The 57,671-nt window shown below is 72.7% G+C and carries 45 protein-coding genes and 2 pseudogenes (1 of these 47 running past the window's edge); 17 read left to right on the top strand and 30 right to left on the bottom strand.

All coding sequences use genetic code 11. The annotated features are described in order from the left end of the window. Positions 1-491, top strand: a pseudogene (locus IEZ27_RS41905) (MSCRAMM family adhesin SdrC); the annotation flags it as partial. A gap of 65 nt (positions 492-556) precedes the next feature. Here IEZ27_RS41905 and IEZ27_RS41910 read toward each other — a convergent pair. The 3 genes and pseudogenes from IEZ27_RS41910 to IEZ27_RS41920 all read right to left on the bottom strand — a co-directional run bounded on the left by IEZ27_RS41910 (position 557) and on the right by IEZ27_RS41920 (position 4,060). After that, positions 557-2,050 (bottom strand): serine/threonine-protein kinase, encoded by a 1,494-nt coding sequence (locus IEZ27_RS41910; protein ID WP_229824817.1) that lies wholly within the window; start codon positions 2,048-2,050, stop codon positions 557-559. A gap of 127 nt (positions 2,051-2,177) precedes the next feature. Then, positions 2,178-3,323, bottom strand: coding sequence for a galactonate dehydratase (gene dgoD / locus IEZ27_RS41915; protein ID WP_189652357.1), 1,146 nt, complete (start codon positions 3,321-3,323; stop codon positions 2,178-2,180). Positions 3,324-3,338: 15 nt separating this feature from the next. Beyond that, positions 3,339-4,060, bottom strand: a pseudogene (locus IEZ27_RS41920) (SDR family NAD(P)-dependent oxidoreductase). 171 nt (positions 4,061-4,231) lie between these two features. Here IEZ27_RS41920 and IEZ27_RS41930 point away from each other — a divergent pair. From IEZ27_RS41930 to rraA, 3 genes are all read left to right on the top strand, one after another. Continuing rightward, positions 4,232-5,200 carry an NAD-dependent epimerase/dehydratase family protein gene (locus IEZ27_RS41930; protein WP_189652359.1) on the top strand — a complete coding sequence of 323 codons (969 nt, stop codon included), beginning with the start codon at positions 4,232-4,234 and terminating at the stop codon, positions 5,198-5,200. A 161-nt stretch (positions 5,201-5,361) separates the two neighbouring features. Continuing rightward, positions 5,362-6,207: an LLM class flavin-dependent oxidoreductase gene (locus IEZ27_RS41935; RefSeq protein ID WP_189652360.1), complete on the top strand. Its 846-nt coding sequence runs from the start codon at positions 5,362-5,364 to the stop codon at positions 6,205-6,207. 52 nt (positions 6,208-6,259) lie between these two features. Continuing rightward, positions 6,260-6,730: a ribonuclease E activity regulator RraA gene (gene rraA, locus IEZ27_RS41940; protein ID WP_125642413.1), complete on the top strand. Its 471-nt coding sequence runs from the start codon at positions 6,260-6,262 to the stop codon at positions 6,728-6,730. 107 nt (positions 6,731-6,837) lie between these two features. On the opposite strand, the gene IEZ27_RS41945 is transcribed toward rraA, so the two are convergent. The 4 genes from IEZ27_RS41945 to IEZ27_RS41960 form a co-directional block, all read right to left on the bottom strand. Continuing rightward, positions 6,838-7,410, bottom strand: a complete 573-nt coding sequence (locus IEZ27_RS41945) for a hypothetical protein (protein ID WP_189652361.1) — start codon at positions 7,408-7,410, stop codon at positions 6,838-6,840. A gap of 360 nt (positions 7,411-7,770) precedes the next feature. Next, a complete protein-coding gene (locus tag IEZ27_RS41950; protein WP_229824819.1) occupies positions 7,771-9,810 on the bottom strand; it encodes a M14 family zinc carboxypeptidase in 2,040 nt (679 codons plus the stop codon). A 71-nt stretch (positions 9,811-9,881) separates the two neighbouring features. Then, entirely contained in the window at positions 9,882-10,814 is a 933-nt protein-coding gene (locus IEZ27_RS41955) for an alpha/beta fold hydrolase (RefSeq protein ID WP_189652362.1), read from the bottom strand. 86 nt (positions 10,815-10,900) lie between these two features. After that, entirely contained in the window at positions 10,901-12,307 is a 1,407-nt protein-coding gene (locus IEZ27_RS41960; protein ID WP_189652363.1) for a PucR family transcriptional regulator, read from the bottom strand. 89 nt (positions 12,308-12,396) lie between these two features. Here IEZ27_RS41960 and IEZ27_RS41965 point away from each other — a divergent pair, with 89 nt between their 5' ends. The 5 genes from IEZ27_RS41965 (at position 12,397) to IEZ27_RS41985 (ending at position 18,816) form a co-directional block, all read left to right on the top strand. After that, positions 12,397-13,470, top strand: a complete 1,074-nt coding sequence (locus IEZ27_RS41965) for a DUF917 domain-containing protein (RefSeq protein ID WP_125642353.1) — start codon at positions 12,397-12,399, stop codon at positions 13,468-13,470. After that, the gene (locus IEZ27_RS41970) at positions 13,467-14,783 is read left to right on the top strand and encodes a hydantoinase/oxoprolinase N-terminal domain-containing protein (RefSeq protein WP_189652364.1); all 1,317 of its coding nucleotides are present in this window, start codon (positions 13,467-13,469) and stop codon (positions 14,781-14,783) included. Before IEZ27_RS41965 ends, IEZ27_RS41970 begins: the two co-directional genes overlap by 4 nt. A gap of 121 nt (positions 14,784-14,904) precedes the next feature. Continuing rightward, a complete protein-coding gene (locus IEZ27_RS41975) occupies positions 14,905-16,224 on the top strand; it encodes a purine-cytosine permease family protein (protein WP_125642347.1) in 1,320 nt (439 codons plus the stop codon). 17 nt (positions 16,225-16,241) lie between these two features. Then, the gene (locus IEZ27_RS41980; RefSeq protein WP_189652365.1) at positions 16,242-17,759 is read left to right on the top strand and encodes a hydantoinase/oxoprolinase N-terminal domain-containing protein; all 1,518 of its coding nucleotides are present in this window, start codon (positions 16,242-16,244) and stop codon (positions 17,757-17,759) included. Continuing rightward, positions 17,752-18,816 (top strand): DUF917 domain-containing protein, encoded by a 1,065-nt coding sequence (locus IEZ27_RS41985; protein ID WP_189652366.1) that lies wholly within the window; start codon positions 17,752-17,754, stop codon positions 18,814-18,816. Before IEZ27_RS41980 ends, IEZ27_RS41985 begins: the two co-directional genes overlap by 8 nt. Here IEZ27_RS41985 and IEZ27_RS41990 read toward each other — a convergent pair. The 5 genes from IEZ27_RS41990 to IEZ27_RS42010 all read right to left on the bottom strand — a co-directional run bounded on the left by IEZ27_RS41990 (position 18,786) and on the right by IEZ27_RS42010 (position 24,102). Further along, positions 18,786-19,073, bottom strand: a complete 288-nt coding sequence (locus tag IEZ27_RS41990) for a YchJ family protein (protein ID WP_308427342.1) — start codon at positions 19,071-19,073, stop codon at positions 18,786-18,788. The two genes, IEZ27_RS41985 and IEZ27_RS41990, sit on opposite strands and share 31 nt — an antisense overlap. Before the next feature lie 148 nt (positions 19,074-19,221). Then, positions 19,222-20,025: an NAD-dependent protein deacetylase gene (locus IEZ27_RS41995; protein ID WP_189652442.1), complete on the bottom strand. Its 804-nt coding sequence runs from the start codon at positions 20,023-20,025 to the stop codon at positions 19,222-19,224. Positions 20,026-20,105: 80 nt separating this feature from the next. Continuing rightward, positions 20,106-20,486 carry a VOC family protein gene (locus IEZ27_RS42000; protein ID WP_189652367.1) on the bottom strand — a complete coding sequence of 127 codons (381 nt, stop codon included), beginning with the start codon at positions 20,484-20,486 and terminating at the stop codon, positions 20,106-20,108. Continuing rightward, positions 20,483-22,312, bottom strand: a complete 1,830-nt coding sequence (locus tag IEZ27_RS42005) for an ABC transporter ATP-binding protein (protein WP_189652368.1) — start codon at positions 22,310-22,312, stop codon at positions 20,483-20,485. Before IEZ27_RS42005 ends, IEZ27_RS42000 begins: the two co-directional genes overlap by 4 nt. Further along, the gene (locus IEZ27_RS42010) at positions 22,309-24,102 is read right to left on the bottom strand and encodes an ABC transporter ATP-binding protein (protein ID WP_189652369.1); all 1,794 of its coding nucleotides are present in this window, start codon (positions 24,100-24,102) and stop codon (positions 22,309-22,311) included. The genes IEZ27_RS42005 and IEZ27_RS42010 overlap by 4 nt, the downstream gene beginning before the upstream one ends. A 230-nt stretch (positions 24,103-24,332) precedes the next feature. On the opposite strand from IEZ27_RS42010, the gene IEZ27_RS42015 reads away from it, so the two are divergent. The 4 genes from IEZ27_RS42015 to IEZ27_RS42030 all read left to right on the top strand — a co-directional run bounded on the left by IEZ27_RS42015 (position 24,333) and on the right by IEZ27_RS42030 (position 36,416). After that, positions 24,333-30,398 carry a phospholipase A2 gene (locus IEZ27_RS42015; protein WP_189652370.1) on the top strand — a complete coding sequence of 2,022 codons (6,066 nt, stop codon included), beginning with the start codon at positions 24,333-24,335 and terminating at the stop codon, positions 30,396-30,398. A 154-nt stretch (positions 30,399-30,552) separates the two neighbouring features. Continuing rightward, on the top strand, positions 30,553-33,537 hold the full coding sequence (locus IEZ27_RS42020; RefSeq protein ID WP_189652371.1) for an AfsR/SARP family transcriptional regulator: 2,985 nt from the start codon (positions 30,553-30,555) through the stop codon (positions 33,535-33,537). A 117-nt stretch (positions 33,538-33,654) separates the two neighbouring features. After that, on the top strand, positions 33,655-34,026 hold the full coding sequence (locus tag IEZ27_RS42025) for a hypothetical protein (RefSeq protein ID WP_189652372.1): 372 nt from the start codon (positions 33,655-33,657) through the stop codon (positions 34,024-34,026). Positions 34,027-34,100: 74 nt separating this feature from the next. Beyond that, a complete protein-coding gene (locus tag IEZ27_RS42030; RefSeq protein ID WP_189652373.1) occupies positions 34,101-36,416 on the top strand; it encodes an ATP-binding cassette domain-containing protein in 2,316 nt (771 codons plus the stop codon). Between the two features lie 66 nt (positions 36,417-36,482). On the opposite strand, the gene IEZ27_RS42035 is transcribed toward IEZ27_RS42030, so the two are convergent. Both IEZ27_RS42035 and IEZ27_RS42040 read right to left on the bottom strand, forming a co-directional pair. Further along, positions 36,483-37,358, bottom strand: coding sequence for a hypothetical protein (locus IEZ27_RS42035; RefSeq protein ID WP_189652374.1), 876 nt, complete (start codon positions 37,356-37,358; stop codon positions 36,483-36,485). Between the two features lie 44 nt (positions 37,359-37,402). Next, complete coding sequence (locus tag IEZ27_RS42040; protein ID WP_189652375.1) at positions 37,403-38,296, bottom strand: S66 peptidase family protein; 894 nt, start codon at positions 38,294-38,296, stop codon at positions 37,403-37,405. A gap of 100 nt (positions 38,297-38,396) precedes the next feature. Here IEZ27_RS42040 and IEZ27_RS42045 point away from each other — a divergent pair, with 100 nt between their 5' ends. Continuing rightward, the gene (locus tag IEZ27_RS42045) at positions 38,397-39,281 is read left to right on the top strand and encodes a sulfotransferase family protein (RefSeq protein ID WP_189652376.1); all 885 of its coding nucleotides are present in this window, start codon (positions 38,397-38,399) and stop codon (positions 39,279-39,281) included. Here the strand turns inward: IEZ27_RS42045 and IEZ27_RS42050 are convergent. The 5 genes from IEZ27_RS42050 to IEZ27_RS42070 form a co-directional block, all read right to left on the bottom strand. After that, on the bottom strand, positions 39,253-41,142 hold the full coding sequence (locus IEZ27_RS42050) for an ABC transporter ATP-binding protein (RefSeq protein ID WP_189652377.1): 1,890 nt from the start codon (positions 41,140-41,142) through the stop codon (positions 39,253-39,255). The genes IEZ27_RS42045 and IEZ27_RS42050 overlap by 29 nt on opposite strands. A gap of 130 nt (positions 41,143-41,272) precedes the next feature. Beyond that, positions 41,273-42,100 (bottom strand): enoyl-CoA hydratase/isomerase family protein, encoded by an 828-nt coding sequence (locus IEZ27_RS42055; RefSeq protein ID WP_125642301.1) that lies wholly within the window; start codon positions 42,098-42,100, stop codon positions 41,273-41,275. A gap of 145 nt (positions 42,101-42,245) precedes the next feature. After that, positions 42,246-42,461: a helix-turn-helix domain-containing protein gene (locus IEZ27_RS42060; RefSeq protein ID WP_125642298.1), complete on the bottom strand. Its 216-nt coding sequence runs from the start codon at positions 42,459-42,461 to the stop codon at positions 42,246-42,248. A 113-nt stretch (positions 42,462-42,574) separates the two neighbouring features. Further along, positions 42,575-44,173 (bottom strand): ABC-F family ATP-binding cassette domain-containing protein, encoded by a 1,599-nt coding sequence (locus IEZ27_RS42065; protein ID WP_189652378.1) that lies wholly within the window; start codon positions 44,171-44,173, stop codon positions 42,575-42,577. Positions 44,174-44,340: 167 nt separating this feature from the next. Beyond that, positions 44,341-44,928 carry a TetR/AcrR family transcriptional regulator gene (locus tag IEZ27_RS42070; RefSeq protein WP_189652379.1) on the bottom strand — a complete coding sequence of 196 codons (588 nt, stop codon included), beginning with the start codon at positions 44,926-44,928 and terminating at the stop codon, positions 44,341-44,343. Positions 44,929-45,014: 86 nt separating this feature from the next. Here IEZ27_RS42070 and IEZ27_RS42075 point away from each other — a divergent pair, with 86 nt between their 5' ends. Next, complete coding sequence (locus IEZ27_RS42075) at positions 45,015-45,842, top strand: NAD(P)H-binding protein (RefSeq protein WP_189652380.1); 828 nt, start codon at positions 45,015-45,017, stop codon at positions 45,840-45,842. A gap of 25 nt (positions 45,843-45,867) precedes the next feature. Here the strand turns inward: IEZ27_RS42075 and IEZ27_RS42080 are convergent, their stop codons facing one another. Further along, positions 45,868-46,521, bottom strand: a complete 654-nt coding sequence (locus IEZ27_RS42080; protein ID WP_189652381.1) for an acVLRF1 family peptidyl-tRNA hydrolase — start codon at positions 46,519-46,521, stop codon at positions 45,868-45,870. A 119-nt stretch (positions 46,522-46,640) separates the two neighbouring features. On the opposite strand from IEZ27_RS42080, the gene IEZ27_RS42085 reads away from it, so the two are divergent. After that, positions 46,641-47,666: an EAL domain-containing protein gene (locus IEZ27_RS42085; protein ID WP_229824820.1), complete on the top strand. Its 1,026-nt coding sequence runs from the start codon at positions 46,641-46,643 to the stop codon at positions 47,664-47,666. A gap of 19 nt (positions 47,667-47,685) precedes the next feature. Here IEZ27_RS42085 and IEZ27_RS42090 read toward each other — a convergent pair whose 3' ends face one another. The 6 genes from IEZ27_RS42090 to IEZ27_RS42115 form a co-directional block, all read right to left on the bottom strand. After that, the gene (locus IEZ27_RS42090) at positions 47,686-48,291 is read right to left on the bottom strand and encodes a response regulator transcription factor (RefSeq protein ID WP_189652382.1); all 606 of its coding nucleotides are present in this window, start codon (positions 48,289-48,291) and stop codon (positions 47,686-47,688) included. Next, positions 48,288-49,421 (bottom strand): sensor histidine kinase, encoded by a 1,134-nt coding sequence (locus IEZ27_RS42095; RefSeq protein ID WP_189652383.1) that lies wholly within the window; start codon positions 49,419-49,421, stop codon positions 48,288-48,290. The genes IEZ27_RS42090 and IEZ27_RS42095 overlap by 4 nt, the downstream gene beginning before the upstream one ends. Further along, a complete protein-coding gene (locus IEZ27_RS42100; RefSeq protein ID WP_189652384.1) occupies positions 49,418-50,152 on the bottom strand; it encodes an ABC transporter permease in 735 nt (244 codons plus the stop codon). Before IEZ27_RS42100 ends, IEZ27_RS42095 begins: the two co-directional genes overlap by 4 nt. Continuing rightward, positions 50,152-51,036 carry an ABC transporter ATP-binding protein gene (locus IEZ27_RS42105; protein ID WP_189652385.1) on the bottom strand — a complete coding sequence of 295 codons (885 nt, stop codon included), beginning with the start codon at positions 51,034-51,036 and terminating at the stop codon, positions 50,152-50,154. Before IEZ27_RS42105 ends, IEZ27_RS42100 begins: the two co-directional genes overlap by 1 nt. Before the next feature lie 70 nt (positions 51,037-51,106). Continuing rightward, positions 51,107-51,952 carry an ATP phosphoribosyltransferase gene (hisG, locus tag IEZ27_RS42110; RefSeq protein WP_185845034.1) on the bottom strand — a complete coding sequence of 282 codons (846 nt, stop codon included), beginning with the start codon at positions 51,950-51,952 and terminating at the stop codon, positions 51,107-51,109. Positions 51,953-52,011: 59 nt separating this feature from the next. Next, the gene (locus IEZ27_RS42115) at positions 52,012-52,275 is read right to left on the bottom strand and encodes a phosphoribosyl-ATP diphosphatase (protein WP_189652386.1); all 264 of its coding nucleotides are present in this window, start codon (positions 52,273-52,275) and stop codon (positions 52,012-52,014) included. 150 nt (positions 52,276-52,425) lie between these two features. Between IEZ27_RS42115 and IEZ27_RS42120 the strand changes: the two genes are divergently transcribed. Next, a complete protein-coding gene (locus tag IEZ27_RS42120; protein ID WP_189652387.1) occupies positions 52,426-53,448 on the top strand; it encodes an aminotransferase class V-fold PLP-dependent enzyme in 1,023 nt (340 codons plus the stop codon). Between the two features lie 75 nt (positions 53,449-53,523). Here IEZ27_RS42120 and IEZ27_RS42125 read toward each other — a convergent pair whose 3' ends face one another. The 4 genes from IEZ27_RS42125 to IEZ27_RS42140 all read right to left on the bottom strand — a co-directional run. Then, on the bottom strand, positions 53,524-55,467 hold the full coding sequence (locus IEZ27_RS42125; RefSeq protein WP_189652388.1) for a DEAD/DEAH box helicase: 1,944 nt from the start codon (positions 55,465-55,467) through the stop codon (positions 53,524-53,526). A 308-nt stretch (positions 55,468-55,775) separates the two neighbouring features. Next, positions 55,776-56,075, bottom strand: a complete 300-nt coding sequence (locus tag IEZ27_RS42130) for a metal-sulfur cluster assembly factor (protein WP_229824829.1) — start codon at positions 56,073-56,075, stop codon at positions 55,776-55,778. 56 nt (positions 56,076-56,131) lie between these two features. Further along, positions 56,132-56,569, bottom strand: a complete 438-nt coding sequence (sufU, locus tag IEZ27_RS42135) for a Fe-S cluster assembly sulfur transfer protein SufU (protein WP_125642259.1) — start codon at positions 56,567-56,569, stop codon at positions 56,132-56,134. A 2-nt stretch (positions 56,570-56,571) separates the two neighbouring features. Then, on the bottom strand, positions 56,572-57,671 hold the 3' portion of the coding sequence (locus tag IEZ27_RS42140; protein ID WP_189652389.1) for a cysteine desulfurase. It continues 157 nt past the right edge of the window; 1,100 of the gene's 1,257 nt are visible here — the last part of the coding sequence; the start codon falls outside the window, past its right edge; the stop codon is at positions 56,572-56,574.

Genomic DNA, 57,671 nt, shown 5'->3' on the forward strand with positions numbered 1-57,671 from the left:
ACGGCGACCGCGACTGGGACGGCGACCGCGAGTGGAACGGCGACCGCGACTGGGACGGCGACCGCGAGTGGAACGGCGACCGCGACTGGGACGGCGACCGCGACTGGGACGGCGACCGCGAGTGGAACGGCGACCGCGACCGGGACAACGACCACAACCGGCACGAAGACCACAAGGGCGACGACCACAAGGGCGACGACCACAAGGGGGACGACCACAAGGGGGACGACCACAAGGGGGACGACCGCAGGTGGGACGGCGACCGTAACTGGGATGGCGACCGTAACTGGGACGAGGACCGTGAGTGGGACGGCGACCGTAACTGGGACGAGGACCGCGAGTGGGACGGGCGTCCGCACAGCTTCTACGTCTCTTCGCTGCGGTGCCGCGTCGGCGGCGGCTTCGTCTTCCGCAACTTCCAGAGCCCGACCGACCTCAGCTGCTACGGCGGCCGGTACAACGGCGACTGGGTGACGCGCTACGGCATGTGACGAAAAACAACCTGTTTCACAAGGGCGGGCCCGCTTCACGCGGGACCGCCCTTTTCGTGTTCCCCCTACGGCGTGCACATGGTGAACGCGACGGACCTGGCCCTGGGCGACGGGCCGAGGATCCGGTAGGTGACGGTGTGCCGGCCGCCCGCCGGGGTGACCAGCCTCCTGGAGTGCACGTAGTCGCTGCGGCTGCCGGCCGGGAGGCGGGACGAGCCGCGCTCGACGACCCGGCCGTCGTAGATCCACTGGTAGGAGAAGGGCGCGCCGGGGCGGCTGGCGTCCACGCCCGCGGCGAAGTTCAGCGAGCCGGTGTAGCAGGTGACACCCGCGCTGTTGATTTTCGATGAGCCCTGGACGCGCACGTACGCCAGGGTGAACGAGGCCGCCCGTGTCGCGCTCGGGGTCGGCGTGGGGCCGCCCGTCGTGGAGGTGGCGGAGGGTGTGGACCGTTCCCCTGGGAGGGTGGCGGAGGGGGTGGGGCGCGGGCGGGCCACGCGCTGCCGGGGTGTCCTCGCGGTCCGCGGCTCGGCCGTACCACGCCTGGACGGTCCGGCCGCGGACGTCCGTACGCTCCCGTGGGCGGCGCGCACCTCGGCGTCCGCCTGCCGCTTGCCGGAGTTCCACACCACGACCCCGGCCGCCACGGACACCGTCACCACCCCCGCCACCAGCGCCATCACCGGCAACCGGTGCCCGCTCGCCCACACGGACCGCCCGGTACCGCCGGCGGCGCCCGCCACGCCACCCGCCTTGACGGGGGGAGCCGGATGCGGGGGTACGGCGGCGGGCGGGCCGGGCTGAGGTTCGCCCAGGAGGAGAGGCAGGACGGCGGACATGGGCGGCCGGGCCTGGGGGTCCTTGGCCAGGCAGGCGCGGACGATCGGGCGCAGCGGGTCCGGCAGGTCGCCGAGTTCCGGCTCGCCGCGCAGGACGCGCCCCGCGACCGCGAGCGGGGCGTCGTCGCCGAACGGCGGCCGTCCCGTCGCCGCGAACACCATCACCGACGCCCACGCGAAGACGTCCGCCGCCGCCCCGGCCGGGCCGCCGTCCAGTTGCTCGGGCGCCTTGTACGCCACCGCGCCGCCGTCGGAGGCGTCCGCGGGCCCGGTCCCCGCCCCCGCGCGGCCGAAGCCCGGACCGGTGCCGGCGGCGCCGAACCCGACCAGGCGCGGGCCGTCCCGGCCGAGCAGCACGCTGGAGGGTTTGAGGTCGCCGTGCGTGAGCCCCGCCCGGTGCACCGCGGCCAGTCCCGTCGCGGTGCCGACGGCCAGGTGCCGCAGGTGCCCGCCGCCGATCCGGCCCGCCTCCGCCAGCGACGGCCCTTCCACGTACTCGCTCACGATGTACGACAACCGTCCCCACGCCGCGTCGAGCACCCGCGCGACGCCCTGCGGCTCCACCCGGCGGGCCGCCTCCGTCAGGGCGGCGAACCGGTCGCCGGGCACGATCCCGTGCAGGACCTTGACCGCCACCGGCCGCCCGTCGGGCGCCTGGCCCAGGTAGACGACGCCCTGGCCGCCGGAGGCCAGCCATCCGGTGATCCGGTGGGCTCCCAAGGACGTGGGATCTCCAGGGCGTAAGGGCTCTGCGTTCGGCATGAGGGCGTGGCTCCCTGGAGACAGCGGCGGACCGGATCAAGAACTTTAGCGGGATGATTCCGGATCCGCCGCCCCTGGGTTCACCTCACCATTCGGCGAAGGAACCGTCCTCGTGCCGCCAGATCGGCCCGCGCCACCGGTGCCCGCGCCGGGCCGCGTGTTCCACGGCGGCCTCGTCCACGTCGATGCCGAGGCCGGGCCGGTCGGTGCGGACGGCCCGGCCGCCCTCGAACGTGAGCGGCCCCGGGTCCACGAGGTAGTCGAGCACGTCGTTGCCCCGGTTGTAGTGGATGCCGACGCTCTGCTCCTGGATGAGGAAGTTGGGCACGGCGAAGGCGAGTTGCAGGCTCGCGGCCAGCGCGATCGGGCCGAGCGGGCAGTGCGGGGCCATGGAGACGTCGTAGGTCTCGGCCATGGCGGCGATCCTGCGTACCTCCGAGATGCCGCCCGCGTGGCTGACGTCGGGCTGGGCGACCGCGATGCCGTGCCCGATGACGTCGCGGAAGTCCCAGCGCGAGTACAGGCGCTCGCCGGTGGCCAGCGGGATGGACGTGGCGGCGGCCAGCGCGGCGAGGTTGCGCGAGTGCTCGGGCAGCACCGCCTCCTCCACGAACAGCGGCAGGTACGGCTCCAGCAGCGGCAGCAGCCGCCGCGCCATGGCGGTGGACATGCGCCCGTGGAAGTCCACGACCAGGTCGTTGTCCTCGCCGATCGCCGCGCGTACGGCGGCCACCCGGTCGACCACCTCGCGGGTGCGCGCCGGGGTGTCGATCGCGGTCAGCTCGGCCGAGCCGTTCATCTTGACGGCGGTGAACCCGGCCTCCACCTGCGCCGCGGCCAGCTCGGCGACCTCGGCCGGACGGTCGCCGCCGATCCAGGCGTACATGCGGACCTGCTCGCGCACCGGGCCGCCGAGCAGCGCGTGCACGGGCAGCCCGGCGGCCTTGCCGGCGATGTCCCACAACGCCTGGTCGATGCCCGCGACCGCGCTGGACAACACGGGACCGCCCCGGTAGAAGCCGCCCTTGGTGAGCACCTGCCAGTGGTCCTCGATGCGCAGCGGGTCCTCGCCGACGAGGTGGTCGCTCAGCTCGGCGACCGCCGCCCGGACGGTCTCGGCCCGTCCCTCGACCACCGGCTCGCCCCAGCCGGTGATGCCCTCGTCGGTGCGCACCCGCAGGAACAGCCAGCGCGGGGGGACGAGAAGGGTGTCCATGGACACGATCTTCATGGGCTTCGCTTTCGCTCAGGAGGACGTGGTGGAAACGCTCCACCCGCCGTCGACGTTGAGGCAGGCCCCGGTGATGAACGACGCCTCGGGCGCGGCCAGGAAGGCGACGGCCGCGGCCACCTCCTCGGGGGTGCCGAAGCGGCCCGCGGGCGTCTCGGCGACGGTCGCCGCCCGCTCGGCCGGGCCGATGTCGTCCCAGGCGGGGCTCATGATCGGCCCAGGTACGACGGCGTTGACCCGTACGGCGGGGGCGTACTCGACGGCGAGCTGCCTGGTCAGCGACTGCAGGCCGCCCTTGGCGGCGGCGTAGGGGGCGCAGCCGGGGATGCCGGTCGCCGCGTGCACCGAGGAGGTGATGACGAGCGCTCCCCCGCCCTCGGCCAGCAACGGGCAGAACGTACGGGCGGCCAGGTAGGCCGCCTTCAGCGTGACGTCGATCTGCAGGTCCCCGTCGGACTCGGGCAGTTCGTGGACCGGCCGCGCGGGCACGACCCGGCCGGGGCCGTTGGCGTGCAGCACGTCGAGGCGGCCGAAGCGGGACAACACCTCTTCCTTCAGCCGTGCCCAGCCGGCCGGGGAGGCGACGTCGCAGTGGACGTACGCGCCGCCGATTCCGCCACCCGCGCGCCGCGCTCGTCGGCCACGTCGGCGAGCAGGACGCGGGCGCCCTCGCCGGCCAGCCGGGCGGCGGTGGCCGCGCCGATGCCCGAGGCGGCGCCGGTGACCAGCGCGGCCATGCTTCGAAACGGCCCTTCATGCGACTCCTCTGAGATCGGCTTCCCAATAAATACTATTTTATACTTAATTGTCGAGATTCCTCCCCCATTGGACAGGCGACGCCCCCTCGTATTACGTTAATCATCAGTGTCACTGACGATCAGCGATACTGATGAAAAGGAGTTGAGGGAATGATCCTCATCACGGGCGGGCTCGGCTTCATCGGCACCCACACCGCGCGGGCGCTGCTCGACCTGGGCGAATCCGTCGTGCTCGTCCAGCGCCGGGCCCCCGAGGTGACCGCGCCGCTGGCCGGCCAGGCGGACGGGCGGCTCGTCGTCGAGCAGGCCGACCTCACTGACCGGGCCGCCCTGCTCGGCCTGGGCGACCGGCACAAGATCACCGGAATCGTGCACCTGGCGGGCTCGGTGCCGTGGCCTCCCGGCGCGGACGAACCGGTCGAGGGCGTGCGGAAGTCGGTCGCCGGCCTGCTCAACGTCTTCCACGCCGCCGCCGAGTGGCAGGTGTCGCGGCTCGGCCTGGCCAGCACCATCGGCGTGTACGGCGGCGTCGAGGCCCCGAGCCCGCTGGCCGAGGACCTGCCGCTGCCGATGACGGCCCACCACCCGATCCCCACGTTCAAGAAGATCGGCGAGCTGGTGGCCGGCCATCTGGCCGGGGCCACCGGCCTGGACGTGGTCAACCTCCGCATCGGCGCGATCTGGGGGCCGCTCGGCCACCCGCGCTCGCCGTTCTTCGTCCTGCCGCAGCTCGTGCACGCCGCCGTACGGGGCGAGGTGCCCGACCTGACGTCCCCCGCGTGGGGCGCAAACGCGGAGGACGGCGGCGACCTGTGCTACGTCAAGGACTGCGGGCGGGCGATCGCGTTGCTCCAGGTGGCCGACCGGCTGCGGCACCGTACGTACAACGTCGCCGGGGGGCGGATGACCACCAACGGCGAGGTCGCCGAGGCGATCGGGCGGGCCGTGCCCGGCGCGCGGGTCGAGCTGCGCGAGGGCCGTGACCCCGCCGGCCCTGGCCGCGACCTGCACCTCGACATCACCCGGCTGCGCGAGGACACCGGCTTCGAGCCCGCCTACGACACCGCGTCCGGAATCGCGGACTACGTCTCCTGGCTGCGCGCGGGAAACGCCCGCTGACGACCCCGGCGCGCATGTGCCGCCAGGGGCATGCCCTACGATGAGATCACTCTGAACCTGCGTTTCCCCGGAAGCACGCCGCAGAGCGGGAACGCGACACCCATCGAGGTGCATGGAGGGGCGGCACGTTCCTTTGCCGTTCTCTTCTTTCGGAGGCATCCATGAACGTCGGCCTCGGCCTGCCCATCGCCGACCCCGCCCTTCTGCTCGACTGGGCCGCTCGCGCCGACGCGGGCCCGTTCAGCACGCTGGGCCTGCTCGACCGGCTCGTCTACGACAACCCCGAACCGCTCGTCACCCTCGCCGTACTGGCGGGCGCCACCAGCCGGGTCCGGCTGCAGACCGAGGTGCTGCTGCCGCCGCTGCGTGAGACGGCGCTGCTGGCCAAGCAGGCCGCGACGCTCGACCGGCTGAGCGGCGGCCGGCTGGTGCTCGGCCTCGGCGTGGGCGGCCGCGCCGACGACCACGCCGCCGCCGGGACCGGCCTGCGTACCCGGGGGCGGCGTATGGACGAGCAGCTTCCCGTGTTGCGGCGGCTGTGGTCGGGCGGCCCGTTCAGCGACGAGGCCGGGCCCGTCGGGCCCGCGCCCGCCCGTCCCGGCGGCCCGGAGCTGCTGTTCGGCGGGTTCAAGCCGGTCGCGCTCGAACGCGTCGCCCGGTGGGGCGACGGCTTCCTCGCCGCCGCGCCGCCCGCCTGGGTGGGCCCGCTGTTCGACGCCGTACGCACGTCCTGGAAGGAGCACGGACGCGAGGGCGCGCCGCGCCTGGTCTCCCAGATCACCGTGGCGCTCGGACCGGACGAGGTGATCGAGGACGCCCGCGCCTCCATGGGCGCCTACTACGCGACCTCGGGCGCGTCCGACTACATGTTGTCCGGGCTGCACACCACGCCCGCCGCGATCCGCGACGCCCTCGCCCGGCTCCGGGACCTGGGCGCGGACGAGGTCATGCTCTACTGCTGGGGCCGCGACCCCGGCCAGGCCGACCGGCTGGCCGACCTCGTGTGATCCCGGCGTGGCAGCATGAACGCGACCGCTGACCCCACGAGGAAAGGCCCCCATGAACACCGCGGACCTGTACGACGAGCGCGGCGACGAGCTCGACTCCTGCGACCTGCAACTCCGCCAGTACGGCGGCCGCCGCGCCTTCCACGGCACGATCGCCACCGTACGCTGCCACCAGGACAACGCCCTGCTCAAGGCGATCCTGTCGGAGCCCGGCGAGGGACGGGTCCTGGTGGTGGACGGCGGCGGCTCGCTGCACGCCGCGCTGGTGGGCGACGTCATCGGGGGCGAGGCGGTCGCGGCCGGATGGGCGGGCGTGGTGATCCACGGCGCCGTCCGGGACGTCGTCGCGCTGCGCGAGCTCGACCTCGGCGTCAAGGCGCTCGGCTCGAACCCGCGCAAGGGCGGCAAGACGGGCGCGGGCGAGCGGGATGTGCCGGTGACGTTCGGCGGCGTCACGTTCTCGCCGGGGGCCGAGCTGTTCAGCGACGACGACGGCATCCTCGTCACCCGCGTCCCGGCCTGACCCCCGGTCGCCGACCTGGGCCGGTTCGCCCCGGGCCGTCGGGCTCGGTGCTCTGAGAAACGCGAGAAGGGCGTCCCCCGCAGGGAACGCCCTTCTCACACGTCTTCCTACTTCTTCACCGACACCGTGGCCGTGCTGGCAGCGTCCTTCTGCTGCCACGCACCGGTCTCGAACGGCACCGGAGCAGCCTTCTTACCGACCCCGTCGCCCCACTTGGTGATCACGTACTGGATCTTGATGTGCCCCTCACCCGACACACCATCAACCCCCAGCGTGTCCGGATTGAACCGGCCACCGGTCAGCTCCGCGAACGTCTTGGCGTCCAGATCCAGCATCACCCCACGACTGGAGGGATCACCAGGACCACGGTCACCCACGAAGAACGGCAGCTTCTTACCCTGATAGACCACATACCCCTCGGTCATCAGCGGCCACGACGGCGAAGCGGCAAGACCCTTCTGCATCGGCTTACCAGCAGCCGGCAGACCCGTGTCACCGGCACGACCCGAGGAGTCGTCCCAGAAATACGACGCGGTAGTGGCCCCGGCCAGCACACCCTGACCGTTCATCTCGGTACTGGTGGTGTCGGCGTTGGCGGAATGGGCCGCGGCGCCGATGGTCAGCGCGGACAGCGCAGCGGCCGAAAGCATGGCGAACGAACGCAGGCGAACAGCAGTCATCAGGCAATCTCCTAGGTGACATCGATCACGAGGGGGCGTGCGCTCACATGACTCAGACAAGACATAAAAGGTCGTAGCCGGGCGCGAAGGCCTCAGGTCGCTACGTGGAGCGCAAACAGATGCGGGTGGTTGACGCGGACGTGATGGTGTCCGGGTCGTTCACCGGCTGGATAGATACAACACTAACCCAAGAAACGGACAAACGCAAACCAAACACCCCAAAACGGGCAATGATCTACCCTTGAACCGCAAACCCCGGGCAAACAGCATCAACCACAGCCAAAGCCCACGGGGTATGACTATGTAAACCACCGGCAACGACCCGGCATTCCCCCCATGACCTGCGCCTTTTCCGGCGCGTCACCGCTCCCTGAAACCGGAGGCCACGCCGACGAGCGAGATCAGGCCCGAGGCGAACTCCATGGCCTCGGCGTGCCCCTCCTCGAACGGCGGCTGGAAGCCCACGCCCTCCCACGTCCGCGTCGAGGAGTTCCACAGGTCGGCGCCGACCTCGAAGTCCCAGCCGTAGATGCCGTGGTCGTACCAGAGCTCGTCGGCGGAGTTGCCGGCCGCCGAGTACAGCACGTCGGTCACCGGTCCCGTCTGCTGCGGCCAGATGACCGTGCCGCGCTCGGCGGCGATGGCCTGCTCGATCGTGCGGGCCGAGCGCATGAAGTACGCCTCCTGGTCGGCCGTGGGCCTGGGCAGCGCGACCCGGCCGTCGAGCTTGTACGCCCCGGGCGGCCACATGAAGTACCCGCCGTAGCTGTGCACGTTCATGGCGAACCTGATGTTGCGGTACTTCTGGGCCAGCCAGACGACGTTGCGGCTCTCCGGCTCGGAGTGCTCGGCCGGTCCGGCGTACGTGCCGCTCTGGCAGTTGGCCGAGGCCCCGAAGTAGCCGTCGGTCAGGGAGCCCACGGCGTAGTTGCGGTTGACGTCCACGCCCCACGTGTTGCGCTGCGCCGGGTCCGACTGCGCGGCCGGGCAGTGGTTGGTCATGTTCTTCCGCTGGCTGTTGAAGTCGTAGAAGCTGTAGTTCGCGCCGTCGGGGTTGACCGTGGGCACGATGAAGATGTCGGTGCGCTGGAGCAGCTTGCGGGTGGCGGGGTCGCGGGCGTAGTTGCGCAGCAGGCGTTCGGCGGCCTCGACGGTGACCAGCGGCGGCACCCATTCCCTGGCGTGCTCCTGGGCGTAGGCCAGCACGCCGGTGCGCGAGCCGTCGCGGTGGACGCCGACGCGCAGGGCCAGCACCCGCATGGGCGCGCGGGAGACGTCGGCGGGCGCCTTGAGGGAGTCGGTGAGCCGGGTGGCGGCGGCCGGGGCCATGACGCCCGCGCCGGGGTCGGTGCGGTAGGCGGCGGCCTTGACGCCCGTGCCCGCCGTGGCGTTGACCGCGGCGACGACCTGGGCGGCGGTGCTCACCGGGGTGCCGGAGCCGTCGGTGGCCAGGCTCACGGTCACCTGCCTGCCGTTCACGCTCACCTGGAGCGGCCGGTCCGGCGCGCCGGGGGCGGCCAACTCGACGGAGACGTCGTTGCCGCCCTCGGAGCCGTAGGCGTCGGAGGTGACCACGATCGCGGCGCCGGGCGGCGTGCCGATCAGGGCCTGGGCGTGGCGGCGGTAGCCGTTGGTGAGATTGGGCAGCTGGATGATGTCGGTGAGCGCCGGGTAGCGGCGGTGCAGCGCCTGGATCCGCTCGTTCAGCTGGGCGGGCGGCATGTACTGGGTGACGAAGTCCTTCTGGTAGCCCGGCGCCTGGCGGTCGGGGCGCTCGCCGTCGGGCCATTCGCGTACGCGGGCCTCCGCCTTGCCACCGGTCGCCGAGGTGACCGTGACGCGCTGCGGCTCGGCCGTCACCGGCGACGGCGTGCTGAACTGGTGGCCCATGTACGCGCCGGCGTCCACGAACGGGACCATCGCGACCTGCCCGGTGACCCCGCGGCGGCCCGTCCAGGTGGCGGTGAGCACGGCCGCCTCGCCCGCGCTGCTGCTGGCCTCGACCGACAGGAAGTACCCGTCGCGGGACTTGTACCAGACGGCCCGTTCGATGACGATCTGGTCCTGCGCGGCGGTGGCGCTCGGCGTCTTCTTGGCGGCGGACGGCGTGCCGGCCGCGAGGCCCACGCCGATCGACTTCAGCCCGGCCAGCGCGCTGGGCGTGAGGACGGCGTCCACCTGGACGCTGCCGTCGGCCTGGGGGCGTACCCGCTCGGTCAGGTCGGCGCCGGAGGCGACCAGGCGCTCCATCGCGGCCTTGTCCGGCACGGAGAGCGTGACCAGCGAGGCGGGCTCCGGATCGCCCGGTCCGGCCACGGCCGGCAATGACGACGGCCCGGAGGCCAGGAACGTCGAGACGACGATCATCAGGATGACGGCGGACGCCCGTGAGCCACGCATCGGTCTCCTCCAAGGATCACCGGTACCTCGATCATTGAAAGCCGACTTGACCGAACGGGCAAGACCCAGTTTCAGCGTTTCGTGAAGGCGGCGGTCTCCCGGATCGCGGCGACGACGAGATCGGGCTGCCAGTACTGCACGTAGTGCTCGGAGGTGGCGGCCACGACGACCCGCCCGCGCGTCGACCGGGCGGCCACCCGCCGGGCCTGGTCGAGGGCGTCCGGCGGCCCGCCGGACGGGATGACGACCACGACCGGCGGCCCGGCCGGCTCCCGCGCCGCGTCGGCGACCTCCCGCGCGCTGTCGAGCGAGGCCCACGCCTCGGCCCTGGCGGCGACCATGCTGCCCGGCCCGTAGACGACGGGGGCGGCGGCGCGGGCCGCGGCGGTGGCGTCGCCGGGCACGAGGAGGTCCCCGGCCAGCCGGAGCAGGCCGATCCTGGCCAGCGCCTGGTTGACGGTGAGCTGGGCGGCCACCAGCGGCCTGGACACCCGCATGGCCGCCGCGGCCCCCTCGTCGGTGGCGTCGACCAGCACCAGGCCGGCCGTCAGGTCCCGGTACCGGGCGGCGAACAGGCGGACGATCTCGCCGCCGTAGGAGTGACCGGCCAGGACGTACGGGCCGGGTTCGCCCGCGGCGGCGAGCAGCGCGCGCAGTTCGGCGGCCGCCCGGCCCGCGGTGCGCGGCCCCGGGCCCTGCTCGCTCCAGGCGTAGCCGGCCCGGTCGTAGGAGCACACCCGCAGCCCGGCGGACAACCGCCGCTGGACGACCTCCCAGCTCGCGCTGGATTCGACCAGGCCCGCTTCGAGCACGACCACCGGGCCGCCGGACCCGGTGCAGCGCAGGTGGAGGCGGTGGCCGCCCACGTCCACCAGGCGGCCGGGCGGCGGAAAACGCGCGGCGTCGCCGCGCCGGGCGGCGGTCTCGTAGCCGAGGCCCGCGCAGGCGGCCACCAGCACCAGGCCCGCGCACCAGGCGAGCAGGCGCCGCGCTTTTCGCATCATGTCCCGAATCTAGGGATCCGGTACGCGGGTTTCCTCGTCCTGGCGGGCGAACGCGGGATGGGAGCAGGGTCCCGGAGGGACGTCCTTCAGCGGAAGGAGGCCGCGCGGCAGGCGAGCTGGAGGGCCAGCCGTTGTTGCGGGTCGTCGAGGTCGGCATGGAGCAGGGTCTCGATGCGGCGCACGTTCCGGCTGACCGCGTTGCGGTGCAGGTGGAGCTCCTCGGCGGCGCGGGCGGGCGAGCCGTTGTGGTCGAGGTAGGCGCGAAGGATGGCCAGGAGGTGGCCGGCCCGCTCACCGCCGAGGTCGAGGATGGGTTGCAGCAGCTCTCTGACGGCGTGCCGGGCGGCGTCGGAGGCGTACCACTCCTCCAGCATCCGGTCCAGGCCGGCCAGGTCGTACGTGACCAGCGGCAGGGGGCTGCGGCGCAGGGCCGTACGCGCCTCGGAGGCGGAGGTGCGCAGGCCGAGCAGTCCCTGGCGGGCGGTGCTCACCCCGCAACGCAGGTCGGCGCCCGCCGGGCGGACCCGTTCGAGCAGGCGGGCGGCGTCGCGTACGGCCTCGCGCAGGCCCGCCCTGCCCTGGTCGCGGCGCTGGCTGCGGACCACGATCAGCGCGTCGCCGGCGATCGCGGCGTTCCAGGCGGCGCCGCCCAGCTCGCGGGCCGCGCGCACGGCCCGCGACGCGGCGGTCTCCAGCAGGGCGTAGCGTTCCTGACCGCCGTCGGACGCGGGGTCGGCGGCGGAAGTGGACGCGGGGTCGGCGGGTTCGAGGCGTAGGACGACGTGCCAGTCGTCGATCGGCAGGCCCAGGGCTCTGGCGCGGGGGGCCAGCTCCTGCGCCTGGTTCTCGGAGGCGACCAGCAGCTCGGTGAGGAGCTGGGCGCGCGAACGTCCGGGCAGCTCGTCGGCGGGGCCCGCGGCGGCGGCCAGCGAGGCGAGCCTGAGCACGATCCCGGCCGCCCGGTCGAGGTGCGTCCCGCCCCGGCCCGGCCCGGCCTCGGAACGTACGGGGCTGGTGGTGAAGGTGGTGCCGTCGGCGTGGACGGTGAGGCCGAGGGCGGCGCCGGCGGCCTCGGCGATGCGTTCGGGCGCGCCGCCCGCGTGCGTCACGGCCTCGGCGGCGCGCGCGGCGCGGACCAGCGCGTCGGCCGCGTCGCCCGCGATGGCCCGGTCGATGGCCACCACGAGTTCGGCCAGGTCGCCCCCGGCCGCCAGCAGCGCGACGCCGCCGCGCTCGGCCAGGGCGGCGGCGCTGCGGTCGACCTCGGTCTCGGCGGTGAGGACGAGTGCCACCGCCCCGGCCGCGGCGGCGTCCCGCAGCGCGACGTCGAGCCGGTACCCGGCCGCCTGCCGCGAGGCCGCGCCCGTCAGGACGAGCACCGACCCCGGCGGCTGCCCCGCGATCCCGCCCAGGTCCTCCACCAGGCGTACGCCCGAGGCCGCCGCCGGCGTGTCCGGACCGGCGAGCGGACGCAGCTCTTCCAGCAGGTACATGCCATCAGTGTGCCATCGGCACACGAAGCCCGCCAAAAAGGTGCTGTGGGAACATCCGGCTTGACCTGCGGCTTCGTAACCTCGGAAGGGTGGACATCGACACCGGGCTGCTGCCCGCCTTCGCCCGCGGCTGCGCCGTGCTCGGCTCGGGCGGCGGCGGTCCCGTGACCATCGCCCGCGCCGCGGCGCTGCAGGCGCTGGAGGACCACGGGCCCGTACGCGTCGTCCAGCCCGCCGAGCTCGACCCCGCGCTGCTGGTGATGCCCGTGGGCACCGCGGGCTCCTCGGCCGTGATGTCCGAGCGCGTCGGCGGCACCGACGAGCCCGTCTACCTGCGCGACAAGATCGAGGAGCTGTACGGCGCCCGCGTCGGCGCGGTGCTGGCCAGCGAGATAGGCGGCGCGAACGGCTGCCTCGCGGTGGCGTGGGCGGCCCGCGTCGGACTGCCGCTGGTGGACGCCGACGGGATGAGCCGGGCCTTCCCCCGTATGGACCAGACGGTGATGCAGTTGCGCGGCATCGCGCCCACCCCGGCCGTGTTGTGCGACGAGCGCGGCCGGACCGTCGTCGTCGACCACGTGACCGGCGGCTGGCTGGAGCGGCTGGTACGCGCCTCGCTGGAGGCGTTCGGCGGCCAGGTCGCGACCAGCGAGTACATCATGCGCGGCGACCAGGTGGCCGCCTCCACCGCGCTCGGTTCGGTCACGCGGGCCGTGCGCCTGGGGACGCGGCTGCCGGACCCGCTGGTCACCGGCAAGGTCGCCGAGACGGCCGGGTCGATCCTGGTCGAAGGGCTCGGCGCCGACCAGGGACGGCTGGTACGGATCCAGGCGGCCAGCGAGTTCGTCGCCGTCGTCGAGGACGGCGTGCCGCTGGCCGTGGTGCCCGACGTGATCGCGATGCTGGACACGCGTACCGGCGAGGTGGTGCAGGCCGAGCAGGTCCGGTACGGGTTGCGGGTCAGCGTGGTGCGCGTCCCCTGCGATCCCGTCTGGCACACGCCTGAGGGGTTGGAGCTGGCGGGGCCGGCCGCGTTCGGTCTCACCGGCCTCACCCCTCCCCCACCGGCACCGGCCACTCCCGTGACGACGGAAAGCCCGGCGGGCACGGGCCTGAGCCCCTCCCCCACCGGTTCCGGCGAGCGGCCGGAGGCCGGGACGTGAGGGCCGGGGTGGACGTCGGGCCGACCAACACCGACGCGGCCGTCGTCGCCGACGACGGGACCGTGCGCGCGACCGTCAAGATCGCCTCGATCCCCGGCGACCCGGTGGCCGGAGTGCGCGCCGCGCTGGAACGCCTGCCCCTGGACGGTGTGCCGACCCAGGTCGCCGTCGGCCTGCGCGGCGCCGCCACCGCCGTGACCAGGCGGTCCGGGCTGCGCCGGGTCGCCGTGCTGCGCATCGCCGGGGTGTCGGCGACCGCCGTGCGCCCGCTGTCCGGCTGGCCGCCGGACCTGCGGGACGCCGTGAACGCGGGCACCGCCGTCGTGGACGGCGGCGGCGGGCTCGACCGCGAGGACCGCACGCCCCTCGACCGCGACGCCGTGGCCCGTTTCGCCGCGAGCGTGGCGGGCGCCGCCCAGGCCGTGGCCGTGGCGGGCCTGTTCTCGCCCCTGGACGGCGAGCAGGAACGCGAGGCCGCCGAGATCGTCAGGGCGGAGCTGGGCGAGGGCGTGCCGATCGCGTTGTCGGCCGACCTCGGCTCGCTCGGCCTGCTGGAACGTGAGAACGCGACCGTGCTGGACGCCGCCCTGTCGGGGTTCGCCGGCGCGGTCTCCGGCGGGCTGGCGGCCGCCCTGGACGGCCTGTGCCCGGGGGCGGCGGCGTTCGTGACCCGCGGCGACGGCACGTTGATGAGCCTGGAGCACCTGGCCCGCCATCCCGGGCTCAGCCTGGGCAGCGGCCCGGCCAGCGTGCTGCGCGGCGCGGGCGCGCTGACCGGGCTCGGCGACGCCGTGGTCGCCGATGTGGGCGCCACACGGGTCCGCGTCGGCGTGCTGGCCGGCGGCTATCCCGAGGAGGCCGTGGGCGGCGCGGACATCGGCGGCGTGCCCGTCGGGCTGCGCATCCCCGGGCTGATCAGGGTGGCCAGGCCGGTGGACCCCGCCGAGCTGGCCGAGGCCGTGGACCGGTTGCAGCCGGGCGCGGGGCTGCTGCCGCTCGTGGTCGTGGGCGGCGGGGCGCACTCCGTACCGGAGGGGCTGCATCCCGAGCACGGGCCCACCGCGGGCGCCATCGGCGCGGCGGTCAGCCCGGTCGGCGGCCAGTACGAGCGCATCGTCCGCCTGCCCGACCGTTCGGCGCTGCCGGCGGCGCTCGAACCCGTGGCCGAGGAGGCCAGGGCGGCGGCCGTGCGCGCCGGGGCCGATCCGCGGCAGGTACGGGTCATCAGCGTGGAGGAGATCCCGCTGGCCTACCTGCCCGGCCCGTTCGTCCGGCTGCGCGCCCGCGCCGCCGGCCCGCCCTCACTCCTGTGAAGGCCCGTCCGCCGGTGAAAGCCCGCCCGTGAAAGACCGTCCGCCCGTGAGCCCCGATTCGTGAGCCCAGCCCCCACCCGTGAGCCCCCGCAAGACCCCCCGAGGTAAAGGAAAACCCACCATGACCGACTCCGACTACCCGCTGGAGCGGGTGCCACAGGCGGCCCGCTACTCCTGGTTCAACGTGGCCGTGCAGCGGTTCGGCCAGCTCTCCGACCTGACGCAGTTCCTGCTGGGCGCCACGCTCGGCGCGGGGTTGTCGTTCTGGGGCGCGTTCTGGGCGTTCACGCTCGGCTCGGTGATCCTGGAGGTGGTCTGCATCTTCGTCGGCATCGCCGGGATGCGCGAGGGCCTGTCCACGTCCCTGCTGGCCCGCTGGACCGGTTTCGGCCGGTACGGCTCCACGATCATCGGCGTGATCATCGCGCTGAGCCTGTTCGGCTGGTTCGGCGTGCAGACCGCGGTCTTCGCCGCGGGCCTGCACTCGATCATGTCCTGGCTGCCGCTGTGGGTGTGGGCCATGATCGCCGGGATCGGCGTGACGCTGCTGGTCGTACGGGGTTTCAAGGCGATGGGGATGACGGCGTTCATCACCGTGCCCGCCTTCCTCGGCCTGGCCGGGTGGGCGATGTGGGTGGAGATCTCCCGGCACGACCTGGGCACGCTGGTGGCCTCGCCACCGTTCGGCGAGCCGATCAGCATCGCGACCGGCGCCACCATCGTGGCCGGGTCGTACATCATCGGCGCGGTGACCACGCCCGACATGACCAGGTTCAACCGCAACACCGGCGACGTGGTCAAGCAGACCCTCGTCGGCATCTCCCTCGGCGAGTACGTCCTCGGCCTGGCCGGCGTGCTCCTGGCCTACGCGGTCAAGTCCTCGGACGTGATCGCGATCATCACCGCCTCCTCGGGCGTGGTCGGCGTCGTCATCCTCATCTCGGCCACCGTGAAGATCAACAACTGGAACCTGTACTCGGCCGCGCTCGGCCTGCTCAACGCCGTCGAGTCGACGATCGGCCGGCGGCTGAACCGGGTCGCCGTCACGGTCGGCATCGGCGTGCTGGGCAGCGTGCTGGCCGCCGCCGGGATCCTGGAGCGGTTCACCGACTTCCTGCTGATCCTCGGCGTCATCACGCCGCCGGTGGCCGGGATCATGGTCGCCGAGTACTTCATCGTGCGCCGCTGGCGCCCGGCGCTGGACGCCTCCCGCGCCACGGGCACGCTGCCCGAGACCGAGCCGACCTGGGTGCCCGCCACGCTGGTCATCTGGACCGCCGCCGCGCTGATCGGCTGGCTCAGCGACCACTACCAGTGGTACGGCATCCCGGCCCTGAACTCCCTGATCCTCGCGGGCGTGGGCTACGTCGTCGCGGGCCGGCTCGGCCTGGTCCGCGGCACCCGCGAGGTCCCCGTCGAGCGGCCCGCGCTCACCGTCTGAGAAGAAAGTCCTCCTTTATGCGTATCGGCATCGACGTGGGCGGCACCAACACCGACGCCGCCCTCATCGGCGACGACGGCCAGGTGCTGGCCACCGTCAAGTCCCCCACCACCGCCGACGTCACGGGCGGCGTCGCCGCGGCCCTGGCCGGCCTGGGCGCGACCCGGGTGTCGGCGGTGATGATCGGCACCACCCACTTCGTCAACGCCCTGGTGGAGGCCGCCCGGCTGGAGCCGGTCGCGGCCGTACGGCTCGGCCTGCCCGCCACGGCCGCGCTGCCGCCACTGGTGGACTGGCCCGACCGGCTGCGCCAGGCCGTCGAGGGCACGGTCCACCTGTGCCGCGGCGGCTGCGAGTACGACGGCGCCCCCATCTCCGAGCCCGACCCGGACGAGCTGCGCGAGGTCGCCGCCGACATCAGGCGGCGCGGCCTGCGCACGGTCGCGATCTCCTCGGTCTTCTCCCCCGTCAGCGACGCCCACGAGCGGCTGGCGGCGGAGATCCTGGCCGCCGAGCTGGGCCCGGACGTGCACCTGTCGCTGTCCTGCGAGATCGGCCGGGTCGGCCTGCTGGCCAGGGAGAACGCCACGATCGTGAACGCGGCCCTGCGCCCGCTGGCCGGCCGTACCGTGGCCGCGTTCAGTGAGGCGCTGCGGGTGGCCGGGATCGACGCGCCGCTGTTCCTGTCCCAGAACGACGGCACGCTGATGGACGTGGACCAGGCCCGCCGCTACCCGGTGGCCACGTTCGCGTCGGGGCCGACGAACTCGATGCGCGGCGCGGCGTACCTGTCGGGGCTGACGGACTGCGCGGTCGTGGACATCGGCGGCACCACCTCCGACGTGGGCATCCTGGTCGGTGGCTTCCCGCGCGAGGCCGCCGGGGAGGCGCTGGTCGCCGAGGTGCGTACCAACTTCCGCATCCCGGACGTGTTGTCGATCGGCATCGGCGGCGGCTCGCTGGTCGCCGAGGACGGCACGACCGGCCCGCGCAGCGTCGGCTACCGGCTGACCGAGGAGGCGCTGGTGTTCGGCGGCGGCACGCTGACCGCCACCGACCTGGCCGTGGCCGCCGGGCTGGCCGACATCGGCGACCGCGCCAAGGTCGCCCACGTCGATCCGCAACGCGCGCTCAAGCTCATCGCCGAGCGTGTCTCGGAGGCGGTCGACCGCATGCGCACCTCGTCCGCGCCGCTGCCCGTCGTGCTGGTCGGCGGCGGCAGCGTGCTCATCGAGGAGCTGCCGGGCTTCGACGACGTACGCCGCCCCGCGCACTTCGAGGTGGCCAACGCGGTCGGCGCGGCCATCGCCCAGGTCGGCGGCGAGGTGGACCGGGTCTTCTCCGGTCCCCGCGAACGCATCCTGGAGGAGGCCAAGAGCGAGGCGATCATCCGTGCCGAGCGCGGCGGCGCCCGCGCGGGCAGCGTGCGGATCGTGGACGTGGAAGAACTGCCGCTCGCCTACCTGCCCGGTGACGCCACCAGGATCAGGGTGAAGGCGGTCGGCGACCTGGACCTGGAGAAGATCGATGCGTGAGATCGGAATCGACCGGCTCGACGACATGGCCCGCGGCGCCGGCATCCTCGGCACCGGCGGCGGCGGCGACCCGTACGTGGGCAAGCTGCTGGCCCGCGAGGCGATCCGCAGGCACGGTCCCGTGCCGCTGGTCGCCATCGACGAGGTGCCCGCGGACGCGACCGTCGTCGCGGTGTCGGGCATGGGGGCGCCGACCGTGCTGCTGGAGAAGCTGCCAGCGGGCACCGAGGAGCTGACCGCGCTGCGCGCCCTGGAGGCGGTGCTCGGCCGTCCGGCCACGCACATCGTGCCCATCGAGGTCGGCGGCGTGAACTCGATGATCCCGATCGCCGCCGCCGCGCAGGCGGGCCTGCCGATCGTGGACGGCGACGCGATGGGCCGCGCCTTCCCCGAGGCGCAGATGGTGTTGCCGACGCTGATCGGCGTGCCGAACACGCCGATGGCGCTGGCCGACGACAAGGGCAACACGCTGGTGCTGGAGACGGTGTCCAACGTGTGGGCCGAGCGCCTGGCCAGGGCGGCGTGCGTGCAGATGGGCTGCCAGGTCTCCTGCGCCGACACCGTCATGCGCGGCGACCAGCTGCGCGACGGGCTCGTGCCGGCCACGCTGACGCTGGCCGAGGACCTGGGCCGGGCCGTACGGCTGGCCCGCGCCGGTCACGCCGACCCGGTGGCGGCGGCCCTGGACGTCCTGGGCGGCCTGAAGTTGTTCACCGGCAAGGTCGTGGACGTGGAACGCCGTACGACCGGCGGCTTCGCCCGCGGCCAGGCCCGCCTGGAGGGCACGGGCACGCTGGAGCTCAGCTTCCAGAACGAGCACCTGCTGGCCCGCCGGGACGGCGAGATCGTGGCCACCACGCCCGACCTGATCTGCGTGCTGGACACCGACTCGGGCGAGCCGGTCACCACCGAGGCCATGCGCTACGGCCTGCGCGTCACGGTCGTCGCCGTGCCCTGCGACCCGCGCTGGACCTCGCCGGGCGGGCTGGAGCTGGCCGGGCCGCGGTACTTCGGCTACGACTGCGACTACCGGCCGCTCGCGACGACCCCGGCGTAGACCCAGCGGCCGTCGAGCCGGACGAACCGGCTGTGCTCGTCGAGCACGCCCGGCACCCGCCGGTTGACGAAGTGGGCGCGGAAGCGCACGGTGCCCTCGGTGTGGACGGGGCTGCCGCCGGTGCTCTCCAGCACCTCCAGCTCCACCCACGCGACCTTCCTGTCGAGGTCGAGGCGGGCCGGGCGGTCGGTGGGGTGCCAGGTGGCCATGAGGTAGGCCTCGTCGCCCACGGCGAACGCGCTGAACCTGGACCGCATGAGCGACTCCGCGGTGGGGGCCGACCCCTCACCGCGGTGGAATCTCCCGCAGCAGTCCGCGTAGGACGCGGGCAGACCGCAGGGGCATGGACGAGGAGGCATGCCCTCCATTGTGCCGCGCCGGAGGCGGGGCGGGGCGCGAAGGTCGTCAGAGCCGGGCGGCCAGCTCGGTCAGCGTCGCGCCGAGCGGGGCGTCGAGCAGGAGCGCGGCGTCGGCGTCGCCGCCGGTCGGGCCCTGGTTGACGATGGCGATGGGCAGGCCGAGCTCGGCGGCCCTGGTGACGAAGCGCAGCCCCGACCTGATCGCCAGCGACGACCCGAGGACGAGCAGCGAGCGCGCCCGGCCCACGAGCGCGAAGCACTCGTCCACGCGCTCTCGGGGCACGTTCTCGCCGAAGAAGATCACGTCGGGTTTGAGCAGCCCGCCGCAGGAGTCGCAGTCGACCACCTGGAACCCGGCGACCTGCGCGTCGGTGAGGGCGGCGTCGCCGTCGGGGTTGATCCGGCCCTCGGCGGCCCAGCGCGGGTTGGCCGCGCTGAGCCGGCATTCCAGCTCGGCGCGCGGGGTGCGTTCGCGGCACGACAGGCAGACGACGCGGTCGAGGCCGCCGTGCAGCTCGATCACCCGGCGGGCGCCGGCGGCCTGGTGGAGGCCGTCGACGTTCTGGGTGACGATGCCGGACAGCAGGCCGCGCCGTTCCAGGCCGGCCACCGCGCGGTGGCCGGCGTTGGGCGCGGCCTGCCCGATCTGCCGCCAGCCGACGTGGCTGCGCGCCCAGTAGCGCCGGCGCGCCTCGGCGCTGCCGGTGAAACGCTGGTACGTCATCGGCTCGGCGCGCCGGGCCCGCCCGCTCGGGCCCCGGTAGTCGGGGATGCCCGACTCGGTGGACAACCCGGCGCCGCTGAGCACCACGACGTCGCCGCCGGCCACCAGTTCGGTCAGCGGCACCATCGCGGGCCCGGTCAGGGGTGCCGTCACGGGCCCGGTCAAGGGCACTGTCGCAGTCTCTCCCACTCCTCCATCATGCCCGGTCAGAGGTAGTTGCTGAGCTCGACCAGGTTCCCGTCGGGGTCGCGCAGGTAGACGCTCCTGATGGGCCCGAGCGCGCCGGTGCGTTCCACCGGGCCCTCGACGAGCGCGACGCCGTGGCCGGCCAGCTCCTCGACGACGGTCTCGATCGGGTCGGCGGTGATCAGGCACAGGTCGGCGCTGCCCGGCGCGGGCCGGGCCGCCTTCGGCTCGAACTCGTGGCCCGCCTGGTGCAGGTTGATCTTGCTCTGGCCGAACGCCAGCGCCCGCCGCCCCGCGCCGAACGTCACCGCCTCCATCCCCAGCACGGTGGTGTAGAAGCGCACCGCGGCCTCGACGTCGGCGACGGTCAGCACCAGGTGGTCCAGGCGGTCGATCCTCATGTGGCCCCTCTTTCCTCGATCGGTTCCCCGTCCCACAACCTGCGCATCTCGGGGCAGGTGCGCAGCAGCTCGCCGAGCGGTCCGCGGCCCGCGACGCGGCCCCGGTCGAGGACGACGATCTGGTCGGCGCGTTCGAGCGCGGCCCGGCGGTGGGAGACCACGAGCAGCGTGGCCGGGCCGTGCCGGGCGATCCGCTCCCACAGCAGGTTCTCGGTCGCGACGTCGAGCGCGGACGACACGTCGTCCACGACGAGCAGGCCGGGGGAGCGTACCAGGGCGCGGGCGGCGGTGGCGCGCTGGACCTGGCCGCCGGACAGGCGTACGCCCCGGGGGCCGACGACGGTCTCCAGGCCGTCCGGCATGGCGGCCAGGTCGTCCTCGAGGGCGGCCAGCTCCAGCGCGCGGGCGACCGCGGCGTCGTCGGCGGGCAGGCCGAGGAGCAGGTTCTCGCGCAGGGTCTCCGAGAACAGGCGGGGGATCTGGCCCGCGTAGGCCGCCCGGCCGGGCACCAGGAACGTGCCGGGGTCGGGCACCGGGCGGCCGTTCCAGGAGATCGTCCCGTCGTCGAGGGGCAGCAGGCCGAGCAGGGCGCGTACGAGCGTGGTCTTGCCCGCCCCGACAGCCCCGGTGACGACGGTGAACGTGCCGCGCGGGAGCGTCAGGTCGACGCCGTGCACGCCGCGCCCGCCTGGATGGCGTACGGTCAGGCCGCGTGCCTCCAGCACCTCCAGCGGCTCACCGGGCGGGGACGGCCGCGTCCCGGACGGCGGCAGCGCGGACGGCGGGGCGGACGGCGGGGCGGACGGCGGGGCGGTGCGGAGGTGGAGGGTGCGGTCGCGGGTCAGGTCGGCGGCGTCCTGGTGCGGGGCGAGCAGCTCGGTCAGCCGCCCGGCCGACACCCCGGCCCTGGGCAGGCGGTACAGGACGGAGCCGATCGTGCGCGGCAGCGCGGTCAGCATGCCGACGTAGCTGGTGAACAGCGCCAGGTCGCCCACGGTGAACTCGCCGCGGTGCATCGCCCCGGCGGCCAGCAGCAGCACGATGCCGACGCCCAGCTCGACCGTGGTGCCCGTGGCGGCCTCCAGCAGGTCGGTGGCCAGGCGGCTGCGTACGGCCGCGTCGCGCCGGCGGCCGTTGAGCGCGCGCAGCCGTTCCAGCGCCGCCCGCTCGGCCCCGGCGGTCTTGACCGTGAGCACGCCGCCGAACAGCTCGCCGACGAAGGCCGTCACGCCCGCGCCGAGCTCGGCGGCCCGCTGGTGCCGCCGCCCGATCACCCGTCCCATGAGCCTGCTCAGCAGGCCGGCGGCGAGCATCGGCACGACCAGCGCCACGGTGACGACGGGATCGATCGACACCATGATCGCCAGCGCCACCCCGCCGAACAGCAGGTTCCCGGCGAGGGGCACCGACTCGTCGGCCAGCTCCACCAGCTCGCGCACGTCGTCGCGCAGCCGGGCCAGCGACTCGCCCGAGGAGCGCGGCAGCCGGGCGGCGACCGGGCCGCGCGCGGTCAGCACCGAGCCCAGCACGTTGGCGCGCAGCAGCGTGGCCGCCGCGTCCCACCAGTAGGAGCCGTAGGCCCAGGCGAACACCAGGACGACGCCGCGGACGAGTTCGACGCCCGCGAAGGCCGCGCACAACCACAACGACTGCCGCAGTGTCGCCGGGCTGTGCCCGCTGATCTGGTCGAAGAGCTGCCGCAGCACGAGCCCGCCGCCGAGCGGGATCACGTGGACCGGCAACCACAACAGGATCTGCAACACGTACAGGCGCACGTCGAAGCCGATCAGGCGGCCGGTCACGGCCAGGGCGCGGCGGGAGCTCATCGGCTCACCCCCGCGGCGTCCAGGAGCCTGCCGAACCTGCTGTGCGGGTCGGCGGCCAGGTCCGTGCGGCGGCCGTACTCGACGAGTTTGCCGCGCTCCAGCACCGCGATCTTGTCGACGTGCGCCAGGGAGGAGAGCCGGTGCGCGATGAGCACGCCGGTACGCCCGTCCAGCAGCCGCCGTACGCCGTCCTCGACGTGGCGTTCGGTGGCCGGGTCGAGCCTGCTGGACGCCTCGTCCAGGATGACCAGGCCGGGGTCGGCCAGGAACGCCCGCGCGAACGCGAGGAGTTGTGCCTCGCCGGCGGACAGCTCGCCGGGTTCGCCGTCGAGCCCGCCGGGCAGGGCCGCCAGCCAGCCGCCCAGGCCCACTCCGTCCAGCACGGCACGCAGGCGGTCGTCGTCGTGACCGGCGCCGGACCGGGTGCTGGACCGGGACTCGGACAGGGTGCCGAACAGGGTGAGGTTGTCGCGGACGCTGCCGGCGAACAGCCGTACGTCCTGGGTGACCACGGCGACCCGGCGGCGCAGCGACTCCGGGTCCGCCTCGCGCAGGTCGAGGCCGCCGATCTCGACCGTGCCGCCGGTCGGGTCGTACAGGCGCAGCAGCAGCTTGGCCAGGGTGGTCTTGCCGCTGCCGGTGCGTCCCACCAGGCCGAGGCGTTCGCCGGGGGCGAGGGTGAGGGTGATGCCGGACAGCGCGGGCTCGCCGTCGTCGGGGTAGGCGAAGCCGACGTCGGCCAGCCGCAGGCCGAGCGCGCCGGCGGCGGGCAGCGGGCGGGGCGCGGCGGGCGCGGGCAGCGCGGGCCGCTCGGCCAGCAGGGCGCCGATGCGGGCGAACCCGGCCAGCGCCCCCTGGAACTGCCTGAGCTGGTCGATCAGCCGCTCGAACGGCGTGCGGATCATCAGCGTGTACTGGAAGAGCAGCACGGCGGTGCCGACGGTGACCGCCCCGGCGTCCAGCAGCCAGGCGGCCAGGCCGAGCATCAGCGCGGTCCCGGCCGCGAACGCCACCCCGGTGGCCGCGAGCAGGCCGCCCGCGATGCGCGAGCCGTACCACTCGGCGCGGAACCAGGATCCGGCGACCTCGTGGAAGCGGCCGACGGCGTGCCGGCCGGCGCCGTTGGCCCGCAGGTCCTCGGCCCCGGCCAGCCGCTCTTCGAGGTGGCCGTACAGCGCCGCGCTCGCCTCCCGCGACCGGGTGGCCGACGGTACGGCGAGCCGCTGCGCCCCGGCCATGCCGAGCCCGGCCGGCACGCAGTACGCCAGCAGCGCCGAGCCGAGCCGCCAGTCGACGGTGAACACGACGGCGAGCACCCCGGCCAGCAACAACAGCCCGGCCACGACGTCGAGCACGAACGCGACGACGAAGTCGGCCACGGCCACCACGTCGCCGTCCACGCGCTCGATCAGCTCGCCGGGTGTGTGGCGGGCGTGGAAGGCCAGGTCGAGGCCGAGCGCGTGGCCGGTCAGGTGTTCGCGCAGGCGGTTGGTGCCGTCCCAGGCCAGGCGGCCGGAGAGCCACGCGGTGACCATGCGGGCGGCCTGCCCGGCGGCGGCCAGGCCGAGGTAGCCGAGCGCGATCAGGATCAGGTGGCGCGGCCCGGCGCCGCCGATCGCGTCGTCGACGAAGCGGCGGGTGATCTGGGGCGCGGCCAGCGGCAGCGCCGTGGCCGCGGCGGTCGCGGCGGTCAGCGCGAGCGCGGTGCGCGGCGCGGGGCGCAGGTGCCGCAGCGCCTGCCTCGCCGGTCTATCTACATGCGGAGACGTCCTGGTGAGCGGAGATATCAAGAAGCGTCATGCCCTCTGAATAGGTGGGATTCCTGTGCTGAAAGGTCATGAACGCTGTTCTCATCGGTGCCGCTCCTCCGGCCGGTGACTGGTGCCGCCGGGAAGTACAACAGCCGCCCGCGCCGCGCCGCAACCGGTTTTCGGCCGCCTACGCGATCTATACGCCGCCTATACACCCGCTGATCACGCTGAGCACCGAACGGCCTTACACCCCCCGCGGAGGTTGGACGGTGTTGAAGAAACCCAGGCGGCTGACTCCCTTACCGCCGCTCGTCGTCCTGTTGCTGACGTCCACGGCACTCGTGCCGATCCCCGCGCGGGCCGCCCCGCCCGCGCCCGTCAAGGCCCAGGCCGCGGTGGCCTGCCCGGACGAGATGCCCACCGAGATCTCCGCCCGCCTGGCCGCCGCGGTCTGCGGCAAGCGGGTCAAGGCGGTCTCGCTCACCTCCGAGACCGACGAGTTCTTCGTCAACCCCGCCGGCACGATCACCCAGGAGCACCGCTACCGCCCGGTCCGGGTCAAGCGGGGCGAGGCGTGGGTGGCCGCCGACTCGACGCTGGCCGCGGCCGGGGACGGCTCGGTCGCTCCGAAGGCCGCCGCGGTGGCGTACAGCTTCTCCGGCGGCGGGGACGGCCCGCTGGTGACCGCGTCCGAGCGCGGCACCCGGCTCACCCTGGGCGCGCCGCTCGGCGCCCTGCCCAAGCCGGTGCTGGACGGCGCCACCGCCACCTACGCCGAGGTGCTGCCGGGCGTGGACCTGGTGCTGACCGCCGACGTGGACGGCTTCGCCGAGAAGCTCGTGGTCAAGACCCGCCAGGCCGCGGCGAACCCGGCGCTGAAGCAGCTGACGTTCGCCACCTCGGTGAAGAAGGGCGAGGCCAGGACCGACAAGCACGGCAACGTCTCCGTCGTGGACGCCGCGGGCGAGCCGGTGTTCGGCTCGGCGGCGCCGGAGATGTGGGACGCCGCCACCGAGTCGGCCATGACCCGCAGCCCGGCCGCCCCGGCGCTGGCCGCCCAGGCGGGCCGGCGGGCCAGGATGGGCGTCCGGCTGTCGGGCCGCGAGCTGCGCGTCACCCCCGACGCCGCCCTGCTGGCCGACCCCGCCACCGTCTACCCGGTGACGATCGACCCGAGCTTCACCTCGGCCAAGTCCGGCTGGACGTACGTGGACTCGGCCTATCCCACCAGCGCGTACTGGAACTCCACGAGCGACGCGACGGCCGGCACCAGCAACGGCGGCGGCTACAAGCGGCGCTCGTTCTTCAACATGGGCCTGTCGGGCCTGGCGGGCAAGCACATCACCGCGGCCACGTTCAACATCAAGGAGACGTGGGCCTGGTCCTGCTCGGCGCGGAACGTCGAACTGCACCGGACGGCGGCCGTCGGCTCGGGCACGACGTGGAACAACCAGCCCGCCTCCAACCTGAACGTCGGCGCCAAGAACGTCGCCTACGGCTGGTCGTCGGCCGGTCAGGGCGGCGCCTCGACCTGCCCGGCGGCCTGGGTCGGCTGGGACGTCACCAGCGCCGTGCAGAGCGTCGTGAGCGCGAACGGCACGTCGGTCACCTTCATGGTCAAGGCCGGGAGCGAGACCGACAACTACTACTGGAAGCGCTTCGCCAACAACCCGAACATCTCGATCACCTACAACTCGCTGCCGGGCACGCCGTCGGCCCTGGCCGTCGCGCCCTGCTCGGTGTGCGCCAGCCCGGCCACGGTGGGCGCGGCGCAGCCGACGCTGTCGGCCAAGGTGAGCGACGCCGACGGGCAGGCGCAGCGGGCCGACTTCGAGGTGTGGACGTCCGACCACGCGACCAAGGTGACCGGCGGTTCGGCAGCGAACGTCGCGAACGGCGCCGCCGCCTCCTGGAAGACGGCCACGGCGCTGGCCGGCGCCTCCTACGCCTGGCGGGTGCGAACCCACGACGGCACCGACTACGGCGCCTGGTCGTCCTGGTTCGCCTTCACCGTGGACGCCACGCCGCCGCCCTCCCCCGAGGTGTCCTCCGGCGACTACCCGGAAGACGCCTGGGCCAAGGGCTCCGGGCAGGCCGGGCAGTTCACCATCACGCCCGCCTCGGCCGACGTGTCGTCGGTGTCGTGGTCCTTCGACGGCGGCACGCAGCAGACCGCCGCCAACTCCGGCGCGCCGCACACGGTGAGCTGGACGCCGCCCGCCGACGGCCCGCACACCCTCAAGGCGTGGGTCAAGGACAAGGCGGGCAACCTGTCGGCCGCCACGACGTACGCCTTCAACGTGGGCGCCTCGGCGGTCACCTCGCCCAAGGACGGGCAGTCCACCGCCCGCCGGACGGTCCTTTCGGCCACGGGCAGCGCGGGGCTGAGCGCGGTCACCTTCTCCTACCGGCGCGGCGAGGCCGACGACTGGCACCAGGTGCCGGCGGCCGACGTACGCGGGAAGGCGGACGGGTCGGCGGTCACCTGGCCGGTGGCGATGAGCGCGGGCGCCTCGCCCGAGCTGGTCTGGGACGCCACGCACTCGCTGGCCGAGGACGGCTCGATCGAGATCAGGGCCGAGTTCGTCACCTCGTCGGGCACGGCCGCCTCCCAGCCGGTGGACCTGATCGTGGACCGGGACGCCGAGGGCGCCTCCACCCAGCCGGTCGGCCCCGGCTCGGTCAACACGCTCACCGGCGACTTCAGGATGGCCGCGACGGACGCGAACGTGTACGGCATCGGCCTGATGCGCTCGTTCTCCTCGCGTGACCCGCGCAAGGGCTCGGCGCTGCCGGGCGTGGCGGCCATCTTCGGCACCGAGTGGACGCCGACCGGGCTCGCCCAGTCGGGTCAGGGCACGTTCGCCCAGCTCCGGGCCACCTCGACCACCTCGGTCGAGCTGAGCGGCGAGGGCTCGACGCTGGCCTTCACCAAGAACGCCGACGGCTCCTACGAGCCGCAGCAGGACGCGGCGAGCCTGAAGCTGACCTTCGACGCCGCGGCCGACCGGTACACGCTGTCGGACACGAGCTCGGCCGAGCGCACGGTGTTCGCCAAGGTGGACGCGGCGGCGCCGATCTATCTGGTGCGGGCGGTCTACCCGGCCAGCGGCAAGGGCAGCACGGCCTTCGTTTGGCAGTCGGTGACCGGCTCCGACGGCAAGGCGCTGGCCCGGCCGGTCAAGATCATCGCGCCGTCGTACACGCAGGCGGACTGCGACGTGGATACGCTGGCGAGCCTGCCGCAGGGCTGCCGCCTGATCAAGCTGGACTACGCCACGACCACGACCGCGGGCGCGCAGCTCGGCGACGTGGCCGGGCAGGTCAAGGCGATCAGCCTGTGGGAGGGCGGCGCGAGCGCGCCGCTCGGCCTGTCGGAGTACCGCTACGACGACCTGGGCCGCCTGCGTGAGCAGTGGAACCCGGCCACGCCGGACATCAGGACGCGCTACGACTACGACCTCGGCGGCCGGGTGAACCGTTACACCCCGCCCGGCGAGCTGCCGTGGACGTTCGCCTACGGCAAGGCGGGCAACGCCGACACGGCCTCCGACGGCATGCTGCTGGCCGTCTCCCGGCCGACGCTGCGGCCCGGCACGCCGAGCGAGACGAACGGCACCGCGGTCACGTCGGTGGTCTACGACGTGCCGATCAGCGGGACCGGGGCGCCGTACACGCTGAGCGGGACGGCCACGGCCACCTGGGGGCAGGGCGACGCCCCGGTGGACGCGACCGCGATCTTCCCGGCCGACCAGGTGCCGGCCAACCACACCGGGCGGGGCGGCCTGGCCGCCTCCGACTACGGCCGCGCCACGCTCACGTACCTGAACGCCTCCGGGCAGACGGTCAACCGGGTGGAGCCCGGCGGCGCGGTCTCGACCAGCCAGTACGACGCGCAGGGCAACACGGTGCTCACGCTGTCGGCGGGCAACCGGGCCCTCGCCCTCGGGCAGACGCCGGACGCGGGCACCGAGCTGGCCCGGCTGGGGCTGCTCAACGCCTCGACCGCCGACCGGGCGCGGGCCCTGGCCGAGGAGTCGGCCTACAGCTCCGACGGGCAGCGCATGGTCTCCGAGCTGGGCCCGCTGCACCTGGTCACGCTGAACGGCGCGCAGGTCGCGGCCAGGAAGCACACGGTCAACACCTTCGACGAGGGCCGGCCGGCCGACGCCAAGGTGTCGAACCTGGCCACGACGGTCGCGGTGGGCGCGTACGTGCCCGGCGCCGCCGCCGACGCCGACGTGCGGACGAACCGGACGTACTACGACTGGAACACCGGCAAGAGCGTCAAGACCGTCGAGGACCCCGGCGGCCTGGCGATCACCAAGACGACCGCGTACGACTCCGACGGCCGGGTGGTCGCCACGACGATGCCGAAGTCGTCCGGCGCCGACGCGGGCACCACGACCAGCGAGTACTACACCGCCGACGGCACCGGGACGTGCGGCGGCAAGGCCGAGTGGGCCGGGCAGCTCTGCCGTACCAAGGCCGGGAGCGGCGTCTCCGACAACGGCACCCGCCCGGCCGAGCTGGTCACCAAGGTGTACGCCTACGAGCCCGGCGGCCGGGTGTCGTCGGTGACCGAGACGGCCAACGGGGTGACCAGGACCACGACCACGACGTACAACCCGGCGGGCGACATCGTGAAGACCGTCGTCGGCGGCGGGGCCGGCACGGTGGTGCCCGAGGTGAGCACCGTCTACGACGCGGCCGGGCGCGCGGTCAGGACCACGGCCTCCAACGGGACCGTGATCACCCGCGAGTACGACGCGCTGGGCCGCCAGACGTCCTACACCGACGCCGACGGCGGCGTGACCAGGGTCGAGTACGACGCCCTCGACCGCATCACCAGGAAGACCGACGGCGCGCCCTCGACGGTCACCTACGCCTACGACGACGTGCGCGGCGCGCTGGCCACCATGACCGACTCGGTGGCCGGGACGTTCACGGCGACGTACAACGTCGACGGCTCGATCACCCACGAGAACCTGCCGGGAGGAGTGTCCTACGACCTGACCAGGGACCCGTCGGGCGCGCCGGCCACGCGCGTCTACCGGACCACGGCCGGGGTGAAGCTGCTGGACGACTCGGTGACCTGGTCGATCCACGGCCAGCAGGTCACCCACAACGGGCTGTCCGCGCAGAAGATCGGCTACGACCGGCTGGGCCGGATCGCCACGGTGGACGACACCGTGAGCGGGATCTGCGCGCGCCGGGCCTACGGCTACGACGCCAACTCCAACAGGACGGGGCTGACGTCGAGCGCCTGCGACGGCTCGGGCGCGGTCACCGAGAACCACGCCTACGACGGCGGCGACCGGCTGGCCGACGCGGGCTACGAGTACGACGCCTACGGCCGTACCACGGGCACGCCGGCCGGGCTGAAGGTGGAGTACTACAACACCGACCTGGTCCGGCAGATGACGTCGGGGACGGTGCGGCAGTCGTACACGCTGGACCCGGAGCTGCGGCGGGACACCACCACGCTGGAGCAGCTCAGCGGCGGCACGTGGAGCCAGACCGGCAGGCGGGTGGAGCACTTCGACGCCGACGACGACACGCCCGCCTGGGTCGTGGAGGGCGGCGCCGTCACCAGGAACGTGCACTCCATCTCCGGCGGCCTGGCCGCGGTCACCTCGGCCACCGGGGACGTGCGGCTGCAGCTGACCAACCTGCACGACGACATCAACGTCGTCTACGCCGGCGGCGTGCCGCTGGCGCTGGACTTCGACGAGTTCGGCAACCCGCGCGCCGGCCAGCCGGCGATGCGGTACGGCTGGCACGGCGCCGCCGAGCGGGCCGCCGACACCCCCGACGGCACGATCCTCATGGGCGTCCGGCTCTACCAGCCCAAGCTGGGACGTTTCCTGCAGACCGACCCGGTGGAGGGCGGCAGCGCCAACGCCTACGACTACGCCAACCAGTCACCGACCTCCAACGCCGACCTGGACGGCAAGAAGTGGTACTGGTGCACCAACTTCTGGCACTTCGCCTTCAACCACTGCGGCGTCAGCTACGCCTACTACCACGGGAGCTGGCGTTACGTGCAGTGGAAGAAGACGCCGGCCGGCTGGTGGGTGCGCGGCGTGTACTACGACTACTGCACCAAGTCCCCCGACAAGCCGCTCGGCTACGACTTCCGGCAGGCGTGCATGATGCACGACTACGGGTACGCCCTGCGAAATATGGGGTATGTCCATAGCAAGTACCAGGTGGACTACATCTTCTACTACGTCCTGTACTGGGGCGTCTGCTCCCACTACTTCTTCAAGGGGACATGTCGCCGCATCGCGTACGCGTACTTCCTTTCGGTGGTCGCCTTCGGCCACCCGTGACCTAGGATGAGCCACCGGCGGGAGCCACCACGAAGGGCTCCCGCCGGTGCCCTTTTCTCCCGGTCCGACCGATGGGTTGACGGAAGTCGGACGTTGATGCACATTGAAGCAGCTTTGATCTTCCTTGTGCACACACGTCCTTGGCGGGAGCGCGATGGAGTTCGCCGTACTTGGGCCGCTTCACGTCTCGGGTGAGCGAGGGCCGCTGCCGCTCGGCGGCGGCAAGCAGCGCATCCTGCTGGCCGAGCTCCTGTGCCGGGCCGGCCGCCCGGTCTCCCCCGCCACGCTCGTCGAGGCCCTGTGGGAGCAGCGCCCGCCGCGCACCGCCGCCGACAACCTCCGCCTGTACGTGCACCAGCTCCGCAGGACACTCGGCCAGGACCGCATCACCCGTACCGACGCCGGGTTCGTGCTGGCCGTGCACCCGGGCGAGCTGGACGCCGAACGCTTCGAGACCCTGGCCGGCCAGGGCGGCTCCGCGCTGTCCCACGGCGACCACGAACGCGCCGCCACGCTGCTGCGGCAGGCGCTGGAGTTGTGGCGCGGGGCCGCGTACGCGGGGCTGAACCTCACCGCCGGGCTCCGCGACCACGCCCGCCGCCTGGAGGAGGAGCGCCTGGCGGCGCTGGAGCACCGGATCGAGGCGGACCTGGCCCGCGGCCTGGACGCCGCGCTGATCGCGGAGCTGACCGAGCTGGTCGCCGAGCACCCGCTGCGCGAGCGCCCGCGCCGCCAGCTCATGCTGGCCCTGGCCAGGTCGGGACGGCAGGCCGAGGCCCTGGCCAGCTACCGCGAGGCCCGCCGGGTGTTCGCCGCCGAGCTGGGCCTCGATCCCGGGGCCGAGCTCAACCGCGTGCACCAGGCCATCCTCACCGGCACCCTCGACCCGGCCCCGGACGGCGCCGGGCCGTCCGTCGCGCGCTCCCCCGCCCAGCTCCCGACCGACATCACCGACTTCACCGGCCGCGACGAGCAGCTCGCTCAGCTCACGGCCCTGCTCGGCGACGAACCCCCGCCGGGGCCCGGCCAGGTACGGGTGTGCGTGATCGCGGGCATGGGCGGCGTCGGCAAGACCACGCTGGCCGTGCACGCCGCCCACCGCATCGCCCGCCGCTACCCCGACGGCCAGCTCCACGCGAACCTGCACGGCGCCGAGGCCAGCCCCGCCGACCCCGGCCAGGTGCTGGCCGCCTTCCTCACCGCGCTCGGCGTGCCGCGCTCCACGCTGCCCGAGGGCACAGACGAGCGGGCCGCGCTGTTCCGCAGCAGCCTGGCCGAGCGGCGCATGCTGATCGTGCTCGACAACGCCGCCTCCGAGCAGCAGGTGCGCCCGCTGCTGCCGGGCACGTCCGGCTGCGCGGTCATCGTCACCAGCAGGGCCAGGCTGAGCGGACTGTCCGGCGCGGCCCTGATCGAGCTGTCGGTGCTGCACCTGCGGCAGGGCGTACGCCTGCTGAGCAGGATCGCCGGCATCGGGCGGGTGGCGGCCGAGCCGGAGGCGGCGGCGGAGATCGTCCGGCTCTCCGACGGCATCCCGCTGGCCGTACGGGTGGCCGGGGCCCGGCTGGTGGCCCGGCCGCACTGGCCGCTGACCCGGCTGGCCGGGCAGCTCAAGGACGAACGGCGGCGGCTCGACCAGTTCGCGACCGGCGACCTGGCGGTCCGGGCCAGCCTGGCACTCAGCTACGTGGGGCTGGAGCCGGCCGCGCGGCGGGCCTTCCGGCTGCTTGGCGCGCTGGAGGTGCCCGACTTCGCCGGGTGGGTGGCGTCCGCGCTGCTCGACCTGCCCGTACCGGCGGGCGAGGAGCTGGTGGAGTCGCTGGTGGACACGCAGCTCGTGCTGATGAGCGGCGTCGATCCGGCCGGGCAGCCGCGCTACCGCTTCCACGACCTGGTCCGCCTGTACGCCCGCGAGCGCGCCGAGCTGGAGGACCGGCCCGAGGCGGTCGCGGCGGCGCTCGGGCGGGCGTTCGGCGGCTGGCTCGCGCTGGCCGAGCAGGCCACCGAACGCGTCCAGGGCAGCTCGTCGGCCATCATCCACGGCTCGGCCCCGCGCTGGAGCCCGCCGGACGGCACGCCGTGGGAGATCCGGCAGGACCCGATGGCCTGGTTCGACACCGAGCGTACGGCGCTGGTCGCGGCGATCCGGCAGGCGTGCGCGCTCGGCCTGGCCGAGGTCGCCTGGGACACCGCCTGCTGCGCCGAGCGTTACTTCGACGTGAGCGGCCTGTTCGACGACTGGCGGGCGCTGCACGAGCGGGTGCTGGCCGCCTGCCTGGCCGCGGGCGACCGGCTCGGCGAGGCGGTGATCAGGCGCGGCCTCATGCACGCCACCACCTGGACCGAGACCGGCGGCGCCATGGCCGCCCAGTACGACGGCGCCGAACGGCTGATCGCCATGTTCACCGAGCTGGGCGAGCGGCGCGGCCTGTCGGACGCGTACGTGCTGCGCGCCTGGGGCGAGGCGGCCAGGGGCGACATGGCGCACGGCCTGCGCTCGGGCCGGATCGCGCTGGACCTGGCCGAACGCAGCGGCCACCAGGGCGGCGAGGCCAGGGCGCACGTGTGCATGGCGGTGGCCTACGGCACCAGGGACATCAAGATGGCCATCGTGCACCTGCTGCGCGGCCTCGACCTGGCCACGAAGCTCGGCAACCCGCGGTTCGAGGCCACGACCCTGCAGTTCCTCGGCCTCGCGCACGCCCACGCCAAGGAGTTCGAGGCCGGGCTGGAGTACATGGTGCGGGCGCTGGCCATCTACCGGCAGATCCGCGACCCGCTGCTGGAGGCGATGGGCCTGGTCGCGCTGGCCAAGCTGTACGCCGGGCACCACGACGCGCGGGCCAGGGCGGTGGCCGAGGCGGCCGAGCTGATGAGCCGTTCCCACCGGCTGGCCCACCATCAGGCCGACGCGCTGTGGGTGCTGGGCGGGGTGGACCTGGCCGAGGGGCGGGTGGCCGAGGCGGTCGCGCACCTGGAGGAGTCGGTGCGGCTGTGGCGTACGCGGGGGTGGCGGGAGTTCCTGGCGGGGGCGCTCGGGAGTCTGGCCGAGGCGTACACGGCGGCGGGGGACCCGGCGGCGGCGGCCGCGGCCCGGCTGGAGGCCGAGACGCTTGCCGGTTCTCCTCAGGCGGGTTGAGTACCTGAGCGCTGTGTCCGGGGCCCGGCCGTGGGCATGCTGGTCGCCAGGACCGCTTGGGGGCGTACCGCGAGGAGTGAGATGTCCTTGAGAAGTGAGATGCCGCTGAGGAGTGAGATGCCGCGTTCCGCCCTGTTGTGGGCCGTGATCCTGATCGCCGCGGGCGTGGCCGCCGTGGCCGTGTGCGTGCTGACCGCGCCCGCGGTCGCCCCCGGCGCGCCGCGGGACATCCTGGACTCCCCCGCGCTCCTGCCGGCCTTCGCCGCGCTGGCGGTCCTGGCCGGGCTGGCCGCCTGGGCCGCCCCGCACCCCTTGTGGGGCGCCGTCGCCGCCGCGCCGTTCTTCGTGTACTTCGCCGCCGGGGTGGCCGGCGAGCTGCGGGAGGGCGGGCAGGGAATGTGGCCGGTCGGCCTGATGTTCCTGATCGGCCTCACGCTGCTGCCGCTGGCCGCCTCGCTCGTCACGTCTCTGGTCGCCAGGTCCCGCTGAGCCCACGCCCACCGTATGGCGTACGGTACGATCGCCTCTCCCGCCTTCCATTTGATGTGAAAAGAAGGGATTCCGTGGCCTTCAGCGCTCAGACGGGCGACGTCCGCGCCCGCTCCTCCGATCACACCGCCGCCGACAGCCACGACGTCATCCAGGTACGCGGCGCCCGCGAGAACAACCTGACCGGCGTCGACCTCGACCTGCCCAAACGCCGCCTCAGCGTGTTCACCGGCGTGTCCGGCTCAGGGAAGTCCTCGCTCGTCTTCGACACGATCGCGGCCGAGTCCAGGCGGCTGATCGACGAGACCTACACCACGTTCGTCCAGAACTTCATGCCGAGCCTCGCCCGTCCCGACGTCGACTCGCTGCGGAACCTGAGCGCGGCGATCATCGTGGACCAGGAGCGGATGGGGGCCAACGCCCGCTCGACCGTGGGCACCGCGACGGACACGTACACGATGTTGCGGATCATGTTCAGCCGGATCGGCTCGCCGCAGGTCGGGCCGCCGTTCGCGTTCAGCTTCAACCGCGCCGAGGGCATGTGCCCCGAGTGCGAGGGGCTCGGCAAGGTCGCCGGCATCGACATCGACGAGCTGGTCGACCGGGACAAGACCCTGAACGAGGGCGCGATCAAGGTCCCCGGCTTCGCGGTCGACACCTGGTACTGGCAGATCATGGCCGGCTCCGGCCTGTACGACCCCGACACCAAACTCCGCGACTTCACCCCCCAGCAATGGGAGGACCTCCTCGACAAGCCCGCCACGAAGATCAAGTACGGCTCCAACAACTTCACCTACGAAGGACTCGTCACCAAGGTCAAGCGGCAGTTCCTGGCCAAGGACCGCGAGTCGATGCAGACGCAGGCGCGGGCCTTCGCCGACCGCGCGCTCAAGCTGACCGGCTGCACCGCCTGCGGCGGCTCCCGGCTGAACGAGGCCGCCCGCTCCTCCCTCATCGCCGGCCGCAACATCGCCGACTGCTCGGCCATGCAGATCAACGACCTGGCCGAGTTCGTCAAGGGCGTCGACGACCCGAGCGTCGGCCCGGTGCTCCAGGGGCTGCGCGACACGCTGGAGTCGCTGGTCGAGATCGGCCTCGGCTACCTGAGCCTGGACCGCGAGTCCGGCACGCTGTCCGGCGGCGAGGCCCAGCGCGTGAAGATGGTGCGCCACCTGACCTCCAGCCTGACCGACGTCACCTACGTCTTCGACGAGCCGACCGCCGGGCTGCACCCGCACGACATCCAGCGGATGAACAACCTGCTGCTCCAGCTCCGCGACAAGGGCAACACCGTGCTCGTGGTCGAGCACAAGCCCGAGGTGATCGAGATCGCCGACCACGTCGTGGACCTCGGCCCCGGCGCGGGCACCGCGGGCGGCCGCGTCTGCTACGCCGGCGACCTCGACGGGCTGCGCGGCTCCGGCACCCTGACCGGCCGCTACCTCGGCCACCGGGCCGCGCTGCGCACCGGCGCCCGCGCGGCCAAGGGCCACCTGGAGGTCCGCGGCGCCACCCTGCACAACCTGCGCGGCGTGGACGTGGACATCCCGCTCGGCGTGCTCACCGTCGTCACCGGCGTGGCCGGCTCGGGCAAGAGCTCCCTCATCCACGGGTACGTCTCCGGCCGCGAGGGCGTCGTGGTCGCCGACCAGTCGCCGATCCGCGGGTCCAGGCGCAGCAACCCGGCCACGTACACGGGCGTGCTCGACCCCATCCGTACGGCGTTCGCCAAGGCCAACGGGGTCAAGCCGGCCCTGTTCAGCGCGAACTCCGAGGGCGCCTGCCCGGCGTGCAAGGGCATCGGCCTGATCTACACCGAGCTGGCGATGATGGCCGACGTGGCGTCGGTGTGCGAGGCGTGCGAAGGCCGGCGGTTCACGCCGGAGGTGCTGACGTACCGGCTGCGCGGCAAGAACATCAGCGAGGTCCTGGAGATGCCGGTGGCCGAGGCGCGCGAGTTCTTCACCACCGGCCAGGCCAGGACGATCCTCGACCGCCTCGACTCGGTCGGCCTGGGCTACCTCGGGCTCGGTCAGCCGCTCACCACGCTGTCGGGCGGCGAGCGCCAGCGGCTCAAGCTGGCCATCCACATGGCCAAGAACGGCACCACGTACGTGCTGGACGAGCCCACCACCGGCCTGCACCTGGCCGACGTGGACCAGTTGCTGGGCCTGCTCGACCGGCTCGTGGACGACGGCAACACCGTCATCGTCATCGAGCACCACCAGGCGGTGATGGCCCACGCCGACTGGATCATCGACCTCGGTCCCGGCGCCGGCCACGACGGCGGCCAGGTGGTGTTCACCGGCACCCCGGAACGGCTCGTCGCCGAGGGAACCTCGCTCACCGCCGTGCACCTGCGGGACTACGTAGGACACGAGGCCCCGTAACGGGCCGGACCTCCCGGGTCACCAGGCTCGGGAGGTCCCCCACCACGGGGGACACCCGCCGCCGGGTCAGACGGCCAGGCGGGCCAGGATGCGGGCGAACTCGGGCGGCGGCGCCACCACGAGCCTGGTCTGCCCTCGCTGCAACACGATGTCGGCCTTGATCAGGGTCAACCGCCCCGCGTGCCACCAGTAGACCTGCGGGCTGAGCCCGCCCGTACGGGCCGCGTGCACCCGCAGCCGCTCGATGGCCCGCACCACGCCGATCCCGTCCACCGGGTGCACCAGCACCGTGTACGGATCCGGCAGCACCGCCAGCACGCCGTCGGCGGGCACCGGGCGGTAGTCGCCGAGCCAGCGCAGATGCGTGGCGGCCGAGGGCCCCCGGCCGGTCAGCCGGGTCACCGGCGTGCCGCCCAGCTCGATGTTCTCGGTCCGCAGCCGTTCCTCGCGCCGGACGTTCGCGACGGCCAGGTCGAGCGCCCGCGCCGTCGGCACGGGCCAGCAGCCGGCCTCCTCGGGCCGTACCAGCCGGGTGCCGATGGTCAGCAGCTCCACCAGGTCGGCGTTGAGGTGCCGGCCCACCACCCGGGTCAGGTCGGCGACCTCGTCGACCGACTCCACCCGGGTGCGCAGCAGGGGGCCGGCCTGGTCGAGGTCGCAGGCGTCGTAGCGTTCGTCGGCGGTGGCAAGGGCGTGCGCGAGGTGCTCGGAGACCAGCACCGGCCAGTCCTCCCTGGCCCGCCGTCCGGCCTCGCGGCGCAGCCCGGTCAGCTTCACGACCATCGCGGTGACCCCGTCGCCGCGCAGGGTCAGGGACGCGCCGTCGCGGGCGAACTCGCACACGAACCCCAGGGAGTCCGCGACGAGGCCGAGCAGGGAGTCGAGGTCGACGTCCTCGATCGGCCGGCGAGGGGGCTCCCGGTCACGCCTGAAGAAACTCACGCCACCGTGTCCCCTCTGCCGGATTCGTCCCTTTGCGTGTCTTCCTACCTTGCCTGCTCACCGTCGCGGAACGGACCAGCCAGTGAGCACGATTCGGTATCGATAACCCCAAGCTCGCCCAGCCACACACTCATCTGTGGTGACCCGTGCCCCACCGGAAGCCCGGCCACCACGGGCACCCCGAGCGGCGCCAGCCGGTCCGCCAGCACCGGGTACGGATCGCCGCAGTCCACCCACGACCCCAGCGCGATCCCCCGTACCCCCGCGAACGCCCCCGCCTGCAACAACTGCGTCAACATGCGGTCGATCCGGTACGGCTCCTCCCCGATGTCCTCCAGCAGCACCAGCTTGCCGTCGAACGAGGGCTGGTGGCGGGTGCCGCACATCGAGGCCAGCAGCGACAGGTTGCCCCCGGTGAGCACGCCCTCGGCCCGTCCGGGCGACAACACCCGGTCGCCCCGCACGATCGTGCTCTCCCCGGCCAGCGCCGCCCGCAGGCTCTCCCACGTCAGCGGCTCGGGGCCCTGCTCGGCGGCCATGAGGTCGCAGGCCGGCATCGGACCGTGCAGCGTCGGCACGCCCAGCTCGATCGCGAAGGCGTTGTGCAGCGCCGTGATGTCGCTGGAGCCGATGAGCACCTTCGGCCGGGCCGCGCGCATGGCGTCCCAGTCGAGCAGGTCGAGCAGCCGGGCCGCGCCGTAGCCGCCCCGGCCGCAGAAGACCACCGAGACGGCCGGGTCGCACCAGGCGGCCTGGAGGTCGGCGGCGCGGGCGGCGTCCTCGCCGGCCAGGTAGTCGAGCCCCTGACGGTCGAGCGCGTGCGTCCCGACCAGCACCTTCAGCCCCAGGGCCGCCAGTCGCTCGACGCCCCGCCCGAGCTGGTCGGCGCGGGGCGGCCCCGACGGCATGACGATCGCGACGGTGTCACCTTGCTGCATCGCTCAACTCCTGGACGCCGGGGAGCGCAGGGCCGCGGTGAGCACCGAAGCCCGGCTTGGCTCGTTCTCCTGCCAAACGGTGTCACACTTGTGGTCCAGTATGCGACTTCCGCCCCACATCCTCGTGGTCAACGGCATCAAGGTCCGCAGGCCCGTCTTCCTGCTCGGCGCCCCGCATTCCGGCGCGGACCTGCTGGCCCGCGCCCTGAAACGGTCGCCCGGCTTCCACGTCACGACGGGCCGCGCGAGCGTGACCCACGTCGTGTACGCCTTCGCCCGCAAACCCACCATCAGCCGTACGTCCGGCGCGGTCCGCGTGCTGCGTGACGCGCTGGCCGAGTCGTGGCAGGTCACCCCGCGTTCGTGCGGCCAGTGCGCCGAGCCGTGCCGGGAGGCGGGCGGCGTGACGGGCAACGGGCCGTGCGTGGCGGCGGACGAGGTGACACGCTTCGGCGACGGCAGCCCCGACCTGCTCTACAGCGCGCCCGTGCTGCTCCAGGCGTTCCCCGACGCCCGGTTCGTCCAGCTCATCAGGGACGGCAGGGACGCCGTCGCCGGCATGCTCGCCGACCCGGCGTGCCTGGCCTGGTTCAAGCCCGCGATGTTGTCCGAGATCACCGAGTTCCCCAACGCCTTCCTCGGCGTCAACAAGGACGAGCACTTCGAGCGCTGGAAGGGCATGCCCACGGCGGGCAAGGCGGCGCTGCGCTGGCGCAGCGCCGTACGGCTGAGCGCCGAGCTGCGCCGCGAGCTGCCCGAGCAGCAGCTTCTCACCGTCCGCTACGAGGACCTGGCGGCCAAGCCGGCCGAGACGGTCTCCGCGCTCACCGGCTTCCTGGAGACGCGCGTGTCCAAGGTCGCGCTGTACGGCGCCCGCGCCCCCGAGGTCGGCGTCTGGCGCTCCCGGCTCAGGCCCGCGGACCTGGAGCTGGTGGAGAAGGTCGCCCGGCAGGAGCTCACCCGGCTGGGCTACCTCCCGACCTGAACTGGGTGCGGTAGAGCTCGGCGTAGTGGCCGTCGTGCTCCAGCAGCTCCTCGTGCCGACCACGCTCGGCCACGCGCCCGTCGTGCACGACCAGGATCTCGTCGGCCTCCCTGATCGTGGACAGCCGGTGGGCGATGACCAGCGACGTACGGCCCAGCAACGCCGTCTTGAGCGCGAGCTGCACCGCCGCCTCGGACTCGGAGTCGAGGTGCGCGGTGGCCTCGTCGAGCACGACCACGCGCGGCGCCTTCAGCAGCAGCCTGGCCAGCGCGAGCCGCTGCTTCTCGCCGCCGGACAGCCGGTAGCCGCGGTCGCCGACGACGGTGTCGAGCCCGTCGGGCAGCCCCTCGACCAGGTCGCCGATCTGCGCGGCCCGCAGCGCCTCCCAGATCTCCTCATCGCTCGCGCCGGGCCTGGCGTAGCGGAGGTTGGCCCCGATCGTGTCGTGGAAGAGGTGGGCGTCCTGCATCACGACGCCCACGGTGTCGCGCAGCGAGTCGAGCGTGGCCTCGCGCACGTCGAGCCCGTTGATCCGGACGGCGCCCGCGTCGACGTCGTAGAGGCGTGAGACCAGGGAGGTGATCGTGGTCTTGCCCGCGCCGGAGTGGCCGACCAGGGCGATCATCTCGCCGGGCCGGGCGGTGAAGGACACACCCTTGAGCACTTCCTGCGAGGGGCCGCCGGAGTCCTGCCGGGCCACCGACTCCAGCGAGGCGAGGGAGACCTCCTCGGCGGACGGGTAGCGGAAGCGCACGTCGTCGAACTCGATGGTGACCGGCCCCTCGGGCACCGGCCGCGCGCCGGGCCGCTGGGCCACCATCGGCCGGAGGTCGAGGATCTCGAAGACGCGGTCGAAGCTGACCAGCGCCGTCATCACGTCCACGTGCACGTTCGACAGGGACGTCAGCGGGCCGTACAGGCGCATCAGGAGGGCGGTGAGGGCCACCAGGGTGCCCAGCTCGAAGACGCCGTCCACGGCCAGCACGCCGCCGATGCCGTAGACCAGCGCGGTGGCCAGGGCGGCGACCAGGCCGAGCGCGACCCGGAACACGGTGCCGTACATGCCGACGGTCACGCCGACGTCGCGGACGCGGGCGGCGCGGGCGGAGTAGGTGGCCGCGTCGTCCTCGGGACGGCCGTAGAGCTTGGCGACCATGGCTCCGGCCACGTTGAAGCGCTCGGTGGTGACCGAGCTCATCTCGGCGTCGAGCTGCATCTGCTCGCGGGTCAGCGCGGACATGCGCCGGCCGACGTACTTGGCGGGCACGACGAAGATCGGCAGCAGCACCAGCGCGACCAGCGTCACCTGCCACGACAGTGCCAGCATCGCGCCCAGCACCAGGACCAGGCTGACCACGTTGGACACCACGGACGACAGCGTGCTGGTCAGCGCCCGCTGGGCGCCGATGACGTCGCTGTTGAGCCTGCTGACCAGCGCGCCGGTCTGCGCCCGCATGAAGAAGGCCACCGGCATGCGCTGCACGTGGTCGAACACCTCGGTGCGCAGGTCGTAGATGAGCCCCTCGCCGATACGCGAAGAGAACCAGCGCTGCGCCAGCGTCAGGGCTGCGTCGAGGACGGCGAGCGCGGCGATGGCCACGGCCAGCCCGATCACGACGCCCGTGCGCCCGGTCAGGATGCCGTCGTCGATGATCGCCTTCATCAGCAGCGGGTTGGCGACCACGATCACCGCCCCCGCCACCACGAGCAGCAGGAACGCCACGATCTTCCTGGTGTGCGGACGCGCGTGCCGGGCTATGCGCCGGACCGTGCCCGGCGCGATGCGCTGCTTGGTCACCGAGTCGTCACGGCGCAGCGACGTCCAGACATGAGGGCCGAAGCCCCCTCCCATCATCGCCATCGGGGGATACCTCCTCCTCCCCCGGAGTCAGCGCCACGAGGACACCGGGCGATTCCACAATCAGCTCACGGCGAACCAGAACACACCAGAACGTACCCTGGCGCCCTTGAGACCCGGCCCCCGACCGGACCTACCGCGAACCGAACAGCGCTTTGATGCGCTTGGCCTGCTCGGCCCCTTCGGCCGCACTCTGCTCCTCCAGGGTGCGCGCCCGCGCCCCCTGGAGGAGGCGCTTCGTCGCCACCGCCGCGTCCCGATTCGTCGACAGCAGCTCCGCGATCTTGTCCTGTACGGCCTTGCCCAGGTCGCCACGGGCGACCACCTGCTCCGCGAGGCCGATGCGCATGGCCTCGTCGGCGTACACGTTCCTGGCGGTCAGGCAGATGTCGATCGCCTTGGCCAGTCCGACCAGCTCCACCAGTGGTTTGGTCCCCGTCAGATCCGGGACCAGGCCCAGTGCGGGCTCTTTCATGCAGAAGGTGACGTCGTCGGCCACGATGCGCAGGTCACAGGCGAGCGCGAGCTGGAACCCCGCGCCGATCGCGTGCCCGTGCACGGCGGCGATGGAGACGATCTCCGGGCGGCGCAGCCACAGGAACCCGTCCTGGGCCTGGCGTACGCGCTGCTCGAAGGTCTCGCCGTCGGTTGTGGCGGCCGAGCTGAACGAGCCTTGTCCGGGCACTCCCTCCGGTGTAAACATCCGTAGGTCGATTCCCGCTGAGAAGGACGGTCCCTCACCTTTCACGACGACGACGCGCACCTGCTCGGGCAGGTTCTCGCCGATGCGAGCCAGTGCCGACCATGTCGCGAACGTCTGTGCGTTGCGCTTTTCCGGCCGGTCCAGCGTGATCGTCGCGATCTCACCGTCCACCTCGTGGCGAAGCCCGATCTCCGCCAGTCTTTCGGCAGAGACGTCCTCCGCGTTCCCCCCGCGCTGTCGCGCCTGTGCTTCCGCCATCGCCTGCTCCCTGTGTCCGGTCGCGCACGGGGTGCGCCACCAAGGCTGACCGTCGCGCCCGAGCTTACAGAATATGATTCTGGCTCGGGCGCGACAGCGGCTGACTAGGGACGGGCGGCTGCGGTCGCACGTTCCGAGGCGGCCGTCAGCGCTTGGACTTGCCTCGAGTCGCCCCGCCGCGCCCGCGCAGAGTCACTCCGGACTCGCTAAGGATGCGGTGGATGAACCCGTAAGACCGACCGGTCGAAGCGGCCAGGGCGCGGATGCTCTCGCCCTGCGCGTAGCGCTTCTTGAGATCGCCGGCCAGTTTTTCCCGGTCGGCCCCGGTGACCCGGGTGCCCTTCTTCAGTGTCTCGGCCACGAGTACCTCCTGTAGTGCCGGACTTCCGCAGCGTTACTCCGCCATGATCAGTCATTTCAGCGGGATCGGCTACCTACTCCACGGGAAAAGATCCGTACCCACTCAAATTAAGATCAGGCAAGTGCCACAAGATCGGAAAATTCGTCGCTCCACGCGTCTTCAGTTCCGTCAGGTAGCAAGATCACCCTATCCGGTGACAAGGCGTCAACGGCACCCTCGTCATGGGTGACGAGGACGATTGCTCCTGAATACGACCTCAGAGCGTTGAGAACCTGCTCGCGGCTGACCGGATCGAGGTTGTTCGTGGGCTCGTCGAGCAGGAGGACATTGGCACTGGAGAGCACCAGGATGGCCAGCGCCAGCCGGGTCTTCTCGCCGCCGGACAGGACTCCGGCGGGCTTGTCGACGTCGTCCCCGGAGAACAGGAACGAGCCGAGGACCTTGCGCAACTCGGTGTCGGTGAACTCCCCGCCCGCCGAACGCATGTTCTCCAGGAGCGTACGAGAAGGGTCGAGGGTCTCGTGCTCCTGGGCGTAATAACCGACCTTCAGGCCGTGGCCGGGCTTGAGGTCGCCGGTGTCGGGGGACTCGATGCCGCCGAGTATGCGCAGCAGCGTGGTCTTGCCCGCGCCGTTGAGGCCGAGGATGACGACCCTGTGACCTCGGTCGATGGCCACGTTGACGTCCGTGAACACCTCCAGGGAGCCGTAGGACTTCGACAGGCCCTCGGCCATGAGCGGGGTACGGCCGCAGGGCAGGGGCTCGGGGAAGCGCAGGCGGGCCACCTTGTCGCTCTGGCGCTCCTCCTCGGTGCCGGCCAGCAGCCGGTGGGCGCGGCGCATCATGTCCTGGGCCGCCTTGGCCTTGGTGGCCTTGGCGCGCATCTTGTCGGCCTGGGCGAGCAGCGCGCCCGCCTGCTTCTCGGCGTTGGCCCGCTCGCGCTTCCTGCGCTTCTCGTCGGTCTCGCGCTGGGCCAGGTAGGCCTTCCAGCCGACGTTGTAGTGGTCGATCACCGAGCGGTTGGCGTCGAGGTGGAGGACCTTGTTGACCGTGGCTTCAAGAAGGCCGACATCGTGACTGATGATCACCAAGCCACCTTGATGAGAGCGCAAAAAATCACGAAGCCACCCGATTGAGTCCGCATCTAGGTGGTTTGTCGGCTCGTCCAGAAGGAGAGTTTCCGCTCCGCTGAAAAGAATTCGCGCCAATTCCACGCGGCGCCGCTGGCCGCCGGAAAGCGTTTGCAACGTCTGCCCGAGGACCCGGTCGGGCAGGCCGAGGCTGGAGGCGATGGAGGCGGCCTCGGACTCGGCCGCGTAACCGCCGAGCACGTGCATCTGGTCCTCGAGCCTGCCGTACTGCCTGACGGCCTTCTCGCGGGTGCGCTCGTCGGCCGAGGACATGCCGGCCTCGGCCTCGCGCAGCTTGCGCAGGACCTCGTCGAGGCCGCGCGCGGACAGGATGCGGTCACGGGCCAGGACCTGAAGGTCGCCCGTACGCGGATCCTGGGGCAGGTAGCCGATGCTGCCGGAGGAGGTGACGGAGCCCATGGCGGGCAGCGCCTCACCCGCGAGCACCTTGGTGAGCGTGGTCTTGCCCGCGCCGTTACGGCCGACCAGACCTATCTTGTCGCCGGGGTTGACCCGGAAGGAGGCGTTCTCGATGAGCAGGCGCGCGCCCGCGCGCAGCTCGATGTCACTGGCGATGATCATGTTGGCGGACACTCCCGAGCTAGGAAACGAGGATTGGGCGTGCGACGCCGGTCAATCGGGAGTATGCATACAGATCAGTGTAGGGCCCCTGTGCCAGGCGCTACCTCTGGTTATGGGGCTCCAGGTGCCCTTCGGGCAGGGCGGGGCGGGTGGTGCGTTCCAGGGCCTCAGAGGCGGTCGCCCGGGAGCGGGGTGGCGGCGTGGGCGGCCATTCCGTCGAGCATGAGGTGCAGATACTTCTCCGGGCGGGCGGCCACCGGGTCGGGCAGCCCGGAGGGGTGGCAGGTGAAGACATTGAGCAGGCTGACGACGTCCTCGCGGGTCACGTCCGTACGCATGCCGCCCTCGGCCTGGGCCCGGCGGACGAGCCCGTCGAGCAGGCCGAGCCAGCGTTCCTTGCTCTCGGCGAACTCCGCCGTGCCCGCGACGGCCTCCTGCGGCACGTGGGCCAGGACGGCGGCCAGCGCGACACGGCCGGGCGCGGCGGCCCACAGGACGAACCCGCGCAGCGCGTTCCAGGCGTCCCGCTCGCCTGCGGTGGCCTCCTCCAGGGCGTCGGCCAGCGACTGGACGTAGTGCTCGCCGAGCGCCGAGATCAGCGCGTCCCGGTCGGGGAAACGGCGGTAGAGCGTGCCGACGCCGACACCCGCCCGGCGCGCCATGAGCTCCATGGGCGCGTTGACCCCGCGCTCGGCCATCACCTGGGCGGCCGCGTCGAGGATCTTGACCAGGTTCCTTCTGGCATCCGCGCGCACCCTGCGACCTCCTAAGTGGACGAACGGTTTCCGCTTAGTGTACCGTCCCGACAAGCGGAGGATGAGATTCCACTTAGGAGGCCATCATGATCGTCATCACCGGCGCGACCGGCTCCATCGGGCGGGCCCTGGTCGCCCGGCTCCACGGCCAGGACGTGCTCGCCGTCTCGCGCAAGCCCGCCGACATGGGCGTACGGCACGCCGTCGGCGACTTCACCAGCCCGGAGACGATCGGCGGGCTGCTGTCCCCCGGCGACCGTCTGTTCCTCAACAGCTCGCCGTTCCCCGGCTGGGCCGGCAGGCTCAACGAGGTGATCGACCGGGCCGCGAAGGCGGGCGTGGCGCAGATCGTCTCGGTGTCGGTACGCGACGCCGCCCCGGGCGCCTCGCTCAGCGCCGGTCCCCACGGCGAGATCGACGAGCACCTGCGGGCCTCGGGCGTGCCGCACGCGATACTCCAGCCGACCGGCTTCATGCAGAACCTCATCGGCGACCTGCGCGGCGGCGACCGCTTCCACGGCGCGTGGGGCGGCGGCGGGATGAACTACATCGACGCCAGGGACATCGCCGCGGTCGCCGCCGCCCTGCTGACCCGTCCGGTGGGGGCGTCGGAGTCGTACCTGCTGACCGGTCCGGAGTCGCCCACGCACGAGGAGATCGCCGCGACGATGACCTCGGTGCTCGGGCGTCCCATCGCCTACGTCGACCTGCCGGTGCCCGAGATGGCCGCGCGGCTGGCCGGACAGGGTGTCCCCGAGCCGTTCGCCACCGAACTGGCCACCGCCCACGCGACCCTGGGCGAGACCGGCTGGGCGGAGATCACCACGACCGTCGAGGAGGTGACCGGCCGCCCGCCGCACACCCTGGCCGACTTCCTCGCCGACCACGCGGCCGCCTTCGCCCCGGCCGGCTGACGGCCTCCTGAGCACGGTCCCGGCGTCAGGACGGATCGACCACGCGCACCCGTACGGCCCGGAACCGGGCGGGCGCGTCACGCAACACCGCGAGCCGCGGGTCGGGCACCACCAGGAACGGCTCGCTCTCCAGCGCGAACACCGGCGCGAGCCGCCGGTCGCCGCGCAGCGCGTCGACCGCCCGCCGGTCGCCGCCGAGCACCACCGCCTCCAGCTCCCCCAGCCGCGGCACGAGCACCCGCACCGCCGTGTCCGCCGCGCTGTCGAACGCCTGGGCCGCCTGCTTCTGCCGCCTCCTGGCGAAACGCTGCTGGGACCACCCGCCGGCCGCGGTACGCCCCTGCACCAGCCGGGACCCGACCTTGGAGTCCACCAGCTCGGCGCCGTGGAACACGCCGGCCGCGTACCCTCCGAGCCGGACCAGCAGGACCCCCACCCGCCGCGCGGCCTGAGCGTGCGTGACCAGCCTGGTCACGTGCGGCGGGCCGGGGGTCATGGGCGGGAACGGCACGTGCAGCTCGGCCAGCGCGCCGTCGGCGGCGGTCAGGCGCACCACGCGGTCGTCGCCGGCGGCCTCGAAGGGCCCGTGACGGCCGGCGAACCCGTCGATCCAGGGATGCACGCGCTCCGGCGGCACCGTGACCCACCGGCCGCCGCCTCTGGCCGGACGCGCGCTCATGCCGGAAGGGTAACCGAACGGCATTCCCCTCACGGTAAGTGGGGAACTATAGCGGAAATGTCGGTGAACTTCGTTTCGAGGGGCTTCTGCCACACCTGTGCCACCCGGATCATCTGAACGTGTCCTCCCTGCTCACCAGCCCCATGGTGGATCTCGACACCGGGGCCGTCATCGCGCAACCCGCGGTCGTCGATCCGACGGGCACTCTCCGGGCGGCCCCGCTGCCCATGGTGCTGGAACTGCCCCTGCATGTGGTGCTCTCGGGCGCCGGGGCGCTGGCACCCCTCCACGAATCCCTCCGCAGAGCCGGCCGGCATCCGCGGGAGGCGATCCTCATGCTCACTGGATCGTGCCAGGAGTCGGAACGCCCCCTGCTGAAGGTCTGCCTCGACGGCCTGCGCACGATCGGCTACCTGCTGGGCTTCGCCGACGTGGGCGCGGGCGGCCCGGCGCTGGACGCCGTCACCGACTCCGCGCCGTACCTGCTCGGGCTGGACGCCGAGCTGGTGAACAGGTTGCCCGGCGACCACCGGGCGGCGGCCGTGGCGCGGGCGGTGGTGACGCTGGCCCGCGGGATCGGCGCGCACGTGCTGGCGCCGGGCGTCGAACGCGAGGCGCAGGTCGCGGTGGCCCGCGGCCTGGGCGTACGCCTGGGCCACGGCCCGCTGCTGGCCCCCGGCCCCGACGGCAAGATCCGGGTGCCGCTCCCGGTGGCCGACGAGTCGCCGGACACGCTGATGCTCGGCCCGCGCGTGCAGGAGATGTTGCTGCCTGCGGTGACGCTGCCCGCCGGGGCGAAGGCGGAGGAGGTCGTGGCGGCGTTCGGGCACGAGCCGACGATCACCAGCGTGATCCTGGTGGACGAGTACCAGCGCCCCAAGGGCAGCCTCGACCGCAGCCGTTTCCTGCTGTCGTTCGCGGCCCGGTACGGCCACGCCCTGCACGGCTCCAAACCCGCCCAGCGCCTGGCCGACCCGCCGCGCACGGTCCCGAGGACGACCCCGGCCATCGCCGCGATGCAGGCCGCCGGCCGGGACGCGGCCCGCGTCTACGACGACCTGGTGGTCACCGACGAGCTCAACCGCTGCCTGGGCATCGTCCGGGTGGCGGACCTGATCCGGCAGATCGCCGCGATCCGTACCTGAGCGGGCGGGCGCGGACCGGCTAGACCCAGCCCTGGGCCTTGGCCCGCCGTACGGCCTCGATGCGGTTGCGCGCGTGCGTCTTGTGGATGGCCGAGGACAGGTAGTTGCGCACCGTGCCCTCCGACAGGTGCAGGCGCCGGGCGATGTCCCCGATCGTGGAGCCGTCGGCGGCGGCGGCCAGCACGTCGCGCTCGCGCGCCGACAGCGGGTTGGGCCCCGCGCTCAGCGCCGCCGCGGCCAGCCCGGGATCGATGACCCGCTCCCCCGCCTGGACCCGCCGGATGGCCGCCGCCAGCTCCTTGGCAGGGCTGTCCTTGACCAGGAACGCCACCGCCCCGGCCTCCATGGCGGTACGCAGGTAGCCGGGCCGCCCGAACGTGGTCAGGATCATCACCCGGCAGCCCGGCACCTGGCCGGCGATCTCGGCGGCGGCGGTCAGCCCGTCCTTGACCGGCATCTCGATGTCCAGCAGCGCGATGTCGGGGCGCTCGGCGAGCGCGACGGCGACCGCCTCCTGCCCGTCGGCCGCCTCGCCGACGACCTCGATGTCGGGCTCCAGGCCCAGCAGCGAGGCCAGCGCCCCGCGGATCATGCCCTGGTCCTCGGCCAGCATCACCCGGATCATGCCGCCGTCCCCACCCCGGCCGGGACCAGAACCCGCAGCCGGAACCCGCCCTTCGGCGCGCTGCCGGCCTCCATCGTGCCGCCCGCGCCCGCCACCCGTTCGCGCAGGCCGCTGAGCCCGCTGCCGGTTCCCCGCGGCTCGCCGCCGCGTCCGTCGTCCATGATCTCCAGGGTGGCGCGTTCTCCGTCGTACGTCACCTGGATCTCGCAACCGGCGGCCCGCGCGTGCCGGACGACGTTGGTGACGCCCTCGCGCACCGCCCAGCCGAACAGCCCGTCGAGCAGGTCGGGCAGCGGCGTGCCCGACACCCGTACCTCGGCCCGCACGCCCGCCGCCCGCAACACCGACCGGGCGCCGTCGAGCTCCTCCGACAGGCTGCGCTGCCGGTAGCCGGTGACCGCCTCGCGCACCTCCACCAGCGCCTGCCTGGCGACCGACTCGATGTCGCCGATCTCCCGCCGCACCTGCGGCGACCCCTCCGCCAGCCGGCCGGCCAGCTCGCTCTTCAGCACGATCAGCGACAGGCTGTGGCCGAGCAGGTCGTGCAGGTCGCGGGCGATGCGCAGCCGTTCCTCGGTGGCCGCCAGCCGGGCCACCTCGCCCTGCGCCTCGTGCAGCTGCCTCGTCAGCACCCTGCTGTTGCGGATGCTGATGAACAACACGCCCAGCGTGACGACCTGGAGGGCCAGGACGATGACGCCGGGCGCGTCGTCGCCGGTCAGCAGCCCGGCCGTCACCACCACCACCAGGTTCATCGCCACGCCCGCCAGCGCCCAGGTGGGCGGCAGCGTGAAGCCGAAGAGCACCACCGTGTAGACGGGCAGGGTGAGCCAGGCGCCGCCGAACGCGAACGAGCTGACCAGCGCGATCACCGTGGTGACGCCGAGCAGGGGGAAGGTGGCGCGCCCGCGTCTGTCGAAGCTCTTGGCGCTGACCACGGTGGCGATGAAGAAGGCGATGAAGCCGAACAGCGCCGCGCCCGCCCAGACCGCCCGGACGCCCGTGACCTCCCCCGAGACGAGGGAGGCGATCGGGAAGACGAGGTAGACCATGCCGACGGACATCCCGAGCAGGCGCCGCCTGGGGGAGGTCGTACCCTCACCGAAGTGCAGCTTTTCGGCGAAACTCATGCCCGAACAGTAGCCCGCCGGTAGAGGTAGGCGGCAGCCCCGCCCAGGACGACCGCCCACCCGGCCACGACCAGAACGTCCGTCATGGCCACGCCGTCACCTGCGACGATGCTCCAGCCGAGGCTCGCGTAGTGGTAGGAGGGCATGACGTCGGCGACGGTCTTCATGGTGTCGCCGAACATCTCCGGCGGGAACCACAGGCCGCCCGCGATGGCCAGGGCGAACATGCTGATCATCGCGGCCGGCTGCGCGGCGTCGGCCGACAGCAGCGACCCGATGGCCAAACCGAGCGCGATGAACGGGATCGTCCCCAGCCACATGGCCAGCAGCAGCGGCACCCACTGGCCGGCCGGCATCGACACACCCTGCTGGACGACCCCGACGACGGCCACCAGCAGCAGCGAGGGCAGGACGAGCAACATCGCGGTGCCGAGCTTGGTGGCGATGATCATCCAGCTCGGCAGCGGGGTGATCTGGAGCTGGCGCAGCCAGCCCGACTGGCGTTCGGTCGCCCACGGGACCGCCGAGCTCATCATGGACGAGGCCAGCGCCCCGTAGGCGCCCATGGAGACCATCAGCACGACGCTGTACCGCAGGCCGCCCCCGTCGGTCTGCTTGCCGTAGATGTTGGCGTTGATCAGGTAGAGCACGACCGGGAAGATCACGACGAAGACGATGTAGCGCCGGTTGCGCAGCATGCGCAGCGCCTCGGTCTTGGCGTAGAAGAGCATCAGGACTCCCTGGTGAGCGCGAGGAAGGCGTCTTCGAGGTCGGCGCCGGTGAGCTGGAGGCCGCGTACGTCCAGCGTGGTGGCCCGGAACAGGGCGGCCACGGTGGCGTCGGCGTCGGAGGTGTGCAGCGTGGCCCTGCCGGCGGCGACCTCGACGGCGGTGACGCCGGGCAGCCGGTCGAGCCCGGCCGCGGGCTGCTCGCCCAGCGTGAAGCGGACGACCTGCCCGCCCACGCCCGCCTTGATCTCGGCGGCGGTGCCGTCGGCGGCGAGCCTGCCGCGGGCGATGACGATCACCCGGTCGGAGTGCTCGTCGGCCTCCTCCAGGTAGTGGGTGGCGAACAGCACGGTCCTGCCGCCGGCGGCGTAGTCGTGCATGCTGGCCCAGAACCGCAGCCTGGACTCCACGTCCATGGCCGCGGTCGGCTCGTCGAGCAGCAGGATCTTCGGGGCGCCCGCGATGGCCAGGGCGAACCTGACCCGCTGGCTCTGGCCCCCGGACAGCTTGTTCGCGCGCCGCTTGACCAGGTCCGACAGGTCGGCCAGCTTGAGGATCTCCTCCAGCGGCATCGGGTTCGGGTAGAGCCTGCGTACCAGGTCGATGAGCTCCTTGACGGACAGCTCGGGGATGAGGGCGCCGTTCTGGAGCATCGCGCCCATCTCGCCGGCCCGTACCGCCTGGTCGGGCGTACGGCCGTGGATGGTGATCGTGCCGCCGGTCGGACGCAGCAGGCCGAGCAGCATGTTGATCGAGGTGGACTTGCCGGCGCCGTTGGGGCCGAGCAGGGCCACGGTCTTGCCCGGCTCGATGGCGAGCGAGAGGTCGTCGACGGCAAGCACGTCCCCGTAGCGCTTGCTGACCTGGTCGAACACGATGGCGTTCATGTCAGCAAACGCTACGGGGACGGCTTTTCCCCCGTTAGTGCGATCCTTCCGGGGTTGACCGTGACATTTGTCAGAGGCGGCAGGCGTAGATGTCGGTGACCAGGATGGCCCGCGCGCCGATGTCCCAGAGCTGGTCCATCACCTGCTGGTGACCCTTGCGCCGGACCATCGCGCGTACGGCGACCCAGCCCTCGCGGTGGAGCGGCGAGACCGTGGGGCCCTCCATGCCGGGCGTGAGGGCGATGGCCTCCTCGATGCGCTCGGCGCGGATGTCGTAGTCCATCATCACGAAGTCGCGGGCGTGCACGACACCCTGGAACCGGCGGACGAACTGGCCCATGCCCGGCGTCTCCGGCACACTCTGGCGCTTGATCAGCACGCCCTCGGAGCGCATGATCGGGTCGCCGAACACCTCAAGGCCGACGTTGCGCAGCGTGGTGCCGGTCTCCACGACGTCGGCGACCGCGTCGGCCACGCCGAGCCTGATCGCGGTCTCGACCGCGCCGTCGAGCTTGATCACGCGCGCGTCGACGCCCTGGTCGGACAGGTACTTGTCGAGCAGGCCCGCGTAGGAGGTGGCGATGCGCTGCCCGTCGAGGTCTTTGACCGACGACATCGTGCCCGCCCTGGCGGCCAGGCGGAAGGTGGAGCCGCCGAAGCCGAGCGGCATGATCTCCTCGACCGGCGCGCCGGAGTCGATCAGCATGTCGCGGCCGGTGATGCCGAGGTCGAGGGTGCCCTCCCCGACGTAGACGGCGATGTCGCGGGGACGCAGGAAGAACAGCTCACAGCCGTTGTCCTCGTCGACGACGACGAGCTCCTTGCTGTCCCTGCGGGACCGGTAGCCGGCCTCTTTCAGCATGTTCTGGGCGGCTTCGCTGAGCGCGCCCTTGTTCGGTACTGCCAGACGCAGCATGTTGGGGTCTTCTTCCTCACTCATGGTCGACGGGACGCCGGGGCGGGCGCGGACGCGCCCTAGAGATGCTTGTACACCTCGTCGAGCCCGATGCCCTTGGCGATCATGAGCACCTGCACGTGGTAGAGGAGCTGGGAGATCTCCTCCGCCGCCCTGTCGTTCGACTCGTGCTCGGCGGCCATCCAGCTCTCGGCGGCCTCCTCGACGACCTTCTTGCCGATGGCATGCACGCCGGCGTCGAGCGCGGCCACGGTGCCCGAGCCCGCGGGCCTGGTACGCGCCTTGTCTGACAGCTCGGCGAACAGCTCTTCGAAGGTCTTCATGGTCTCTCTCGTCGGTCGGTTGGCGTGCCTGACAAGCCTAGTCTGCGCACGGCGATGACGCCGCCCGTAGTCCGCCACGCGAGACGACGCCCTCATGCCCGCGCCAGGGGCGGCCCTTGATCTCCGGGACGCCGTCCTAGGCTGGTGGTCATGGACCTCGCGACCGTGGGCAAGCTCTGGGACGCCGACCCCGGCTGGCTCAACACCCCTTCGTACGGCCTTCCCCCGCGTACCGCCTTCGAGGAGTTGCAGGCCGTGCTGACCCAGTGGCGGCACGGCAGCAGCGACTGGACGCCCTGGGACGCCTCCGTCGGCCGGTCCCGTACGGCGTTCGCGCACCTGGTCGACGCCGATCCGGCCGACGTGACGATCAGCTCGACCGTGTCGCAGATCATGTCCACGGTGGCGACCGCGCTGCCGCCAGGGTCGCGGGTGCTGGTGCCGGAGATCGAGTTCACCAGCAACCTGTTCCCCTGGGCGGTGGCGGCCGAGGTCGAGACCGTGCCCGCCGAGCGGCTGGCCGACGCCGTGACGGGCCGCGTCGACGCGGTGGCCTTCAGCCTCGTCCAGTCGGCCACCGGGTACGTCACGCCGCTGCACGACGTCGTCGCCGCCGCCCGCGCCCACGACGCGCTGGTCATCGCCGACGGCTCCCAGGCGTGCGGATGGCTGCCGGTGTCGGTGGCCGACGGGATCGACGTGCTGGCGTGTGCCGCGTACAAGTGGCTCATGGCGCCGCGCGGGGCCGCGTTCGGCTACCTGTCGCCCCGGGTGCGCGAACGGATGCGCCCGCTGGCCGCCAACTGGTACGCCGGCGAGGACCCCGGCGGTTCCTTCTACGGCCCGCCGCTGCGCCTGGCCGACGACGCCCGCGCCTTCGACCTGTCACCGGCCTGGTTCTGCTACGTCGGGGCGGCGCCGGCGCTCGAACTGCTCAACGAGATCGGCGTCCAGCGTATCCACGAGCATGATGTCAACCTGGCCAACCGGTTCAGGGCCGGGCTCGGGCTGGAGCCGTCCGACTCGGCGATCGTGTCGGTGGAGGCGCCGGGCGAGCGGCTGGCCGCGGCGGGCATCCGCGCCGCCGTACGCGCGGGCCGCGTCCGGGCGGGCTTCCACGTCTACAACACCCCGGACGACGTCGACCGTGCCCTGAACGCCCTGACGTCCTGACATCCCCCGGAAACGGCGACGCCCGCCGCGCCTCCACGATGGGAGGTGCGGCGGGCGGTCGTCGTTCAGGTGGGGTCAGCGCTCGAAGCGGCGGCCACCGTTGTTGCGGCGGAAGCCGCCGTTGCCGCGCTCCTCGGAGCGGAAGCCGCCGCCGGAGCGGAAGCCGTCGCGGGGGGCGCGCTCGTCGGGACGGGCGCTCCGGTCACGGTCGCCCGAGAACGGACGGCCGCGGTCGGCGCCGAAGCGGCCCCGGTCCTCGGCGCGGAACCCGCCACCGCGCTGGCCGTCACGGAAACCGCCGCCACGCGGTCCCTCGGACCGGAAACCACGGTCGTCCTGACGGACCGGCCGGTCGTCGGAGCGGAACCCACCCCGGTCGTCCTGACGGGAGGGACGCTCGTCGGAGCGGAACCCACCGCGGTCGTCCTGACGGAACGGCCGCTCCTCGGCGGGACGGAACCCACCGCGGTCGTCGGAGGAACGGTAGCCGCCACGCGGACGGTCACCACGCCGGCGGTCGTCGCCGAACGTGCGCGGCTCGGAGGAACGCTGCCCGCCGCCGAACGGCCGCTCGCCCTCGGCGTGCCGGCGCGGACGCCGGTCCTCGCCGCCGGGCTCCTCGTGCCGGCGCGGACGGCGGTCGTCGCCACCGGCGAAGGAACCCTCCTCGTGCCGGCGCGGACGACGCTCACCGTCGAACTCGCGGCGCGGACGACGTCCGCCCCGGCGCTCGGCGCCGCCGTGACCGCCGTCGCGGCGGGGCCGCAGCGGCTTGCGCACGTCGGGCTCCCAGACCGGGATGGCCTCGCCGCTCGGCATCCTGGCCCCGGTCACCTCGGCCAGCCGGGGGTGACCCGGGGTGGCCTTGAGCCGGAACGGGTGGATCCCGGCGCGCCTGGTCAGCGCGTCGGTCGAGCGGCGCTCGTTGGGCAGCACCAGGGTGACGACGGTGCCCTTCTCGCCCGCGCGGGCGGTACGGCCACCGCGGTGCAGGTAGCTCTTGTGGTCCTGCGGCGGGTCGACGTGCAGCACCAGGCTGATGTTGTCGACGTGGATGCCGCGGGCCGCGACGTCGGTGCAGACCAGCACGTTGATCGAGCCCTCGCGGAACTCGGCCAGGATGCGGGTGCGCTGGTTCTGGCGCTTGCCGCCGTGGAGGCCGCCGGACTTGATGCCGACCCGGGCGAGCTGCTTGCACAGCCGGTCGACGCCGTGCTGGGTGCGGACGAAGATGATCGTACGGCCCTCGCGGTTGGCGATCTCGGCCGTGACGTCGAACTTGTCGTCGCGCGTCACCTGCATCACGTGGTGCTCCATGGTGTCGACCGGCGAGGTCGCCGGGGCCACGGAGTGGGTGATCGGGTCCTTGAGGAAGCGACGCACCAGCTTGTCGACGTCGCCGTCGAGGGTGGCCGAGAACAGCAGCCGCTGCCCGTCGGTCGGGGTCTGGGCCAGCAGCTCGGTGACGACGGGGAAGAAGCCGAGGTCGCACATGTGGTCGGCCTCGTCCAGGACGGAGACCTGGACCTGCGACAGCGAGCACTCGCCCTGCCGGATCAGGTCGCCCAGGCGGCCCGGGGTGGCGATCACGACGTCGACGCCACGGCGCAGCGCCTCGATCTGCTTGCCCATGGACATGCCGCCCACGACGACCTTCATCCGCAACCCGAGACCGCGTCCGAGCGGTTCGAGCGCGTCATGCACCTGGAGCGCGAGCTCACGGGTGGGCACAAGGATCATCGCGCGCGGATGGCCCGCGGCGGGCCTCACCCCCGCGATGCGCGCCATGGTCGGCAAACCGAAGGCCAGGGTCTTGCCCGAGCCAGTCTGGCCACGACCAAGGACGTCATGACCGGCCAGCACGTCGGGGATCGTCGCACTCTGGATGGGGAAAGGGCTGTCGATGCCCTGCTTGGCCAGGCCGCTGATGAGCGGCTTGGGGAGGCCGAGCAGTTCGAACTCCGACGGGCCCGCCTCGGGGGCGGTCTCGTCGAACGAGGGCATGACAGAGTCAAGCATGGTCACGAAATTCGTGCCTTTCAGTCGAAGTGGCGCGTCACTTCTGCGAAAGGACGAGCCGGGACATACGGCCTGATGCCGTACACGTTGCAGTACGCCCGCCATATGGGCGGGACTTCACAGGGGGGATACACCGGGGCACCGGCCGCAGGCGGCGCGATGACGCGAGATGAGGCGTCTGGTGTATACCTGGTGCCAACGCCCGGGATGTTATCGGATATTCCCTGGCTGGGTACGGACCTTCCGAACCCCTCCTTGGCACACTGAAACGGCTGACGTCCGAACGCCAGCCGTAACAGCCAGAAAGATCAGACGTTGAAGCCTAGCATACGGAGCTGCTCACGCCCCTCGTCGGTGATTTTGTCCGGGCCCCATGGCGGCAGCCAGACCCAGTTGATCTTCACGTCGGAGACCATGCCGTCGAGCGCCGAGTGGGCCTGGTCCTCGATGACATCGGTCAGCGGGCAGGCCGCGCTGGTCAGCGTCATGTCGATGGTGGCCACCGGCTGACCGCCGTCGGTCGGGTCGAGGTTGAGCCCGTAGATCAGCCCCAGGTCGACGACGTTGATGCCGAGCTCGGGGTCGACGACGTCCTTGAGCGCCTCCATGACCTCCTCGACGGTCGTGTCACCGTCGAAGCCGGTCGGAGTCTCCACTGGCTTGCTCACTGGGCACTCCTCACAACAGCGTCCTTGTAGGCCATCCAGGACAGCAGCGCGCACTTGACACGCGCCGGGAACTTGGCCACGCCCGCGAACGCCACCGCGTCCCCGAGCACTTCCTCGTCGGCCTCGACCTGGCCCCTGCCCTGCATGAGCCGGGTGAACTCGTCGACCACCGACAACGACTCCTCGACCGTCGAGCCGGTGGTCAGCTCGTGCAGCACGGAGGCGGCCGCCTGGCTGATCGAGCAGCCCTGGCCGTCGTAGGAGACGTCCTCGATCTTACCGGCGTCGCCCACCCTGACCCGGAGCGTGATCTCGTCGCCGCACGTCGGGTTCACGTGGTGAACCTCGGCGTCGTACGGCTCGCGCAGCCCCCGCCCCTGCGGGTGCTTGTAGTGTTCCAGGATCAGCTCCTGGTACATCGACTCGCCGATCATGGCTATGCGAACACCTTCTGAACGTGATGGAGGCCGCGCACCAGGGCGTCGATCTCGCCCGTGGTGTTGTACAGGTAGAACGACGCCCGTGTGGTCGCCGGTATTCCGAACCGCAGGTGCAGCGGGCGCGCGCAGTGGTGCCCGACGCGTACGGCCACCCCGAACTGGTCGTCAAGGATCTGCCCCACGTCGTGGGGGTGTATGCCTTCCAGCGTGAACGACAACGTGCCGCCGCGCTGGTCGAGGGAGTCGGGCCCGATGAGGCGCAGCGACGGCACCTCGCGCAGGGCGTCGAGGGCGTAGGCCGTCAGCGAGCGCTCGTGCGCCTCGATGGCCTCCATGCCGACCTCGGTGAGGTAGTCGACCGCCGCGCCCAGGCCGATGGCCTCGACGATGGGCGGCGTGCCCGCCTCGAACTTGTGCGGGATCGGCGCGTACGTCGAGTGGTCCATCCAGACCGCCTCGATCATCTCGCCGCCGCCCAGGAACGGGGGCATGGCCTCCAGCAGCTCGGTACGGCCCCACAACACGCCGATGCCCGAGGGACCGACCATCTTGTGGCCGGTGAAGGCCACGAAGTCGGCGCCCAGCTCGGCCATGTTCACCGGGTGGTGCGGCACGGACTGGGAGGCGTCGAGCATGACGAGCGCGCCGACCTCGTGGGCCCGCGCGGCCACGGCGGCGACCGGGTTGACCGTGCCGAGCACGTTCGACTGGTGGGCAATCGAGACGATCTTGGTGCGCTCGGTGATGACGGCCGGGTCGAAGTCGAGCCGGCCCTCGTCGGTGACGCCGAACCACTTCAGCGTCGCGCCCGTACGCTGCACGAGCAGCTGCCAGGGCACGATGTTGGAGTGGTGCTCCATCTCGGAGATGACGATCTCGTCGCCGGGGCCGAGGGTGAAGCGCGGGTCGGTGTTGGCGGGGTTGCCGAAGGAGTAGGCCACGAGGTTGAGAGCCTCGGAGGCGTTCTTGGTGAAGATCACCTCGTCACGCGAGCCCGCCCCGACGAACGCCGCCACCTTGTCGCGCGCGCTCTCGTACGCCTCGGTCGACTCCGAGCCGAGCACGTGCATGGCCCGCCCGACGTTGCTGTAGTGCA

Source organism: Nonomuraea spiralis (genome assembly GCF_014648435.1).
GTDB lineage: Bacteria > Actinomycetota > Actinomycetes > Streptosporangiales > Streptosporangiaceae > Nonomuraea > Nonomuraea spiralis.

Coding starts and splice junctions, on each gene's coding strand:
- IEZ27_RS42105 (WP_189652385.1), bottom strand. CDS start 51,036: ATGAACGCCATCGTGTTCGACCAGGTCAGCAAGCGCTACGGGGACGTG.
- IEZ27_RS41955 (WP_189652362.1), bottom strand. CDS start 10,814: ATGATGCGAAAAGCGCGGCGCCTGCTCGCCTGGTGCGCGGGCCTGGTG.
- hisG (WP_185845034.1), bottom strand. CDS start 51,952: ATGCTGCGTCTGGCAGTACCGAACAAGGGCGCGCTCAGCGAAGCCGCC.
- IEZ27_RS42050 (WP_189652377.1), bottom strand. CDS start 41,142: ATGGCGATGATGGGAGGGGGCTTCGGCCCTCATGTCTGGACGTCGCTG.
- IEZ27_RS42020 (WP_189652371.1), top strand. CDS start 30,553: ATGGAGTTCGCCGTACTTGGGCCGCTTCACGTCTCGGGTGAGCGAGGG.
- IEZ27_RS42065 (WP_189652378.1), bottom strand. CDS start 44,173: ATGATCATCGCCAGTGACATCGAGCTGCGCGCGGGCGCGCGCCTGCTC.
- IEZ27_RS41945 (WP_189652361.1), bottom strand. CDS start 7,410: ATGACTGCTGTTCGCCTGCGTTCGTTCGCCATGCTTTCGGCCGCTGCG.
- IEZ27_RS42120 (WP_189652387.1), top strand. CDS start 52,426: ATGGACCTCGCGACCGTGGGCAAGCTCTGGGACGCCGACCCCGGCTGG.
- IEZ27_RS42080 (WP_189652381.1), bottom strand. CDS start 46,521: ATGAGCGCGCGTCCGGCCAGAGGCGGCGGCCGGTGGGTCACGGTGCCG.
- IEZ27_RS42005 (WP_189652368.1), bottom strand. CDS start 22,312: ATGAGCTCCCGCCGCGCCCTGGCCGTGACCGGCCGCCTGATCGGCTTC.
- IEZ27_RS41990 (WP_308427342.1), bottom strand. CDS start 19,073: ATGCGGTCCAGGTTCAGCGCGTTCGCCGTGGGCGACGAGGCCTACCTC.
- IEZ27_RS42055 (WP_125642301.1), bottom strand. CDS start 42,100: ATGGCGGAAGCACAGGCGCGACAGCGCGGGGGGAACGCGGAGGACGTC.
- IEZ27_RS41960 (WP_189652363.1), bottom strand. CDS start 12,307: ATGTACCTGCTGGAAGAGCTGCGTCCGCTCGCCGGTCCGGACACGCCG.
- IEZ27_RS42040 (WP_189652375.1), bottom strand. CDS start 38,296: ATGCAGCAAGGTGACACCGTCGCGATCGTCATGCCGTCGGGGCCGCCC.
- IEZ27_RS41980 (WP_189652365.1), top strand. CDS start 16,242: ATGCGTATCGGCATCGACGTGGGCGGCACCAACACCGACGCCGCCCTC.
- IEZ27_RS42130 (WP_229824829.1), bottom strand. CDS start 56,075: ATGGAGGCGCTCAAGGACGTCGTCGACCCCGAGCTCGGCATCAACGTC.
- IEZ27_RS41985 (WP_189652366.1), top strand. CDS start 17,752: ATGCGTGAGATCGGAATCGACCGGCTCGACGACATGGCCCGCGGCGCC.
- IEZ27_RS42075 (WP_189652380.1), top strand. CDS start 45,015: ATGATCGTCATCACCGGCGCGACCGGCTCCATCGGGCGGGCCCTGGTC.
- IEZ27_RS42000 (WP_189652367.1), bottom strand. CDS start 20,486: ATGAGGATCGACCGCCTGGACCACCTGGTGCTGACCGTCGCCGACGTC.
- IEZ27_RS41935 (WP_189652360.1), top strand. CDS start 5,362: ATGAACGTCGGCCTCGGCCTGCCCATCGCCGACCCCGCCCTTCTGCTC.
- IEZ27_RS41995 (WP_189652442.1), bottom strand. CDS start 20,025: ATGGTGCCGCTGACCGAACTGGTGGCCGGCGGCGACGTCGTGGTGCTC.
- IEZ27_RS41930 (WP_189652359.1), top strand. CDS start 4,232: ATGATCCTCATCACGGGCGGGCTCGGCTTCATCGGCACCCACACCGCG.
- IEZ27_RS42100 (WP_189652384.1), bottom strand. CDS start 50,152: ATGCTCTTCTACGCCAAGACCGAGGCGCTGCGCATGCTGCGCAACCGG.
- IEZ27_RS41975 (WP_125642347.1), top strand. CDS start 14,905: ATGACCGACTCCGACTACCCGCTGGAGCGGGTGCCACAGGCGGCCCGC.
- IEZ27_RS42090 (WP_189652382.1), bottom strand. CDS start 48,291: ATGATCCGGGTGATGCTGGCCGAGGACCAGGGCATGATCCGCGGGGCG.
- sufU (WP_125642259.1), bottom strand. CDS start 56,569: ATGATCGGCGAGTCGATGTACCAGGAGCTGATCCTGGAACACTACAAG.
- IEZ27_RS42095 (WP_189652383.1), bottom strand. CDS start 49,421: ATGAGTTTCGCCGAAAAGCTGCACTTCGGTGAGGGTACGACCTCCCCC.
- IEZ27_RS42045 (WP_189652376.1), top strand. CDS start 38,397: ATGCGACTTCCGCCCCACATCCTCGTGGTCAACGGCATCAAGGTCCGC.
- dgoD (WP_189652357.1), bottom strand. CDS start 3,323: ATGAAGATCGTGTCCATGGACACCCTTCTCGTCCCCCCGCGCTGGCTG.
- IEZ27_RS41950 (WP_229824819.1), bottom strand. CDS start 9,810: ATGCGTGGCTCACGGGCGTCCGCCGTCATCCTGATGATCGTCGTCTCG.
- IEZ27_RS42025 (WP_189652372.1), top strand. CDS start 33,655: ATGCCGCGTTCCGCCCTGTTGTGGGCCGTGATCCTGATCGCCGCGGGC.
- IEZ27_RS42115 (WP_189652386.1), bottom strand. CDS start 52,275: ATGAAGACCTTCGAAGAGCTGTTCGCCGAGCTGTCAGACAAGGCGCGT.
- rraA (WP_125642413.1), top strand. CDS start 6,260: ATGAACACCGCGGACCTGTACGACGAGCGCGGCGACGAGCTCGACTCC.
- IEZ27_RS42125 (WP_189652388.1), bottom strand. CDS start 55,467: ATGCTTGACTCTGTCATGCCCTCGTTCGACGAGACCGCCCCCGAGGCG.